The organism is Mesorhizobium sp. M0601 (assembly GCF_040320845.1).
Classification (GTDB): domain Bacteria; phylum Pseudomonadota; class Alphaproteobacteria; order Rhizobiales; family Rhizobiaceae; genus Mesorhizobium.
This window is the reverse complement of sequence record NZ_JAMYQK010000031.1, coordinates 1-55,978: the sequence shown is the minus strand read 5'-3', so window position 1 is coordinate 55,978 and position 55,978 is coordinate 1. Positions and strand designations below refer to the sequence as shown.

The 55,978-nt window shown below is 63.6% G+C and carries 55 protein-coding genes and 1 pseudogene; 30 read left to right on the top strand and 26 right to left on the bottom strand.

What is annotated here, in order from left to right:
* Positions 1-348: 348 nt before the first annotated feature.
* The 5 genes and pseudogenes from NKI41_RS23905 to NKI41_RS23885 all read right to left on the bottom strand — a co-directional run.
* A pseudogene (locus NKI41_RS23905) lies at positions 349-561 on the bottom strand (transposase); the annotation flags it as partial.
* A 32-nt stretch (positions 562-593) separates the two neighbouring features.
* On the bottom strand, positions 594-1,316 hold the full coding sequence (locus tag NKI41_RS23900; protein ID WP_352469679.1) for a CE1759 family FMN reductase: 723 nt from the start codon (positions 1,314-1,316) through the stop codon (positions 594-596).
* Between the two features lie 36 nt (positions 1,317-1,352).
* Positions 1,353-2,579: a CE1758 family FMN-dependent luciferase-like monooxygenase gene (locus tag NKI41_RS23895; protein WP_352685392.1), complete on the bottom strand. Its 1,227-nt coding sequence runs from the start codon at positions 2,577-2,579 to the stop codon at positions 1,353-1,355.
* 98 nt (positions 2,580-2,677) lie between these two features.
* Entirely contained in the window at positions 2,678-3,103 is a 426-nt protein-coding gene (locus tag NKI41_RS23890) for a DoxX family protein (RefSeq protein WP_352539258.1), read from the bottom strand.
* Positions 3,104-3,248: 145 nt separating this feature from the next.
* Entirely contained in the window at positions 3,249-3,869 is a 621-nt protein-coding gene (locus tag NKI41_RS23885; RefSeq protein WP_352685391.1) for an isochorismatase family protein, read from the bottom strand.
* A gap of 126 nt (positions 3,870-3,995) precedes the next feature.
* Here NKI41_RS23885 and NKI41_RS23880 point away from each other — a divergent pair, with 126 nt between their 5' ends.
* The 3 genes from NKI41_RS23880 to NKI41_RS23870 all read left to right on the top strand — a co-directional run bounded on the left by NKI41_RS23880 (position 3,996) and on the right by NKI41_RS23870 (position 7,354).
* The gene (locus NKI41_RS23880) at positions 3,996-4,862 is read left to right on the top strand and encodes a LysR family transcriptional regulator (protein ID WP_352685390.1); all 867 of its coding nucleotides are present in this window, start codon (positions 3,996-3,998) and stop codon (positions 4,860-4,862) included.
* 417 nt (positions 4,863-5,279) lie between these two features.
* A complete protein-coding gene (locus NKI41_RS23875) occupies positions 5,280-6,260 on the top strand; it encodes an NADP-dependent oxidoreductase (RefSeq protein WP_352685389.1) in 981 nt (326 codons plus the stop codon).
* Positions 6,261-6,292: 32 nt separating this feature from the next.
* Positions 6,293-7,354 (top strand): alkene reductase, encoded by a 1,062-nt coding sequence (locus tag NKI41_RS23870; protein ID WP_352469672.1) that lies wholly within the window; start codon positions 6,293-6,295, stop codon positions 7,352-7,354.
* 128 nt (positions 7,355-7,482) lie between these two features.
* Here the strand turns inward: NKI41_RS23870 and NKI41_RS23865 are convergent, their stop codons facing one another.
* Entirely contained in the window at positions 7,483-8,376 is an 894-nt protein-coding gene (locus NKI41_RS23865; protein ID WP_352685388.1) for a LysR family transcriptional regulator, read from the bottom strand.
* A gap of 101 nt (positions 8,377-8,477) precedes the next feature.
* On the opposite strand from NKI41_RS23865, the gene NKI41_RS23860 reads away from it, so the two are divergent.
* From NKI41_RS23860 to NKI41_RS23850, 3 genes are all read left to right on the top strand, one after another.
* On the top strand, positions 8,478-9,347 hold the full coding sequence (locus NKI41_RS23860) for an NmrA/HSCARG family protein (RefSeq protein ID WP_352469670.1): 870 nt from the start codon (positions 8,478-8,480) through the stop codon (positions 9,345-9,347).
* A gap of 138 nt (positions 9,348-9,485) precedes the next feature.
* The gene (locus NKI41_RS23855) at positions 9,486-9,860 is read left to right on the top strand and encodes a glutathione S-transferase N-terminal domain-containing protein (protein ID WP_352685387.1); all 375 of its coding nucleotides are present in this window, start codon (positions 9,486-9,488) and stop codon (positions 9,858-9,860) included.
* Positions 9,861-9,960: 100 nt separating this feature from the next.
* Entirely contained in the window at positions 9,961-10,203 is a 243-nt protein-coding gene (locus tag NKI41_RS23850; protein WP_352469668.1) for a hypothetical protein, read from the top strand.
* A gap of 150 nt (positions 10,204-10,353) precedes the next feature.
* On the opposite strand, the gene NKI41_RS23845 is transcribed toward NKI41_RS23850, so the two are convergent.
* Genes NKI41_RS23845 through NKI41_RS23835 form a run of 3 tightly spaced genes read right to left on the bottom strand, consistent with a single transcriptional unit; the run spans position 10,354 to position 13,316 of the window.
* Positions 10,354-11,127 carry an SDR family NAD(P)-dependent oxidoreductase gene (locus tag NKI41_RS23845; protein ID WP_352685386.1) on the bottom strand — a complete coding sequence of 258 codons (774 nt, stop codon included), beginning with the start codon at positions 11,125-11,127 and terminating at the stop codon, positions 10,354-10,356.
* A complete protein-coding gene (locus NKI41_RS23840) occupies positions 11,124-11,921 on the bottom strand; it encodes an SDR family oxidoreductase (protein ID WP_352539265.1) in 798 nt (265 codons plus the stop codon). Before NKI41_RS23840 ends, NKI41_RS23845 begins: the two co-directional genes overlap by 4 nt.
* A gap of 3 nt (positions 11,922-11,924) precedes the next feature.
* On the bottom strand, positions 11,925-13,316 hold the full coding sequence (locus NKI41_RS23835; RefSeq protein ID WP_352685385.1) for a transaminase: 1,392 nt from the start codon (positions 13,314-13,316) through the stop codon (positions 11,925-11,927).
* A 156-nt stretch (positions 13,317-13,472) separates the two neighbouring features.
* Between NKI41_RS23835 and NKI41_RS23830 the strand changes: the two genes are divergently transcribed.
* Positions 13,473-14,219, top strand: a complete 747-nt coding sequence (locus NKI41_RS23830) for an IclR family transcriptional regulator (protein ID WP_352539267.1) — start codon at positions 13,473-13,475, stop codon at positions 14,217-14,219.
* A gap of 293 nt (positions 14,220-14,512) precedes the next feature.
* On the opposite strand, the gene NKI41_RS23825 is transcribed toward NKI41_RS23830, so the two are convergent.
* Positions 14,513-15,430, bottom strand: coding sequence for a LysR family transcriptional regulator (locus tag NKI41_RS23825; RefSeq protein WP_352685384.1), 918 nt, complete (start codon positions 15,428-15,430; stop codon positions 14,513-14,515).
* Between the two features lie 501 nt (positions 15,431-15,931).
* Between NKI41_RS23825 and NKI41_RS23820 the strand changes: the two genes are divergently transcribed.
* Both NKI41_RS23820 and NKI41_RS23815 read left to right on the top strand, forming a co-directional pair.
* Positions 15,932-16,831, top strand: a complete 900-nt coding sequence (locus NKI41_RS23820; RefSeq protein WP_352685383.1) for an MBL fold metallo-hydrolase — start codon at positions 15,932-15,934, stop codon at positions 16,829-16,831.
* A 453-nt stretch (positions 16,832-17,284) separates the two neighbouring features.
* On the top strand, positions 17,285-18,232 hold the full coding sequence (locus NKI41_RS23815) for a helix-turn-helix domain-containing protein (protein ID WP_352539270.1): 948 nt from the start codon (positions 17,285-17,287) through the stop codon (positions 18,230-18,232).
* Positions 18,233-18,380: 148 nt separating this feature from the next.
* On the opposite strand, the gene NKI41_RS23810 is transcribed toward NKI41_RS23815, so the two are convergent.
* The 10 genes from NKI41_RS23810 to NKI41_RS23765 form a co-directional block, all read right to left on the bottom strand.
* A complete protein-coding gene (locus tag NKI41_RS23810) occupies positions 18,381-19,367 on the bottom strand; it encodes a branched-chain amino acid ABC transporter permease (RefSeq protein WP_352469659.1) in 987 nt (328 codons plus the stop codon).
* A gap of 5 nt (positions 19,368-19,372) precedes the next feature.
* Entirely contained in the window at positions 19,373-20,269 is an 897-nt protein-coding gene (locus tag NKI41_RS23805; RefSeq protein ID WP_352469658.1) for a branched-chain amino acid ABC transporter permease, read from the bottom strand.
* Entirely contained in the window at positions 20,266-20,994 is a 729-nt protein-coding gene (locus NKI41_RS23800; protein WP_502893727.1) for an ABC transporter ATP-binding protein, read from the bottom strand. The genes NKI41_RS23805 and NKI41_RS23800 overlap by 4 nt, the downstream gene beginning before the upstream one ends.
* Positions 20,975-21,712 (bottom strand): ABC transporter ATP-binding protein, encoded by a 738-nt coding sequence (locus NKI41_RS23795; RefSeq protein ID WP_027027454.1) that lies wholly within the window; start codon positions 21,710-21,712, stop codon positions 20,975-20,977. Before NKI41_RS23795 ends, NKI41_RS23800 begins: the two co-directional genes overlap by 20 nt.
* A 140-nt stretch (positions 21,713-21,852) precedes the next feature.
* Positions 21,853-23,061, bottom strand: coding sequence for an amino acid ABC transporter substrate-binding protein (locus tag NKI41_RS23790; RefSeq protein WP_352685382.1), 1,209 nt, complete (start codon positions 23,059-23,061; stop codon positions 21,853-21,855).
* Positions 23,062-23,116: 55 nt separating this feature from the next.
* The gene (locus NKI41_RS23785; RefSeq protein WP_352469655.1) at positions 23,117-23,506 is read right to left on the bottom strand and encodes a nuclear transport factor 2 family protein; all 390 of its coding nucleotides are present in this window, start codon (positions 23,504-23,506) and stop codon (positions 23,117-23,119) included.
* Between the two features lie 17 nt (positions 23,507-23,523).
* The gene (locus tag NKI41_RS23780; protein ID WP_352685381.1) at positions 23,524-24,318 is read right to left on the bottom strand and encodes a MoaF C-terminal domain-containing protein; all 795 of its coding nucleotides are present in this window, start codon (positions 24,316-24,318) and stop codon (positions 23,524-23,526) included.
* 13 nt (positions 24,319-24,331) lie between these two features.
* Entirely contained in the window at positions 24,332-25,120 is a 789-nt protein-coding gene (locus NKI41_RS23775; protein WP_352469653.1) for an SDR family NAD(P)-dependent oxidoreductase, read from the bottom strand.
* A 175-nt stretch (positions 25,121-25,295) separates the two neighbouring features.
* Positions 25,296-25,877, bottom strand: a complete 582-nt coding sequence (locus NKI41_RS23770; protein ID WP_352539477.1) for a YceI family protein — start codon at positions 25,875-25,877, stop codon at positions 25,296-25,298.
* Positions 25,878-25,918: 41 nt separating this feature from the next.
* Positions 25,919-26,812 carry a hypothetical protein gene (locus tag NKI41_RS23765; protein WP_352469651.1) on the bottom strand — a complete coding sequence of 298 codons (894 nt, stop codon included), beginning with the start codon at positions 26,810-26,812 and terminating at the stop codon, positions 25,919-25,921.
* A gap of 209 nt (positions 26,813-27,021) precedes the next feature.
* Here NKI41_RS23765 and NKI41_RS23760 point away from each other — a divergent pair, with 209 nt between their 5' ends.
* Both NKI41_RS23760 and NKI41_RS23755 read left to right on the top strand, forming a co-directional pair.
* A complete protein-coding gene (locus NKI41_RS23760) occupies positions 27,022-28,524 on the top strand; it encodes an aldehyde dehydrogenase family protein (protein ID WP_352685380.1) in 1,503 nt (500 codons plus the stop codon).
* Between the two features lie 4 nt (positions 28,525-28,528).
* On the top strand, positions 28,529-30,118 hold the full coding sequence (locus NKI41_RS23755) for a GMC family oxidoreductase (protein WP_352469649.1): 1,590 nt from the start codon (positions 28,529-28,531) through the stop codon (positions 30,116-30,118).
* A 10-nt stretch (positions 30,119-30,128) separates the two neighbouring features.
* Here the strand turns inward: NKI41_RS23755 and NKI41_RS23750 are convergent, their stop codons facing one another.
* Genes NKI41_RS23750 through NKI41_RS23740 form a run of 3 tightly spaced genes read right to left on the bottom strand, consistent with a single transcriptional unit; the run spans position 30,129 to position 34,313 of the window.
* Complete coding sequence (locus NKI41_RS23750) at positions 30,129-31,619, bottom strand: aldehyde dehydrogenase (RefSeq protein WP_352685379.1); 1,491 nt, start codon at positions 31,617-31,619, stop codon at positions 30,129-30,131.
* Complete coding sequence (locus NKI41_RS23745; protein WP_352685378.1) at positions 31,616-32,809, bottom strand: cytochrome P450; 1,194 nt, start codon at positions 32,807-32,809, stop codon at positions 31,616-31,618. The genes NKI41_RS23750 and NKI41_RS23745 overlap by 4 nt, the downstream gene beginning before the upstream one ends.
* A gap of 58 nt (positions 32,810-32,867) precedes the next feature.
* Complete coding sequence (locus NKI41_RS23740; RefSeq protein ID WP_352685377.1) at positions 32,868-34,313, bottom strand: APC family permease; 1,446 nt, start codon at positions 34,311-34,313, stop codon at positions 32,868-32,870.
* Between the two features lie 177 nt (positions 34,314-34,490).
* Between NKI41_RS23740 and NKI41_RS23735 the strand changes: the two genes are divergently transcribed.
* From NKI41_RS23735 to NKI41_RS23720, 4 genes are read left to right on the top strand one after another with little or no spacing between them, the layout of a single operon-like run.
* Entirely contained in the window at positions 34,491-35,261 is a 771-nt protein-coding gene (locus NKI41_RS23735; protein WP_352685376.1) for an IclR family transcriptional regulator, read from the top strand.
* Positions 35,258-36,553, top strand: a complete 1,296-nt coding sequence (locus tag NKI41_RS23730) for a Tm-1-like ATP-binding domain-containing protein (protein WP_352685375.1) — start codon at positions 35,258-35,260, stop codon at positions 36,551-36,553. The genes NKI41_RS23735 and NKI41_RS23730 overlap by 4 nt, the downstream gene beginning before the upstream one ends.
* The gene (locus NKI41_RS23725) at positions 36,550-37,212 is read left to right on the top strand and encodes an HAD family hydrolase (RefSeq protein ID WP_352685374.1); all 663 of its coding nucleotides are present in this window, start codon (positions 36,550-36,552) and stop codon (positions 37,210-37,212) included. Before NKI41_RS23730 ends, NKI41_RS23725 begins: the two co-directional genes overlap by 4 nt.
* Before the next feature lie 26 nt (positions 37,213-37,238).
* Positions 37,239-38,591, top strand: coding sequence for an aspartate aminotransferase family protein (locus tag NKI41_RS23720; protein WP_352503133.1), 1,353 nt, complete (start codon positions 37,239-37,241; stop codon positions 38,589-38,591).
* A gap of 13 nt (positions 38,592-38,604) precedes the next feature.
* Here NKI41_RS23720 and NKI41_RS23715 read toward each other — a convergent pair whose 3' ends face one another.
* Positions 38,605-39,474, bottom strand: a complete 870-nt coding sequence (locus NKI41_RS23715; RefSeq protein WP_352469641.1) for a helix-turn-helix domain-containing protein — start codon at positions 39,472-39,474, stop codon at positions 38,605-38,607.
* A 91-nt stretch (positions 39,475-39,565) separates the two neighbouring features.
* Here NKI41_RS23715 and NKI41_RS23710 point away from each other — a divergent pair, with 91 nt between their 5' ends.
* Positions 39,566-41,110 (top strand): 4-hydroxyphenylacetate 3-hydroxylase N-terminal domain-containing protein, encoded by a 1,545-nt coding sequence (locus tag NKI41_RS23710; RefSeq protein WP_352469821.1) that lies wholly within the window; start codon positions 39,566-39,568, stop codon positions 41,108-41,110.
* Positions 41,111-41,120: 10 nt separating this feature from the next.
* Positions 41,121-41,630: a flavin reductase gene (locus NKI41_RS23705; RefSeq protein ID WP_352469640.1), complete on the top strand. Its 510-nt coding sequence runs from the start codon at positions 41,121-41,123 to the stop codon at positions 41,628-41,630.
* A gap of 6 nt (positions 41,631-41,636) precedes the next feature.
* Here NKI41_RS23705 and hpaR read toward each other — a convergent pair whose 3' ends face one another.
* Positions 41,637-42,047, bottom strand: a complete 411-nt coding sequence (gene hpaR / locus NKI41_RS23700) for a homoprotocatechuate degradation operon regulator HpaR (RefSeq protein WP_352685406.1) — start codon at positions 42,045-42,047, stop codon at positions 41,637-41,639.
* Positions 42,048-42,271: 224 nt separating this feature from the next.
* On the opposite strand from hpaR, the gene NKI41_RS23695 reads away from it, so the two are divergent.
* From NKI41_RS23695 to hpaH, 5 genes are read left to right on the top strand one after another with little or no spacing between them, the layout of a single operon-like run.
* Positions 42,272-42,658, top strand: a complete 387-nt coding sequence (locus tag NKI41_RS23695; protein WP_352503132.1) for a 5-carboxymethyl-2-hydroxymuconate Delta-isomerase — start codon at positions 42,272-42,274, stop codon at positions 42,656-42,658.
* A 14-nt stretch (positions 42,659-42,672) separates the two neighbouring features.
* A complete protein-coding gene (hpaE, locus tag NKI41_RS23690; protein ID WP_352539281.1) occupies positions 42,673-44,190 on the top strand; it encodes a 5-carboxymethyl-2-hydroxymuconate semialdehyde dehydrogenase in 1,518 nt (505 codons plus the stop codon).
* A gap of 15 nt (positions 44,191-44,205) precedes the next feature.
* On the top strand, positions 44,206-45,186 hold the full coding sequence (hpaD, locus tag NKI41_RS23685; RefSeq protein WP_352469637.1) for a 3,4-dihydroxyphenylacetate 2,3-dioxygenase: 981 nt from the start codon (positions 44,206-44,208) through the stop codon (positions 45,184-45,186).
* A 25-nt stretch (positions 45,187-45,211) separates the two neighbouring features.
* Complete coding sequence (locus NKI41_RS23680; protein ID WP_352685373.1) at positions 45,212-46,087, top strand: fumarylacetoacetate hydrolase family protein; 876 nt, start codon at positions 45,212-45,214, stop codon at positions 46,085-46,087.
* Positions 46,084-46,890 carry a 2-oxo-hept-4-ene-1,7-dioate hydratase gene (gene hpaH, locus NKI41_RS23675; RefSeq protein ID WP_352539282.1) on the top strand — a complete coding sequence of 269 codons (807 nt, stop codon included), beginning with the start codon at positions 46,084-46,086 and terminating at the stop codon, positions 46,888-46,890. Before NKI41_RS23680 ends, hpaH begins: the two co-directional genes overlap by 4 nt.
* A gap of 357 nt (positions 46,891-47,247) precedes the next feature.
* Here the strand turns inward: hpaH and NKI41_RS23670 are convergent, their stop codons facing one another.
* Positions 47,248-47,781 carry an ABC transporter permease gene (locus tag NKI41_RS23670; protein WP_352685372.1) on the bottom strand — a complete coding sequence of 178 codons (534 nt, stop codon included), beginning with the start codon at positions 47,779-47,781 and terminating at the stop codon, positions 47,248-47,250.
* Here NKI41_RS23670 and NKI41_RS23665 point away from each other — a divergent pair.
* The 8 genes from NKI41_RS23665 to NKI41_RS23630 all read left to right on the top strand — a co-directional run bounded on the left by NKI41_RS23665 (position 47,690) and on the right by NKI41_RS23630 (position 55,700).
* Positions 47,690-47,926, top strand: coding sequence for a hypothetical protein (locus NKI41_RS23665; RefSeq protein WP_352685408.1), 237 nt, complete (start codon positions 47,690-47,692; stop codon positions 47,924-47,926). The two genes, NKI41_RS23670 and NKI41_RS23665, sit on opposite strands and share 92 nt — an antisense overlap.
* A gap of 296 nt (positions 47,927-48,222) precedes the next feature.
* Positions 48,223-48,537, top strand: a complete 315-nt coding sequence (locus NKI41_RS23660) for a helix-turn-helix domain-containing protein (RefSeq protein ID WP_023675522.1) — start codon at positions 48,223-48,225, stop codon at positions 48,535-48,537.
* Entirely contained in the window at positions 48,537-50,555 is a 2,019-nt protein-coding gene (hyfB, locus tag NKI41_RS23655; RefSeq protein WP_352685405.1) for a hydrogenase 4 subunit B, read from the top strand. The genes NKI41_RS23660 and hyfB overlap by 1 nt, the downstream gene beginning before the upstream one ends.
* On the top strand, positions 50,546-51,502 hold the full coding sequence (locus NKI41_RS23650) for a respiratory chain complex I subunit 1 family protein (RefSeq protein ID WP_023675520.1): 957 nt from the start codon (positions 50,546-50,548) through the stop codon (positions 51,500-51,502). Before hyfB ends, NKI41_RS23650 begins: the two co-directional genes overlap by 10 nt.
* Complete coding sequence (locus tag NKI41_RS23645) at positions 51,502-52,164, top strand: hydrogenase-4 component E (RefSeq protein WP_023675519.1); 663 nt, start codon at positions 51,502-51,504, stop codon at positions 52,162-52,164. Before NKI41_RS23650 ends, NKI41_RS23645 begins: the two co-directional genes overlap by 1 nt.
* Positions 52,161-53,612 carry a hydrogenase 4 subunit F gene (locus NKI41_RS23640; protein WP_352685371.1) on the top strand — a complete coding sequence of 484 codons (1,452 nt, stop codon included), beginning with the start codon at positions 52,161-52,163 and terminating at the stop codon, positions 53,610-53,612. Before NKI41_RS23645 ends, NKI41_RS23640 begins: the two co-directional genes overlap by 4 nt.
* Positions 53,613-53,630: 18 nt before the next feature.
* Complete coding sequence (locus NKI41_RS23635) at positions 53,631-55,148, top strand: hydrogenase large subunit (RefSeq protein ID WP_352685370.1); 1,518 nt, start codon at positions 53,631-53,633, stop codon at positions 55,146-55,148.
* A 12-nt stretch (positions 55,149-55,160) separates the two neighbouring features.
* Positions 55,161-55,700, top strand: coding sequence for an NADH-quinone oxidoreductase subunit B family protein (locus NKI41_RS23630; protein ID WP_352685369.1), 540 nt, complete (start codon positions 55,161-55,163; stop codon positions 55,698-55,700).
* The last annotated feature ends 278 nt before the right edge of the window (positions 55,701-55,978 follow it).

The following is a 55,978-nucleotide window of genomic DNA, read 5'->3' as shown; positions in this document are numbered from 1 at the left end:
CAGAATTATGCTATTATAATGCTATAGGCTTCACAACAGAGCAGATTCGAACCGGAAGGAACGTCACAAACGCATCGCATAACATTGCCTGAGGTGCACGAGGCACGCAGCGTCGGCTTCACCAGTAGCGGGCGCCGGTCCGACCCCCCGCAGGAATAGACAGCCGCTTGACACGAGCCTTCTGAGGGTAAGGCACTCCTTGCGCCAGATTTGTAGCCAGGACGGCCTCGTCAGCCGCTGCAGCGAAGTCGGAACTGGCAGCGCGATGAGTGGGGGGAAAGGCGGTATCCCTCTCCCGCTACCATAACTACCTTTGTCCAACCCGGAGACATAGGTAACAGATTGTACCTAAGACATGGGTGACAACCTCGTGCCGAACGGGTTGTCGATGGTCTGCAAGGTCCTCTGTTCCAAGTCGATATACCCGAGATCGTAATGCATGAAGCTGACGAGCCAAATGCCGTCGTCGACCTCCTTGATTCCCAGCCTCTGACCGGCGAGCACGGTCGAGACGTTGATCTTCTTCCTGTGCATGCAGATGCGGCCGCAAGCGGTAACTAGGCCAAAGGATTGGGCAAGGAAATTCAGCTCCCTCAGCCTCTGACGATCATCCGCTCTACAGCCGTCCCTCCTGCGGCCAGCTTCATCAGATCGGTGTCGAAATTGACATCGGCAGCGCTGCGCTCCGCGCGCGCCGCATTGCCTGCGAACTGGTGTTGATAGCCTTTCCATGCCGCGTCCGCGATGGATCGGCTGGTGCCACTCAACAGGAACTGGGTGAGCTCGGTAGCAGCTCGATCGATGCGACCGCCGAGCTCCGGCGACCCCCAATCTTCCGGGGCAGCAAAGATCGACGTCGGCACGGGAAAAGTGCGCAGAAACGCGAAAAGCGGGCGCATCTGCGCGTCCGCGACCATCGCATGGCGAGCGGTGCCGGCCGTCGCGGCGAGGATCACCGGTTTGGCAATGAGCAAGTCGTTGTCGAGGATATCGATGAACGACTTGAACAGCCCGCTGACACCGGCCTTGTAGACTGGCGTGGCGGCAACGACGGCATCCGCGCCGGCAAGCGTTTCGATTACGGACTGCACCTTGGCCTCGGGAAATCCGGCCACCACGGCACGCGCAATATCGACTGCAAGCGGAGCCAGGTCGATGACGCTAAGGACGGCGGTCTTTCCCGTACCAGTGATACGTTCGATGCTCTTCTGTGCGATGCGGTCGGCCAGCATCCGCGTTGTGGAGGGATCATTTACGCCTGCGTTCACCACGACGAGCCGTATGGGCTTCCCCCTGTTCTCGATGGTCTTCGTCATCTCTCTAATCCTTTCCCTGAAGACACCACCGGGGGCCTACCGCTTTGCGACATTGCCGGACCGGGCGGCCTGCCCCACGACCAGCGGGGCGCGCGCTGTAACGTTTTCGTCAGTATCGTGATACGGCCGGACATCCGTCAGGTTGTCTCCGCGATTGGCATTCGGACGCGGCTGGCGCGGCGGCTGGTCTCCATACTTGACTTCCACCAGGCTCCGGTGCGTCGGGGCTATGGCGGCGCCCGGCGAGCGTCGCGCCGCCATCTCCTTGCGGAGCACGGGCACCACCTCAGTGCCCAGCAGCTCGACCTGCTCGAGAGCCATCTCCAGCGGCAATCCCATGGCGTCGAGAACCCAGAGTTGCCGCTGGTAGTCGCCGAAGGCTTCCCGGAAGCTCAGCGTCCTGTCAATGACCTCCTGCGGGCTGCCAACACTGAGCGGCGTATCGCGCGAATATTCTTCCAGCCGATAGGTCTTTCCGTAGATGGGGCTGCCTTCGAAATAGGGCCGGAATCGGCCGTATGCGTCCTGCGAGCGCTTGGCGATGAAGGCATAGCCACCAAGCCCGACGACGGCCTGCTCCTTGGTGCCGTGTCCGTAATGCTCGAACCGCTCGCGGTAGAAGTTCACCAGCGGCAGGAAGTGCAGGTTGGGCGCAAGGATGTTGTTGGCGAAATAGCCGTTCCCGTAAAAAGCCGCCTGCTCGGCGATCTCCGGAGTGCGGATCGAGCCGTGCCAGACAAAGGGAGGAACGTCGTCGAGCGGACGCGGGATCGACGTGAAGCCTTGCAGCGGGGTCCGGAATTTGCCTTGCCAATCGACAACGTCCTCGCGCCACAGCTTGTGGAGCAGATTGTAGTTCTCGAGCGCCAGTGCGACGCCGTCACGCATGTCCTGCCCAAACCAGGGATAGACCGGCACTGTATTCCCGCGGCCGAGCATCAGGTCCATCCGCCCCTTCGAGAGATGCTGCAGCATCGCGTAGTCTTCCGCGATCTTCACCGGGTCATTGGTCGTGATGAGCGTCACGGCGGTGCTGAGGATGATGCGCTGCGTCTGCGCGGCGATATGGGCGAGCAGAGTCGTCGGCGAGGACGAGAAAAAGGGTGGGTTGTGGTGCTCGCCGATGGCGAAGACATCAAGCCCGACCTCGTCCGCCCGCTTCGCGATCTTGACGATGGCATCGATCCGCTGCGCCTCGCTCGGCGTGACGCCTGTGATCGGGTTGCGCGTTACGTCGCTGACAGAGAAGATTCCGAATTGCATTTTGAAGCTCCAGGGGCTCGATGTCGGTAGATGTCTGCGTCAAGGGGTCGTGATCCGCGAGTGGCGGGCCGGCCTACCCTCTTCGTGACTCGCCATGCTCAGCGAGCCGGGATCTTGGCTTTCCGCAGCCGGGCCCAGGCAATGAACAAGGACAAGGCGAGCAGCGTCAGGTTGATGGGCAGCATCTTGGCCGTCTCGCCGAGCAGCGCATGCGTGATGATCGCCCCCACCTGTATGAGTGAAAGCCCGACAGCCGCCAGCGGCGTCAGCCAGGGCTTGATCCGCGTCGCGGCCGGCAGGATGAGACCGACAGCGCCCAGCACTTCGAGAGTGCCGATCAGCCGTGTGACGGCTTCCGGTACATGGGTGACGAAGCTCATGCTCGCGGCGAGCGCGTCGATGGGCTGTGTCAGTTTCGCGCCACCGGCTGCCAGATAGAGGAGAGCCAGGAGCGCCTGTGCGATCCACAGCGCCAGGCTCCAACGATTGATGGGGCCGCGAACGGCGCCGGTTTGAGTGTTCATTTTGATCGTCCTTTTCGAAAATAGGGAAATTGGCGGCGGGAGAGCCGACTATGCGCTGCTCGTCGGTGCTGCCGGTGGAACAGGCGGGAAAAATCGGCCCTGTCAGAGGCTTCCCCGCCGCTCCAACCGTGCTCGGCCTGGCGCTTCAGGCGGCCTTTGCGGCCGGACCCTGCAGCTTCGCAAGCTCCTCGTAATACCAGTACACCAGCGCGCGGGCCTTGTCGGCCACCGGCCCCGCCCAGTCGCGGAAGAGTTCGGTAACGACAGCCAAGGCCGTACTGGGGACCGCCCCGGCATGAGTGAGCCGCTGGATCGCCGTGCTGTGGGCAAGCTGCGACCGACCGCCGACGGCGTCGACCGGGAAAGCCACGTCATGGCCGTCCTTGAGCGCATCGATGACCGGGAAAGCAAGGCAGATCTCGGTCCAGAGGGCGCCGATGATCAGCCGTTTGCGGCCGGTCTTCTCGACCGCGGCGCGAAAGGCCGGATCTTCCCACGAGTTCATTGTCGAGCGATCGATCACCTCGATGCCGGGCAGTTCGGCGAGGATCGCCGGAACCGTGGGGCCGTTGACACCCATGTTTGCACCGACCGTCGAGAGAATAATGGGCATGTCGAAAGCCCGTGCAGCCCTGATCAGTAGCCGCACGTTGAGCTCGACCAGGTTGGCCGGCGTTTCGGATCGGATCTGGCTGAACATTTCCGGCTGGTAGTCGATCAGCACCAGCGCAGATTCTTCGTATTTCCACACGTCTTGCACGCTCATCTATTTCTCCATGGGGTTGGTCCGGCGCGGCTATGCCGGATGAACTGACCCACGAAGGATGGCGTTCCTTGTCGGCTTAAGATAGCCTCCGGTTTTGCGATTGATTGTTGCTGAAAGCGGAACGCTATGGAGATTGAGGACGTCAGGACTTTCGTGGAGATCGCGGAGGGGCGAGGCATATCGCCTGCCGCGCGGCGGCTGGGCGTCGCAAAATCCGTCGTCAGCCGCCGACTGGCTCGGCTGGAGGAAACGCTCGGAAGCCAGTTGCTCTCTCGCACGACTCGCGGCGCCGCCTTGACGGAGGCCGGCGCGACGTTCCGCGACCACGCCACTCGCATCCTCGGCGAGTTCGAGGCGGCACAGGATGCGATAGCACCCGATGGCGCGGTGCGCGGGCTTCTGCGTATCGCCGCGCCCCTGTCTGGCGGGCCGAGGCTTGTCGCCCCGGTTCTTGCCGAACTCGCTCGACGCCATCCCTTGCTGCATGTTCATGCAGCCTACAGCGATCGTTTCGTGGATCTGATTTCCGAGGGCTTCGACGCGGGAATCAGGGCGGGATTTCTGCCTGACTCGAGCCTGATCGCCAGACGCATTCGGCCCATATCCGGGATGCTTGTCGCCAGCCCCGCCTATATCGCCGGGCATGGGGCACCGCAAACGCTTGGCCAACTGGCGGATCACGAGTGCCTGTTGCAGGGGACCGAAGCATGGCGGTTCGTCGAAGGAGGCAAAACGATCGCGGTCCATCCTCACGGTCGTTTCAAGGCGGATAACGGCGAAGCGCTCCTTTCGGCGGCGCTGGCCGGACTCGGCGTGGCGGCCCTGCCGGATTTCCTGATCGAGCCCCACATCGCCTCCGGTGCGCTCATCCCCCTGCTTGCCGACCACACGGTGGTCGCGGCAGGGCTTTATGTGGTGCGTCCTCCCGGCGACTTCCCGCCACGCAAAGTCAGAGCGCTGATCGACATCATGCTCGAATATCACGCCGGCTGAGGACGGGCGCCCGACGGCCAATGGAGATCGGCGGCTGTGCACTCTGCGGACCCGGCCGAAGGCTATGGTTAGTATTCGATCGAGACACTGGCAGAACTCGCCTTCAAGCGGCTCAAGAGCGGCATGGGCACCCATAAGCTTCCTGCACGCGATGAGCGGCTCGTCCGAAGCTGGCTCATGGCCCATCTGATCCTGGCGCTGATGATCGACGAGCCCGATCACGCGCCGCTACAAGGTCGCCGTCGGCCGACCGCTTTTCCGCCTGGCCGAAAAGCACCGTACGGATAAGGCCACAAATACGAAATTGGAGACGCCGGAAGGCCATTAGGTGTCTCTCCAGCGAGACAGACTGTCTTATTTCGATGACTTATGGCGCGGGTTTCGAACGCATACCTTCTGCCAAGAAGGAGAACCTACATGATCCAATCCGCTGATCTCAAGCGCGGGGCCTCCACATCCGAACCGCTTGCCCCCGGCCGAGCCTTACGTCTTCAAGCCTATGGCGGCCCCGAATCGCTGACAGTCGATAGCGTATCCGCGCCCGAGCCGGGTCCGGGCGAGGTCTTGGTGTCGGTCAAGGCCGCCGCGGTAAACGGTATCGACTGGAAAATCCGTGAAGGCTACCTCCGCGAGCGCTTCAAGCTGACCCTGCCCGCGACGCTTGGCATCGAAATGGCCGGCGTCGTGCTTCGGACCGGCCCCGGCGTCACAGGCGTGAAGCCCGGGGATCGGGTTATGGCCGCCATCGGTGGCGTCGGAGCCTACGCCGACCATCTGGTCATCAACGCCGAGAAGCTCGTCCTGACGCCGGCATCACTGTCCGACGTGGAGGCCGCGGCCATTCCGGTCGCGGCGATGACAGCCTGGCATGTCATTCAGGCGGCGGATTTCGACCTCTCCGGACGGCGGGTGCTGATCCATGGCGCAGCCGGCGGCGTGGGCGGCTTTGCCGTCCAGTTCGCCAAGGCGGCCAGAGCGACGGTCTTTGCCACGGCCTCGACCAATAGCCTGCCACATGTCCGGGCGCTCGGCGCGGACGAGGTGATCGACTATCGGCAGCAGAACTTCGAGCTGCTTGCGCGCGACATCGATTTCGTCGTCGACCTCGTCGGTGGTGAGGTCGTGAACCGCTCCTGGGCAGTCCTGTCGCCCGATGGCCTTCTCGTAAGCATCGCCGCCACGGACCTCGCATCACGTACGCCGCCAGGCCGCCGCGGCGTCTTTTTATCGAACAAACCTGATACCGCGCGCCTGACCGCGATCGCCCAGCAGGTCGCCGTCGGCGCCCTGCGATCGACGATCGCCGACGTGGTGGGCTTCGATGATTTGGCTTCCGCAATCGAGCGCAATCGCACCGGCCACGCACCCGGCAAGATCGTCGCTGATTTCACCCGCTGATCACCAAGTTTTCAACTTTCAAGGAGTTTATCATGACGACTATCTGGAGTCCGGTCCGCGTGGGCCAAATGGACCTGCCCCACCGCCTGGCCTTGGCCCCGATGACTCGCAGCCGTGCCGAGTTCAACGGCGTACCGGGCGAGCACGCCGCTGAATACTACGCCCAGCGCGCCTCCCTTGGCCTGCTGATAACCGAGGGTGTGCAACCCTCGGCCGATGGCCAGGGCTATTTCGCGACGCCGGGGATCCACGCACCCGAACATGTCGCCGGCTGGCGCAAGGTCACCGATGCGGTTCACGCAAAAGGCGCGAAGATCTTCCTGCAGCTCATGCATGTCGGCCGCATGTCGCACCCGGACAACACGCCGCATCACCGTCAGCCCGTCGCCCCATCGGCCGTCGCGCCCGGTGAGCAGATGTTCACTGCGAGCGGCATGCAGCCCATCCCCGAGCCGCGCGCGCTGACGACCGAGGAAGTCGCCGCCACGGTGCAGGACTTCCGGCGGGCCGCGCGGCTGGCTATCGATGCCGGCGCCGACGGCGTCGAGATTCACGGCGCCAACGGCTATATCGTCCATCAGTTCTTTGCGCCGAACGCCAATCACCGGACCGACGCCTATGGCGGGCCGATCGCTAACCGCATTCGGTTCGCCGTCGAAGTGGCGCAGGCTGTCGCCGATGAGATCGGCGCCGATCGCACCGCTATCCGCCTTTCGCCAGGCCTGCCTTTGGGCGGGCTTGATGAAGGTCCGGAGAGTCCTGCGCTCTATCGCGAACTGGTCGCCGCGCTGGCACCACTGAAGCTGGCCTATCTCCATCTGATGTATGGCGGGGGCGACGAGTTCCTCGCCGACATCCGCCGTGCGTGGCCCACGACCCTGATGGTGCTGCGGCTTGGCCGCACACGCGAAGCCCTGGACCAGGACATCGTCTCGGGCCAGGCAGACATGACCTCGATCGGCCGTTGGGCTTTGGCCAATCCCGACTTCGTCGAGCGTCTGCGGTTGGGCGCGCCCGTCAACGAGCCCGATCCATCCACCTTCTATGGCGGTGGCGCGGCCGGCTACACGGACTATCCGCGGCTTGCGGGCTGATGCGTCGGCTGCTGTAGTTCATCGGACTGCAGCAGCCACCTTCTGGCGGTCGTCGCTTGCGTTATTGGATCAAGCTGGCCCGCGACGTGGGTGATGGCGTTGGCCGACAGAAGGTAACCGTGGCGGCTTCAAATCCGAATGAACGCTGCCAATTCGTCGGGAGTTCCTTTTGGGAACGCTCCTCTCAGATGGTCGAGAAAGGCGGAAACGCGGGCATTCAACAGGCGCCGCGACGGGTAGAGCGTCCACAGTGCCGTATCGGGACCATCCACGTCCCCCCAATGCACCAACGTGCCGGCGGCCAGATCATGACTCACGAGCGATACCGGCAACCGTGCCGCACCCACGCCCATGACGACCGCATCGCGAACCATGATGATCGACGACAGGCTGAGCACCGGGGTGAACGCGATCGTCGTCGGCCCCGTGTCCGGTTTGATATTCCACAACGAGAGTCCTCTGTCCGAGCTCCGCACGACAGCGGGAGCGGCGTCTCCGTCTCGCGGTCTCGCCACTTGCGGGCTCGCCACGATCACAAGCCGATCACGCATGAAGACCCGTCCCACCAGGCTTTCATCGGAACGCGGATTGACGCGAATGGCCAGGTCATACCCTTCTTCGACCATGTCGACTGCACGGTCTTCGGTCGTGACTTCAAGGATAACGTCGGGATATTTGAGCGAGAAGCCTGCCGCCAGCTTACCCATCGCAAGTTGAGAGAAGAGCAACGGTGCACTGATCCGCAAATTTCCACGCGGTTCCCGGTCTCCCGACGCAATCGCTGCGGCCGTCTCCTCCACTTCCGTCAGCAAGCGACTGGTTCGCTCATGCAGGTCCTTTCCCTCCTGCGTGAGCTTCAGGGCACGCGCCCCGCGCTCGAACAAGCGTAGGCCCAAGCTATTCTCCAGTTCTGCGGCGCGCCGCGAGAGCGTCGCCTTGGGGCGCCCTGTGGCGCGCGCGGCTCGCCCGAATCCACCATGACGTGCAACCAGATTGAAGTCGGCTAGGGCGAGCAGGTCCATGTGTTCCACCAGTGAGACAGGGTGTCTACAAATGGCAGCTTCCGGTGCGTTTGTGGACTCCTAAATAGCGCTAACGATCTGATAAAAGCAGGAGTGACCACATGACTATCCTCGTCACCGGTGCAACCGGAACCGTCGGCCGCAATGTCGTCGATCAGCTCATCAAGCGCGGCGCTAATGTGCGCGCGCTCGTCCGCGATCCCTCGAAGGCCAATTTACCAGCCGCCGTTGCCCTCGCCGAAGGCGATCTGCTTGACGTCGATGCGCTGCGCACGGCCTTCTCGGGCGTGTCCACCCTGTTCTTGCTCAACGCCGTGGTGCCCGACGAGTTTACCCAGGCGCTGATCGCCCTCAATCTGGCCCATGAGGCCGGGATCAAGCGGATCGTCTATCTGTCCGTGCTTCACAGCGACATCTACGTGAACGTGCCGCATTTCGCCGGTAAGTTCAGTGTCGAACGCATGCTGGAGCAGCTGGGCTTCAACGCCACCATCCTGCGGCCTGCATACTTCATCAACAACGACTATTCGGTGAAGGACGTGGTGCTCGGTCACGGTGTCTATCCGATGCCGATCGGTGACAAAGGCATCGCGATGGTCGACGCGCGCGATCTCGGTGAGATCGCAGCCATCGAGCTGGTTCGCCGTGAGCAGGCAAGCGAGCCGCTTCCTCTCAAGCGGATCAATGTCGTTGGTCCCGACACGCTGACCGGTGCCGATGTCGCCGCCATCTGGTCGAATGTTCTTGGGCGGACGATCCACTATGGCGGCGACGATACCGCTGGGTTCGAGCAAAACCTCCGAAATTACGCACCGAGCTGGATGGCGCTCGACATGCGTCTCATGGCCGAGCGCTTCCTTGTGGTTGGCATGGTCCCTGAGGCAGGGGATGTTGATCGATTGACCGGCATGCTGGGTCGCCCGCTGCGCTCCTATCGCGACTTCGCAGCGGAAATCGCTGTTTTGGCTTGATCATTCCGCATGTCTGAATATCGGCCTGCCGGTGCGCTTGCAACGCCGGCGGCCGAACGGGGTCATGCGGCGGCATATTCGAGCGCGCATAGCCGCCCCACGGCCAACCCGCAGTGCATCCGGCAAAAGGCATTTGCCATGACCAATACCGTGTTCAAGCCCATCGTCTACCTGCTCCATGGCTGCCCGTTCTGCATGAAGGTTCGCGTGTTCCTGCTTGAGGCGAGACTGCTCGACCAGGTCGACATCCGGCTGGTCGAACAGGGCAGCAAAGAGAAGTGCCAGATCACAGAGAAGCTCGCCGCGCACCTGCCCAAGGTCGGCTTTCCAACTGTCGAGCTAACGCCGGGACAGTATATGACGGAATCCGACGAGATCATCGCCTGGTTTGCCAAGGGCGCCGCCATCGACATCGCGACGCTGCCGACCTTCCAGGATTGTGTCGGCGGTATTTTCAAGGACCACATCAGCCTGTACCGCGAGAACATGCGGCTCCAGCAGCAGGCGGTCTGAGAGCCGGTTCGAAACTGGGTGTTTGACACCGGACCTTGATGGTGCAGTCTCTTCGCCAGTGGGAGAAGCGCTTTGGGTCGGGTTCACCACGGGAGCGTAGTTGTTCACCTATGTGGGCGTCCGGAAGGCAGTCCGCGGCAATATTGTCGGATATGCTTTCTGTTCAGATGCCTCGATTACCGCGGAAGGCAAAGCGAAACGCGCGTTGTGCATGTATTCGCACGGCAATCCGCGCGACCATATCGACCATTCCTGCCATCGCCGCGCGTTCTGGGTGTTTATGAACGCGGGTGTAAAGCAAGTCCTGGCCTGTTCGACCGTTGGCGCCATCGTGGCTGCCTGAATTGCAGCCAAAAGCGCGGCGGGGCAAATCAACGCGGTCTTCCCTATCTGAATGTCGATAGAGGCAGCAGCGTGAGACAAGTGGCGCCGCTTATCAGAGCGCCGGTATCCTGGCCATTCGCCTGTGACAAGCCTCACTGGTCAGGTCGCATCACACTGCCCTGTTTTGCGTTGGTGCACGGCCGCCGCCGTCGGCGACGAGCACAGCACCGGTGACGAAGGAGGCGGCATCGGAAGCCAGGAACAGACAGCAGTTGGCGATCTCAGACGGTTCGGCGACACGCCTGAGCGCAATACGGCCGGTGAGCGCGGTGAACTCCTCGTCGGGCGTCGAGCCGTTGGCCGCTGCCGCCACTTCCATTTCGTAGACGCTCATCGGCGTCCGCACCCAGCCAGGCGCCAACGCGTTGGCGCGGATGCCGTCGGGGCCATGTGCAAAGGCGAGCGAGCGGGTGTAGGAGACGAGTGCTGCCTTGCTGGCCGAATAGGCGACATTTTGGCCGCTGGCGTTGAAGGCGCCGACGGAGGCGATGTTGACGATCGCGCCGCCGCGCTTTTTCATGAGCGGCAGTGCGGCGCGGCAGACCATCATGGCGCCCGTCACATTGACCGCAAAGCTGCGCGCCCAGGTCTCATCGCTCAGGCTCTCCGGCTCGTCGAGGATCATCACTCCGGCGGCGTTTACGACGATATCAAGACACCCGCCGCAGGCGTCGATAGCACGTGCGACATCGTCTGCGCTGGTGATGTCGCCGAGCACGGCGGCACCGCCGCTCGCCTTGACGGCGCCGTCCAGTCCCTCACCGCCGAGGCCGAAGGCGATGACTTCGGCGCCGTGCCGGCCGAACAATTCGGCAGTGGCGCGGCCCATTCCGGTGGCAGCACCGGTGATCAGCGCCTTGCGGCCTTCGAGGCATCGGCTCATGTCAGCCCCCAATGGCGCTCGACGGCGAAGCCGGTTTCCGGCAGCGTTGAGCCGCCGTCGACGACGATCGTCTGGCCGGTAGTGTATTTGGCCTGCTCCGAGGCGAGGTAGAGCATGGCATAGGCAATGTCGTCCGCCTCGCCGAGATGGCCAACGGGGATGTGTTGGCCGAGGCGCCCGGCAACTTCCGGCGCGCTCATCGTGCCCCTGCCCGGCTTGGCTATGAAGCCCGGCTCGACACCGTTGACGGTAATGCCGTCGCGCGCGAATTCGAAGGCGGCACCCCGAATGAAGGCGTTGACGCCGGCCTTGGCGGCCGAGTAATGCGCGCCGCCGGCCATCGCCAAGCGCGCCGACACTGAAGAGGTGACAAGGATGCGGCCGAAGCCGTTCTTGCGCATCACCGGCACTGCTGCCTGCGCCAGCCAGAAGCAAGGCTTGAGGTTAAGCGCCAGCGCTTCATCGAGCTTGTCCTCGTCAAGATCCTCAATCGAGGCCCAGGGACAGCCGCCGGCATTGTGGACGACGATGTCGAGCCGGCTCGCCTGACGTACGATGTCGCCGACCAGTGCGTGCAGCCTGGCGCGGTCGAGCACAGCAAGCGGAACCGCACGCACATCAAGCTTGCGGGCGGACAATTCGGCGGCCAGCGCTTTTGCCATATCGAACGTTCGATTGGCGATGACGACACTAGCACCGGCCTCGGCGAAGCGGGTGACGATCGCAGCACCGATGCCGCGTCCGCCGCCGGTCACCAGCGCCACCTTGCCGCTGAGATCGAATGGTTTCGCCATCGCTCAGACGACTCCGGCGCCACGCACAAGATCTATGAAACGGGTGAAGACCTCGGCGTGGCGGTCGACATCGGCCTCGGTCGTCGCCGGACACATCAGGAACATGGTGTGGAAGGGCGTCACCAATATGCCCTCGTTCATGTAGAAGGCGTGCAGCAGCGTCTCGAGATCTCCGCGCCGGCCGGCGATGACGTCGGCGCCGTTCCGCGGCGGATCGGGCATGAACATGATCTCGGCGCGGGCGCCGATCTGCGTCACATGCCACGGCAACTTATTGGCGTTTATGATGCCACGTGCCATCTCCGCCAGCCGCGAGGCTCTGCCGATCATGATTTCGAAGTTGGCGGGCGTGAGCACCTCTTCCAGCACAGCGCGCATCGTGGCTACGGTGAGTGCGTTGCCGGCCAGCGTGCCGCCGATGCCGAGATGCGCCGACTGGCGCACGCGCGGATTGACCATCGGCACGATGGCCCACAACCGCTCGGCGATCGCCTGCGAGACGCCGAAGATGCCGGCCGGAATGCCGCCGGCGATGGCCTTCCCGGCGACCAGAATGTCCGGCTCCAGCCCATGCTCGGACGAATAACCGCCGGGTCCGCTGGAGATCGTATGCGTCTCGTCAATGATCAAGACCGTGCCGGTGCGGCGGGTGATCTCGCGCAGGGCGTCATGAAAGCCGTCGGCGACCGGGATCATGCCGAAATTGGTCATCAGCGGCTCGGTCAGCACGCAGGCGACGTCGCCAGCCGAGAGTGCCGTTTCGAGCGCAGCGACATCGTTGAACTCGACCACCCTCGATACGGCCGAATGGTCGACACCGTTGGGATGGATCATGTTGCGCAGGCCGACACGGCCGTCGCGGATCTCGACATGCGCTTCCTCGACGCTGCCGTGATAGCAGCCGGAAAAAACCAGCACCTTGTCGCGGCCGGTGATCATGCGGGCGATGCGGATGGCGCCGCGATTGGCGTCGGTGGCCGAGGTGGTCAGCGTCCAGTAGGGCAGTCCGAAGCGACGATGCAGCTCAGTGCCAACCCACAGGCTGTCCTCCGTGGGCAGCATCATCGTTGTGCCGTTCTGCAACTGGCGCCGTGCGGCGCAAGTCACCGCCTCCGGCGCGTGGCCGCACATGCCGCCAGTGTCGCCAAGGGCGAAGTCGACATAGTCGTGACCGTCGATGTCTCTTATATGGGCGCCGCTGGCCGACGCGGCATAAACCGGGAAGCCGCCGGCCCAGCGCCGCATCCAGTGCGAGGGTCCGCCATAGAGGAAACGCTGCTTGCCCTCTTCCCAGGCCGCCGCTGAGCGCGGATGCGTGTCACTGAAGCGCGCCTGCTCGCGGTCGAGCAGCTCACCAATGGTCGTTGAATGCGAATCGCTTCTGCTGGCAGCCATCACAGCGCTTAACTCTCCCTGCCGCGCGATTATTTTGGGGCGCGCGCGTTCCAATCTGGTTCACTATTTGAACCAGCATTTTGTATGTTATAGACTGCAAGGCGGGTCGGCTGCTGTCAAGTTAATTCACACGCGAAGTATCTCGGAGAATCGATAATGAGCACAGTCGGCAAGGCGGTTTCGCTGCTGGAGCTGTTCACGGTGGGTGAACCGGAGATCGGCCTCTCCGACCTCGCCCGCAAGGCCGGTCTCGACAAAGCCACCGCAAGGCGCCTGCTGCTAGCGCTTTCCAACCACCGGCTGATCGAGCAGGAGCCGAAGAGTCGCCGCTACCGGCTGGGCGCCGGCCTGTCGCGGCTGGCCCGCATTCGCGACGCACATTTCCCTTTCGTCCGCGTCGCGGCGCCTGTGGCGCGAGAGCTTTCGCTCGAAACCGGCGAGACCGTGCATCTGTCGGAATTCAGCGCCGGGGCGCTGCTGACCGTCCATGTTGAGCTTTCCACCAAGGCCAACCGCGTCAATGTCGATGTTGGCCAGGTGCTGCCGCTGCACGGCACAGCGTCCGGCGTCGCCTTCCTGGCCGCTTCAAGCCCGGATGTGGTCGGCGCCTATTTCAAAAAGCCGCTGCAGGTGTTCACCCGGCATACGGTGACGCGGCCGGACAAGGTTGTGGAGGCGATACGGCTTGCCGCCACGCGCGATTACTCTCGCAGCGCACAGGGCTATGAGGAAGGCGTGCACAGCATCGCCGCGGCGATCCTCGGCGCTGACGGCCAGCCGATCGGCACCTTGGCGGTGGCTTCGCCCGTCTCACGCGTCGACGACGCGACCGCAGCCACACAGGGCAGGGCAGCAATCAAGGCAGCACGGTTGATCACGGCGCGTCTCACCGGCGAACCTTAGCCTTGCATCTCCGCGACGGATGCATCGGGCATGCCCTTGCGCCATAATCTCGCAAAATCGGGCGGAACGAGCGGCTGCCCTCCGCCCGGATATCCGCAGAGCGAAGACGCTCGCGCAATGCCGCGAGCGGCTCATATAGCCGGCGGTCAGATTTCTGCTGCCCAAAGATCAGTTTCCGATCGGTTCGACCGGCTGGTCGGAACACGCTCAGGGCGTTGGACGGACTTTCTCGAAAGAGGAACTCGGGGCGACTTCGCTGTACACGGTGGCGAGACGACGCCCGCGAGCAGACATCAGCCGTTGCGGAAGAGGTTTCGAGGCCGCTGCCTGCCGTTCTGAGAAAGCATCTCGACGAACCGTGCAACCTTGGGCGGGCGGAACCGGCCGGCCGGATACACGGCATGGATGCCGCCGGTAGGCAGCGTCCAGGCAGGTAGAATCGGCACCAGCCGGCCAGCCGCCACATGATCGCCGACAAGAAAATCGGGAAGGATCGACATACCGGCGCCCGCTAGGGTTGCCTCCAGCACGGCCGGGGTGCTGTTGATCGTCATGCCGGGCTTCATGCGGACTGTCCGCAGTTCATGATCCCCCCGGGTAAACCGCCACACCAGCGGCTCCTTCAGCGCGACATTCGCGACAAAGGGGAGGCCGGACAGTTCCTCGGGCTCGCTCGGGGACAAGTCTCCGGCTATGTCGGGCGCGGCGACCAGAAATTGCCGGAATGAGCTGATCCGGCGCGCCTGCAGGCTGGAGTCGGTAAGCCAACCTACGCGAATCGAAAGGTCGATCTGGTTGGCGAACAGATCCATCCTGGCGTCCGAGAGGATGAGATCGACCCGGCATGCCGGATAGATTCGACAGAACTCGGCTGCCAGTGGCGCGACGGTGATCGCGCCGTAATCGTTGGACGCGGTGATCCGCAGTACGCCCAACGGCTGAGCATTGGTCTGGGCAAGTTCGGCGAAGGCCTCTTCTGCCTCGCTCAGGATCATCACGCATCGCGCGTGAAGCTGCCGGCCTGCCTCGGTCGGCTCGACCCTGCGCGTCGTGCGCAGCAGCAGGCTTGTCTTCAATTCCGCTTCAAGCCGCGCAACCTGTTGGCTGACGACTGTCTTGTTGACGCCTAGCCGATCGGCCGCGCGAGTGAACGAGCCCATGTCCACCACGGCCGCGAAGTACGCCAGTCTGTTGAGGTTGATCGCTTCCATGCTCGCCTGCTCCGATTGTGCGCTTATACCTCACATTGAATCCAATTCATCGATATTTATCGTCCAATCGAAACGGTCCATCCTTCTGTGCGTCGGGCAACCGGGTCCGCGCAGGAGGAAAAGCAGAGTGACGATCGAGGCTTTTCCCGCAATGGGCCACGTCTACGAGGCTCGCTTCGGCGACCTCGCCTTCCATCTGCAGTTCGATGCCGAGACACCTTCATGCGCTTGCCTCCGGAGGCGGCCAAGTTCGCCAAGGCGGAGGCCGTCCGCGACCGGGCGCTGGAAGTTCGGCCAGGGGTGTTCATGGTCTGGACCGAGGTTGCCGGGACGACCGTGGGTCCATGTCGGGGACTGCGAGAACGGTATCGTCCACACCACTATCACTCGGCCCTATCTGAGCTTCCTGAATTTATCCGGCGGCTGGACCCGGCCGACTCGATCTCAATATCGCGCGCACCCCGATTTCTTCAGCGCCATCCAATCCGAGAGGACACCCACATGCTTACGAGGAGACAAGTCATGAAAACCACATTTGCCATCAGCGCCGCTGCCGTCTTCGCCCCTGCCGATATCGGCCGTGCGGCTGGAACCGGACTTGCCTGGAAGCATTTCCCGGCCGGCCCAAACGGTTTTTTCCGCGCCCCCGTCCTGCTTTCCGGCGCCACCGAGGCGCTGCTGATCGACGGCGGCTTCACCTATCCGGACGGCCGCGCGCTGGCCGAAGAGATCAAGGCCAGCGGCAAGAAACTGACCACGATCTATGTCAGCCAGTCGGACCCGGACTACTATTTCGGCCTGAAGCCGGTGCGTGAGGCATTCCCCGAGGCCAAGGTCGTCGCCGCCTCGGACACGGTTGCCGCGATCAAGGCGTCGGTCAAGAAGAAGCTCGATGTATGGGGACCCCAACTGAAGGAGAACGGTCCGCAGACGCTGGCCGACATCGTCCTGCCCGATGCGTTTGACGGTCCGTCACTGACTGTGGATGGTGAGACGGTGGAGTTCGTCGCCGCCGAGGGCCTCGCTAATCGCCGCTATCTCTGGGCGCCCTCGCTGAACGCGGTGTTTGGCGGCGTCCTGGTCTTCGCCGGCGTTCATGTTTGGACCGCCGACACCCCGACCAGGGAATCACGCGCGGCCTGGATTGCCAATCTCGACAAGATCGCAGCGCGCAAGCCGACCGTCGTCGTGCCGGGGCACATGACGCCTGAGTCGCCGGTCGACATCTCCGCTGTCGAATACACCAAGACCTATCTTCTGGCCTTCGAGCAGGAACTCGCTAAGGCCGCGGACGCCGCGGCGCTGAAGAGCGCGATGGAGGCCCGCTTCCCAGGCCTCGGCATGGGCGTCGCCCTCGACATCGGCTCGAAGGTCGCGAAGGGCGAGATGAAGTGGGGCTGAGATGAGCCAATTCGATCTGATCCGGAGGACCTATGAAGGGTTCTCCGAGGAGAACGGCGGCGATCTGCTCGCCGTGCTCGCGCGTCCGAAGTCGAATAGACCGAGGCGGAACGCCTTCCCTGTGCCGGCATGGACGCCCTGATGAATGTGTCTTCCAGTGCTTGGCCACCGAGCGGACCGGCTATCGCGCCGACGTGCACGGCTATCTCGCCGACGGCGACCGGGTACCGGCCTTTGAAACGGCTCGACCGCAAGATCGGGCCTTTCCGCACGGCAGCGGCATGGGGCCCTTCAGTAACGCGGACACCAGGATGCCGGCCGACTTCGTCCGGCGCGGCGTGAAGCACCTCCGCCGTTGCGGCAAAGATGCTTATCATGTTAAGGATGGCGTGGCGCTGCCGCTGCGTCACAATCCCGCGACAAGACGGGAACAACGAGAATGTGGAGGAGACTATGATCGCCCACCACGTGAGCGTCGCCGACGGCGAGGCTTTCCTATCTGCGTCGCGGATGCTGTTCGGCCCGATCACCCAGCGTTTCTCACGCGGCGAGGCGCCGTCGCTGCCGAAGCTCGTTTCCGTGCATCTCGGCTCCTGCCGGCTTTCCGAGATCAAGGCCAAGTCGCATCTGGTCGTCAGCGACCGTACCTTCTGGCGCAGCTTCGATCCCGACGCGATCAAGATCCTGATGCAGCTCAGCGGTCACAGCCGCTTCGAGCAGCAGGAGGTCGCGGTCGATCTCGGCCCACGCGCTGCGATCATCTATGATCCAATGCGCAGCTATTCGCTGCAAAACCTGTCGGATGTTGACCAGCTCATCCTGCAGGTGCCGCGCTCGACCTTCGGCGACGGGACGCTGGCGCGGCTCTCGGCGCCGGTGCCGTTGCCCGGCAACGACGACAGCCTCACCCATATCGTTTCCGGTCTGATGCAGATGGCGATCGGCACCGCTCACAAGCTCGACGAGGCCGGCTGCCGCCGTGTCGGAGAAAGCTTGATACAACTCGTCAACGGACTGATCCAGGCAAAGCCGACGGCGCCGGACTTCCGCCGCTCGCCGCTGGAAGCGCTGCGCGAACGCATCGTCGCCTATATCGACGCCAACCTGGCGCGCTCAAACCTGTCGGCCGAGGACATAGCCCGCCACATGGGCTGCTCCCGCCGCTATCTGCACCGCGCCTTCGAAGGCGAAGGCACCACACTGGAGCGGTTCGTGTGGGATAGGCGGCTGGAGCGCAGCAAGCAGGAGCTGCTGTCGCCCGCCCGCGCCTCAGCCTCCATCTCGGAAATCGCGTTTGCCTGCGGGTTCAATTCGAGCGCACATTTTTCGCGGGCGTTCAGAAGCAAGTATGACGTGGCGCCGAGAGATTTGCGGGAGCGAGTGCGTATGGTGGTGCATTAGGAAGGTGCTGTTAGCCGTACCTTTATCGGATACAGCAAATTGTTTTGCGCCCGTATGAGGCACATTGTATCCTCACCTTCCATAATTTTTCGAGGGCTCTCACTCCCGACTTGCAGCGCTGACGCTTCAACAGGGCTGTACCCAGACCTCAAGCCGTCCGCGCCCTGCCCGCAAAACTCCGCATCAGCCCCTTCGGCAAGAACAGCATCGCCAAGATGATGGTCAGCCCCGAAATCACCGGGTGGTAATCCGGCACCACGATGCGCGCCAGGTCGAACACCGCGTACATGACGAAGGCGCCGAGGATCGGGCCGAGCAGGGTGCCGGTGCCGCCGACCACCGTCATCATCAGCGGCAAAAGCATCCAGTCGAGGTCGAAGACGGAGTCCGGGCCGACATGGAAGATGTAGTAGGTATAGAGGCTGCCGGCGACGCCGGCGATGAAGGCGCTGCCAGCAAAGGCGGCGACCTTGACCCTCAGCGTATCGATGCCGTTGGCCGAAGCCGCCATCTCGTCGTCGCGCACGGCGATCAGCGCCAGGCCGTAGCGCGAGCGCATCAGCAAGCGGATGGCAAGCGCCGTGCCCACCATCAGGCCGAGCCCGACCAGATAGTGCGGCAAGAGCGTATCGAAGGTGCCGGCGGGCGCCACGACGCCGAAGGCGCCGCCGGTGAAATCACCGCCATTGATGAACATCACCTTGATGATCTCGCCGAAGCCGAGCGTGCCGAGCGCGAAATAGTCGCCGCGCAGCTTTGACAGCAGCGGCAGGCCGATGATGATGGCGGCGACGGCCGCGACCAGCCCGCCCAGCATCATCGTCACCGGGTCGAAATAGTAGATCCGCGGATAGGCGTCATAGAACGTGCCCCAGAGATAATTGCCGCTCCATAGAATGGCGGTGGTGTAGGCGCCGAGCCCGAAGAAGGCATGGTTGCCGAGGCTGATCTGGCCGCCGAAGCCGGCAACGAGGTTCCAGCCTTGCGCCATAGTGGCGTAGATGAAAACGAAGAACAGGAACGAGAAGGCGTAAGAATCGATCGCGCCGGGCAGGAGCGGCACCAGCGCGAGGGCAGCGACCACGGCAATTGCGATCCCAATCCAGAATTGTTCCGGCAAGGCTTTCATCATCATGACGCTCAAGCCTTCTTGTAGGGCCGGCTGAACAGGCCTTCCGGCTTGAACATCAGCACCGCCAGGAACACGCCGTAGGCGATAGCGTTGGTCCAGCCGCCCGAGATGAAATACTGCACATAGGCTTCGATCAGGCCGAGGATGATGCCGCCGGCAAGTGCGCCCGCGACATTGCCGATCCCGCCCAGCGCCAGCGCCACCAGCGCCTTGAGGCTGAAGATGAAGCCGGCGAACGGGTTGAACGGGAAAGTCGTCGCCACCGCGACGCCGGCCGCTCCGGCGAGTCCGATGCCGATCGCGAAGGCGACGGCGTTGACGCGGTGCGGGCTGATGCCCATCAGCGTCGCCGCCTCCATGTCCTCGGAGGCCGCGCGCACCGCCTTACCAACCAATGTCTTGCGCAGGAATAGCACCACCAGGCCGGTACCGGCGAGCGCAATCACGAAGCCCATCGAGCGGGTGAAGGAGGTGCGCACGCCCAAAATCTCGATGCCGCTCGCCGTGTAGGAGGTGACGATGGCCGCGGTGTTGCCGCCCCAGATAACCGTCATCAGGTTCTGGATCAGGAACATCAGACCGACCGCGATCAAGAGTGAGATGTTGCGGTCCTCCGCTGCCGCCGCGCGGCGAAACAGGCCTTGGTAGACCAGCCAGCCGACGACGAGCCCGACGGGCACGACGATCAGCAGCGACGCGAAAGGGTCGATGCCGACGCCGTAGAACAGCGCCCGTACGAAATAGGCGGACAGGATGATCATCGCGCCCTGCGCCAGAAAGATCAGCCGCATGGTGCCGAAGATGAGGCTGAGGCCCACCGCCGCAACGCCGTACATGGCGCCGCCCAGCGCGCCGTTGAGCGACAGCTGCAGCAGGATTTCGGGAGGCGGAATGTTCTGCATCATTGCACCTCCAAGACGCCCATATAGGCCTTCTGGATTTCGGGATCGGCGATGAGCTCGGCACCAGTGCCTTGCATGGCAAGCTCGCCGGTTTTCAGCACGAAGGCATAGTCGGCGACCTTCAGTGCCTGATGGATGTTCTGCTCGACCAGGAGGATGGTGACGCCCTGCTTGTGCAAGGTCTCGATCAGCGCGAACATCTGCTGCACCACGATCGGGCTGAGCCCCAGCGACGGCTCATCGAGGATGAGCAGCGACGGGTCCGACATGGTGGCGCGCGCGATCGCCAGCATCTGCTGCTCGCCGCCGGAGAGCGAACCGGCCTTCTGCCCTGCCCGCTCCTTTAGCCGCGGAAACAGCGTGTAGGCTTTCTCCAGCGACTGCTTGAAGCGCTTCCGCACCTTGGGTTGGAAGGCGCCGAGCTCGAGGTTTTCCAGCACGGTCATCTGCCGGAACAGGCCGCGCCCTTCCGGTACATGCGCGATGCCCATCGCCGCGATCTCCTCCGGCGCCTTGCCGGCCAGCGGCGCGCCGGAGAGGAAGATCTCGCCGCGCTTCGGCTTCAGCAGACCGGAGATGGTCTTCAGCAGCGTCGTCTTGCCCGCGCCGTTGGCGCCGACAATGGCGACGATGCTGCCGGCGTCGACGTGGATCGACACGCCCCACAGCGCTCCGACGTCGCCATAGGCGACTTCCAGATTGGTGACGTCAAGCAGCCGGTTCGCCAAGATAGGCCTCTATCACTTTGCGGTTGGCGACGATCTCGCGCGGCGTGCCGTCGGCGATCTTCTCGCCATGGTCCAGCACGATCACCCGGCTGCATACCTTCATGATGGCATCGACCTTGTGCTCTACCCACAGGATCGAGACCCCCTTGTCTGTGCGCACGCGGCGGATGACATCGACCGTGCGCTGGATCTCGGTCGGGTTCAGCCCCGCCATCGGTTCGTCCAGCAACAGCAGCCCCGGGCTGGAGGCAACGGCTCGCGCGATCTCCAGCAGCCGCCGGTCGGACAACGTCATATGCGCGGTGCGGACATCGCGCTTGGCGGTCAACCCGACCAGTTCAAGTGCCTCCTCGGCGGCTGCCGTCGCATGCTTGACGCGGCCGCCCGAGCCATAGACGGCACCTACCATGATGTTCTCGAAGGCCGTCATGGTCAGGAACGTGCGCACCAGCTGGAAGGTGCGGGCAATGCCGAGCCGGCAGATGCGATGCGGGGCCGTGCCGGTGATGTCCTCGCCACGGAAGCGGATACGGCCCTGGGTTGGGGTGTAGAGCGCGGTAATTACGTTGAACAGTGTCGACTTGCCGGCGCCGTTGGGACCGATCAGCCCGATCAGCTCATTGGCTCCGACGGCGATGTCGATGTTGTTGAGCACGACAAGCCCGCCGAACCGCTTCTGGATCGCCTCGAGGCGAAGCAAGGTTTCGTCAGGCTGCATCGTGTGTTTCCGTTTCTCGAGGGGAAGCTATCCGCGCAATCTATCGAGGTCAGCGCCGCCCTCATCGCCCTGCCGGCCTTCTCCCCGAGTAGGACGGGGAGAAGGGCAGGCGGCAACGTCGGAGCCCGTGCCCTCGCCGCTCAGCGCTTGTCCCAGGCCGGCGCCGGCTTGTAGGTCCAGTTGCCATTCGGGAAGATCAGCTGGTGCTTGCCTTGCCACCATTGCGTGGCAACGCTGGGGATCAGCGCAAAGCCGGCCTGGTCGAATTTGAGATCGCCGACGACGGTGTCCTTGAATTCCTGGTTGAAGACCGCGTCATGCAGCGCGGCGGCATCGGTGGTTCCCGCCTTTTCGATCGCCTGCGCCAGCACCTGCGCATTAGCGTAGAAGGCGCCGACTGTGACGGAGTCCTTCTTGAATTCGGCCTCGTAGCGATCGCCGAGTTCCTTGGCGCCGCGATAGGGATAGCTCGACGACCAGAAACCGTCGGTCATGATGTAGTCCGAATCCGCTCCGAGCGCTTCGTGGAACTCGCCCGTCCAGGTGCCCTTCCAGCCATGCAGATAAGGCACGGAGAAGCCGAGCTCCTTCATCTGGCGCAGCAGCGTCACCGTGTCGGCCGGCGAGCCGAACACCAGCATGGCGTCGACATTGGCGGCCTTGAGCTTGGTGATCAGCGCCGAATAGTCGGTGGCCCCGATCGCCCAGGGATCGTCGACCGCGAAAGTGTAGCCATATTTCTTGGCCGCCGCCTCGAAGGCGCCGCCAAAGCCCTTGCCGTCGGGCGAATCCTCGGTGACAAGTGCCGGGTTCTTCGGCTTCTCATTGGCCGGCAGCTTGTTCCAGATCTCGAATGGCACCTCGGCGCCCGGCCCCGGGTGGAAGAAGAAGAGGGCCGAGTATTTGAGCTTCAACGGCTGCCACTCGAACGGGAACGCCGTCGTGATCATGTAGAACTTCTTGTATTTCTCGGCGACGATGGCACCGGCGATGTTCATCGGCCCGGAATGGGTCGATAGCAGCGCGTCGACCTTCTGCACCTTGATGAGGTTTTCCAGCGCCGAGGCGACCTTGCCTTCCGAGCTTTCGTCGTCGGCGACGACGAGGCGCACCGGCAGCTTCTTGCCGGCCGACTTGAGCATGATGCCGCCGGCCTTGTTGATGTCGGCCACCGCTTGCTCATAGGCCCATTTCTGCTCCTTGCCGTCGCCGGCCAGCGGCCCGGTCAAGGAGATCGGAGCGCCGATGACGATCTCGTCGCCGGCGGCATTCGCGACTCCTGTGCCGCCGGCCGCAAGTGCGGTCGACAGCACCAGGCCCGCCAGCATTGCCTTCAGATTGTTTCCCATTGCATCCTCCCAGGTTGTTTCATCGGCCGGACGCATCGGCGCCCGCCCGCATGCCTCAGACCGTCGCTGCCGCGACCAGCCTGGTATCGGTGAACTGCTCGAAACTCACGGCTTTACCGTCGTCCATCTCCCAGACATGGACGACGCGCGCCGACATTTGCTTGCCGGTCTTCCTGTAGGTGCCCGAATAGGTGCCGATGCCGACGATGGTGGCGCCGCCGTCGACCAGTCTTTCGAGCTTCAGCGTGTAGCCGTCCCACTCCTCGCCGATGCGCTTGAAGACCCCCGCTATGATGGCGTCGGGGCCGACATAGGTGCCGGCATAGGGGAAGCCCGCCATTTCGGTCCAGGCGGTGCGGCTGGTGATTGGCGCCATCATCGCAGATAGGTCCTTGGCATCGGAACCGGCGTAATGGGCCTTGATCGCTTCGTAGTTCTTGTTCATCGCGTTCTCCCGCGCGGTCAGACCGGCGCCTTGCCTTCGTCGTAGACGGTTCTGGATTTCTTCTCGATGTGAGCGCCGGCCGGCTTGTTCTCGACCTTGCCCAGGCTGGTCACGCCGAGGAATTTCCCGGTCGAGCGCATGACGTCCCAATTGTAGAAGAACAGCGAGGCGACCGGGATGATGAACTCGCGGAAGCCGAACACATATTGGTTGTCGGCAAACTTCCAGGTGGTCGCCAGGTCGACGTCGCCATGGCCACGCTGGATGCCGACGAGGTTCTGCCAGGCATAGCGCTCGGAGCTTAGATAGATGTGCTCGTAGACGTGGTTGGGGCTGTATGTGTAGTGCGCGGTGAGCCCGATCAGGTCCCGGGTCGGCGCCGGCTTGATACCGGTCGGCGCGTTGCTGGGATCCCCGAGCACGCCGGCCGACCAGGTCTGCGCGACGCGCGGCTCGCCGGGCGCTTCGCCTGCTTCACGCACCCGTTCGCGCACCGACAGCACCCGGCGCGTGCTTGTGTTGACGATGTAGGCCTCATCCTCGGTCGGCCGGGCGGCGAAAGTCATGTTGATGAAGAACACGTTGGCGGCGACTTCGAGCGCCTCGTACCAGTCCGCGCCGGCCACGCTGCCCTCGCTCCACGCCACCGTGTCGGGCGACGTGAAGGCAAGGTCGATTGTGCGCCCCGTGTCGAGCGTGATCTTGAAGGTCTGGCCGCGCAACGCTGATGTCGTCGCCAGCCGGTTGGTGGCGATGCCGGCGGCGAAATCGTCGAAATGCTTCCAGTCCGCCGGCCTGTTCTGGTCGTTCATCGCACTCTCCCAATCAATCGACAAAAGCTAATGTCGGCAGGTCGACGACGGTGGCGCCGCCATCGACGGTCAGGATCGAACCGTTCATCATGGCCGCCTCGCTCGAAGCGACGAAGCAGACGACGTTGGAAACCTCTTCCGGTGTCGCCGGCCGGCCGAGCGGGACGTCCCTGGTCACCAGCCGGTAGGCATCGTCGATCGAGCCAAGTCCGTGCTTCTCGACGATCACCGCCATCTGTTCGTCGGCCATGTCGGTCGAGACCCAACCCGGGCAGATGATGTTGGTGCGCACGCCCTTGCGGCCATAGTCGCGCGCCAGCGATTTGCCGAAGCCGATGCAGGCATGCTTCATGGTGACGTAGCCGGCGGCGTCCGGGCCGGCAAACAGGCCGGCGATCGAGGCAACGACGACGATGTTGCCCTTCCGCGCGATCAGGTCCGGCAGGCATTCGCGGGCGCAGACGAAAGCGGTGTCGAGATTGGTGCGCGTCGCCAGGCTCCAGGTTTCGTCGCTCATCGAAATCGTCGGGCCGACACCATGGCCGCCGGCATTGGCGACGAGGATGTCGACCGGTCCGATTTTTTCATGCACTTCGGCAAGCGCCGCACGCACCGCCTTCGGATCGGCGGCATCGCCCTGCACCACCAGACCGCCAATATCCTTGGTCACAGCTTCCAGCGGCTCGCGCCGCCGGCCCATCAGGACCACCTTGGCGCCGTCGGCCGCCATGCGCCTGGCCACCGCCGCGCCGATCCCGGTGCCGCCGCCGGTAATGAAAGCCGTCTTTCCCGAAAATCGCATTGTTCCATCCCGATTGGTAAGCGCGCCGGCTATGTGCCGATCTTCGCTGGGAATAATGCGGCACCGGCCAATCTGCGTCTTGTCCGAGCGAGAACTTTGTTTTGACTGAGTGCGCACTTTGCGCCCTGTCCGATGAAGTGCCGCGCGACCTTGCGCGCGGCACTCTCTCGCCGGATTACTTTTTCACCGCTTCCAAATCCATGACGATGTCGACATCCGGTCCAAGGCCGAAGCCGGCCGCGGCCTTGGCCATCGGGAAGTCGGCCGTACTGACCTTGCCTGTGGCGCTGAACGCCGCCTTGGTCAGCGTCGCATCCCACGGCGCCGGCGCCTCGTTGATCAGCGTCACGTCGAGGGTGATCTCTTTGGACACACCGCTGATGGTGAGATTGCCGGTGACCTTGCCGGTCTTGTCGCTGACCTTCTCTACCTTGGTGCTTTCGAAGGAGATCGCCGGGAATTCGGCGGCGTTGAAGAAGTCGGGGCCTTTCAAATCGCTGTCGCGCTGGTCATAGGCGGTGTGCACCGAGCCGACATCGATCTCGGCCTTGACGCTGCTTTTCGATGGATCGGCCTTGTCCATCACGATGGCGCCCTTCACCGCATCGAACTGGCCATGCGCGATGCCGTAGATGCCGTGCTTTATGGTGAAGGTGATCCAGGCGTGCTGGCCGTCGATCTCGTAAGTGTCGGCATGTGCTGCCGATGCGAATGCGCACACCGAGGCAAAGGCTAACGCGGCCGTCAGTTTTCTCATCGTCACGTAACTCTCCCCATTGTTGGTTGTCGTTCCTTGGCTCAGGAAAAGCCGAGGGCGGCTCCATGCGGCGCCCATAGGATCGCCGTCAGGATGGCCAATATCGCCGGTGTGGCGATCAGCAGACCGGCAATCGGCGGCCGCAACGGCCGGACGCCGGGAACAAGGCCCCGCAGCGGACCGGGCATCAGCATGGCCACGATCAGCGGCAAGGATGAAAGCACCAGCGCGACCGGATTAGCCTTCGGCGCCAGCAGCGCGACCTGGATCTGCACGGTGGCTGCGGCGTAGATAAGCAGCAGTTCAGTGCCCTTGCTCCAGGCAACGGCGGAGCCTCCGCGCAGCACTGTGATGTACTGGACAAGACACCAGCCGCCGGCGAGCGCGGCAAGCGATCCCAGCAATTGCCCGGTGACGATCGAGGCGCCAAGCACCGAGATGATGGCGCCGGCCAGGCAAAAAGCGAGCATCGCCGCCGGCACCAGGAACGGCGCTTCGGCGGACGACGATGGCGAGGACCGCGCCGACAGCAGCATCGCGGCGCCGACGATCGCCAACAGGCCGGCGATGAGGGCGGCGACCATCTGCAGGTCGAGTGAACCGCCGGCCAGGCGGCGCCAGCCAAGCCACAGCAAGGCTACCGCAAGCGCGGCGGCGACAAGCTTGCCCGCAACGGCAGCGCTCAACAGGCGTTCGGGCAACAGGCCCACGACGATGCCGCCAGAGGCGAGATAGATCAGCTTCTGGCTGGCGGCGACCGGCGGCACCACAGGCGGCCCGAGCGTGTCCCAATAGAAGAACAAAATCAAAGCGGCCCACAGCAGAGAAAGCACTGATCCCGGCAGTGCGACCCTTGCCAACAGCGCCATCACCGTGCCGAGCGCGAGTGGCAGCGCAGCAGTGGTGACCATCGGATTGCCCAGCAACGCACTCAATCGTCGACACCTCTTTGACAACCGGGAAGCCTGCGCAAAACACGCTGCTCGATGCGACTTTGGTCTAGGCCAGTCGACTGCGGGGCGTCTTGTCCAAGCGGGAACTTTGTTTTGACTGAGCGTGCACTGGCACCATCAGCCGCTTGAAGCCAGCCGACACGCTCCATAACCCTGATGCAACGTGTTCACCAGCAATCGAGGAGGATGGCGTGAACGAGAGAACCGTGCCGCCGATCAGCACTGCTGCCGCCGCTTTCCTGGCGCGTCCGCACCGGCCCTTCATCAATGGACGCTTTGTTGACGGCTTGGCGGGAAATGGCCTCGCTGTCGATGATTCCGCCTCCGGCGAGATCGTCGCGCATGTGCCCGAGAGCGGTCCCGAACTGGTCGACCAGGCGGTGCGTGCTGCGCGTGCAGCCCTTGAAGGCCCGTGGGCCTCAATGCGGCCGGTCGACCGCCAGAACCTGATGCTGAAGCTCGCCGACGCCATCGAGGCCGATGCCGATCTCTTGGCCGAGATCGAAAGCATCGAGAACGGCAAGTCGCTAGGTGTCGCCCGCATGCTTAGCGCCGGCGGCAGCGTCGACTGGCTGCGCTATTATGCCGGGTGGGCGACCAAGATCGAGGGCTCGACCTTCCAGGTGTCCATTCCGGTGCCGCCTGGCGCCAGGCATCAAGCGATGACCATAATGGAACCGGTCGGCGTCGTCGGCGCCATCGTGCCGTGGAATTTCCCGTTGCTGATCGGCATGTGGAAGATCGCGCCGGCGCTCGCCTGCGGCTGCACCGTGGTGTTGAAGCCGCCGCAGGAGACGCCGCTCGGCCTGCTCAGGCTCGCAGAACTGATCAAGGCGTCAGGCTTCCCGCCCGGCGTCATCAACATCGTGACCGGCAGCGGCAGCGTCACCGGCGAGGCGCTGATCCGTCATCCCGGCATCGACAAATTGACCTTCACCGGTTCGACGGAAGTGGGAAAACGCGTCGGCCACGCGGCCGTCGACCATGTCGCCCGCTTCACGCTGGAGCTCGGGTCGAAATCGCCGATGATCCTGCTTGCCGACATGGAAGAGGGCATTGAGCCCCTGGTCGCCGGGCTCGGCATGTTTTTCAACCAGGGCCAGGTCTGCACCTCGGCCTCGCGGCTGCTGATCGAAAAGTCTATCTATGACCGCACGCTGGCGCGGCTGGCCGAGATCGCCGATGACATGACACTGGGCGCCGGCCGCGATGCCGAAGCCCAGATCAACCCACTGGTCTCGGCCAAGCATCGAAGGAGCGTCGAGGGCTTTGTCGAGCGCAGCCTGGCGGCCGGCGGCGAACGCGTCAGCGGCGCGCGGTCGGTACCGGCCAGGGGCCATTATGTCGCGCCGACCATCCTGCACAATATCAGGCCCGACATGGAGATCGCGCGTGAGGAGGTGTTCGGTCCGGTGGTAGCGGCGATGCCGGTCGCCGATCTCGACGAGGCGATCCATATCGCCAACGACACGCGCTATGGCCTGTCGGCCTCGATCTGGACCCGCGACATGGGCAAGGCGATGACCGCCGTCCACGGCCTCAAGGCCGGCACGGTGTGGGTCAATTCGCATAACACGCTGGACCCTGCGGCACCCTTCGGCGGCTTCAAGCAGTCCGGCATCGGCCGCGAACACGGCCGCGCGGCGATCGACGGCTATCTCGAGACCAAGACCGTCATCATGCGCTACGCCTGACGCCATGAACGCTGCGTACGACTACATCATCGCCGGCGCCGGCTCGGCCGGCTGCACGCTGGCCAACCGCTTGGTCAATACCGGCCAGCGCGTGTTGATCGTCGAAGCCGGGCCGGCCGACAATTCGCGCTTCATCGACATGCCCGCCACCTTCGCCAAGGTGATCGGCACGGCGCGCAGCTGGATCTACGAATCCGATCCCGAACCCAGCGTCGGCGGCCGCCGGCTACCGGTGCCGCAGGGCCGCACGCTGGGCGGCGGGTCGTCGATCAATGCCATGCTCTATGTCAGGGGCCAGCCGCAGGACTATGATGACTGGCGCGACCTTGGCTGTCCCGGCTGGGGCTGGGACGAGGTGCTGCCGGTGTTCAGGCGGCTGGAGCGCAACGAGCGGCTGGCCGGCGATCGCCACGGCACCACCGGACCGCTGCCCGTCTCCGATCCCCGCCATCGCCATCCGCTGTCTCTGGCCTATGTCAGGGCCGCGCAACAGGCCGGCTATCCCTTCAATGACGACTTCAACGGGGACAGGCAGGAAGGCGTCGGCTTTTACCAGACGACGACCGCGAATGGCGAAAGACAATCGGCGGCAAAGGTGTTCCTGAAGCCGTTGGCAGGCAATGCCAACCTCACCGTCGTCACCGATGCGCTTGTCACCGGCGTGACATTGGAAAACGGTGCGGCAAGCGGCCTCGCCTACACCACATCGGACGGACAGACCCATACAGCGACGGCGGAAGCCGAAGTGATCCTCACATCAGGCGCGCTGGCGACGCCGAAGCTGATGATGCTGTCGGGACTGGGGCCAGCCGAACATCTGACCGCGCTGGGCATTCCCGTCATCCGCGACATGCCCGCGGTCGGCCGCGACCTGCAGGATCACGTCGCGGCTCCCGTCTATGCGCTGACGCGCCAGCCGATCTCGCTGCTTGGTGAGGACCGTGGCCTGCGGGCGCTGCGCCACGGCCTGCAGTACCTCATGTTCCGCACCGGCCTGCTCACCTCGAATGTGGTCGAGAGCGGCGGCTTCTTCGACGCCGATGGCGATGGCCGTCCCGATATCCAGTTCCACGTCCTGCCGGTGATGATCGAGAGCGCCGAACACGGCTCGATCGAGCGGCACGGCATGGAGATCAATCCTTGTGTGCTCAGGCCGAAGTCGCGCGGCACAGTCAGGCTGCGCTCGCGCGATGCTGCCGATCCGATCCGCTTCACCACCGGCTTCCTGTCCGATCCGGACGATCTCGCCTTGCTGCTGGCCGGCATGAAGATCGCCCGCACCATCCTGCGCCAGCCGGCGCTGCAGGCCATGGTGGCGGAGGAGCTTTCGCCGGGCGCGGCCGCGGATCTTCCTGACCAGGCGATCGTCGGCCACATCCTCGAACACGCCAAGACGGTCTACCACCCATCAGGAACCTGCCGGATGGGCAATGACGACAGTGCCGTGGTCGATCCGCGGTTGCGCGTCCGCGGCGTGCCGCGCCTGCGGATTTGCGATGCCTCGGTCATGCCCAGGCTCATCAGTGGCAACACCAACGCGCCGGTGATCATGATCGCCGACCGCTGTGCCGATTTCATCCTCGGCAGCGCTTAGCGAGAAACGGTCAGCCGAGAGAAATCCAGGCTGTTTTGAGATCGGTGTATTTGTCCAGCGCATGCATCGACTTGTCGCGACCGAAGCCGGACTGCTTGACGCCGCCGAGCGGCACGGTGATGTCGGCGCCGCCATAGGTGTTGACGTGGACGACGCCGGCATTGATGTTGCGCACCATGCGATGCGCCGTGGAGAGGTTGGCGGTCCACACCGCCGAGGCAAGGCCATAGACCGTCGAATTGGCAAGCCGCACCGCCTCTTCCTCGGTCTCGAAGCGCATCACGCCGAGCACCGGCCCAAACACCTCCTCGCGGGCGAGTTGCATCTCTTGCGTCACGTTCTCGAAGATCGTCGGCGCCATGTAGCTGCCGCCGGTTTCGGCCAGGATCCGTCCGCCGCCGGTGACCAGACGGGCGCCTTCAGCTGTCGCCCGTTCGACGAAGCCGAGATTCTTGTCCAGCTGCTCGGCGCTTGATACCGCACCGACGTCGCTCGTCAGATTGAGCGGATCGCCGACCTTCAGCCGCGTGGTCGCTGCGAGGAGCTCGTCCATGAAGCGGTCATAGATTGACGCCTGGACGAGCAGGCGCGAGCCGGCAACGCAGACTTGGCCGGAATTGCGAAAAATGCCGTTGGCCGAGACGACTGCGGCCTGTTTCAGGTCCGGGGCGTCGGCAAAGACGATGTTGGGCGACTTGCCGCCGAGTTCGAGGAAGACGCGCTTCAGATTGGAACACGCCGAATATTCAAGCAGATGCCGGCCGACCGGCCCCGAGCCGGTGAAGGCTATGGCGTCGACATCCATGTGCAGGCCGAGCGCCTCGCCGGCAACCGCGCCACGGCCGGTAACGACGTTAAACACACCGGCGGGAAGCCCGGCTTCGGCAGCGAGCTCAGCCAGCCGCAGAAGCGTCAGCGAAGCGACCTCGGGCGGCTTGACGACGATGGAATTGCCGGCAGCCAGCGCCGGCGCGATCTTCCAGGCGCCGATCATCAATGGGAAATTCCAGGGTACGATGACGCCGACAACGCCGAGCGGCTCCTTGTGGATCAGCCCGAGCACATTCTCGGCCGTCGGCGCGATCTCGCCATAGACCTTGTCGATAGCCTCCGCGTAGTAGCGGATGGTGCCCGCGGCCGATAACGGCTCGGCCTTGTAGGCCATGCCGATCTCGGTGCCGTTGTCGCGGACGCCAAGCACCGCCAGTTCATCGACATGCTTTTCGACCAGCTCGGCTAACTTCGTCAGAATCTTCTTGCGGAAGGCGGGGGCGGCGCGCGACCACGAGCCCTTCTCAAACGCCTTGCGCGCCGACGCCACGGCGCGATCGACATCGACGGCGTTGCCGTCGGCGATGCTGGCGAACGGGCGGCCATCGATCGGCGAGATCACGGGCAGCGTGGCGCCACTTGCACCTGCGGTCTGCGCACCATCGATGAAGAGGTTTCGCACGCCGACCTCGGCCTTGCGCAGCATATCGATGGTGTTCTGGTTGATCATTGGGTACCGGCTCCGAAGGCGACATGCAGGGTGGTTGGCGCGCGAAATTCCCAGCCCCGGAACACCGGTTCCTTGCCTGGCACCAGCCGCAGATCCGGAAACCGTTCCAGCAGAAGCCTTACCGCGAGGCACATCTGCTCGCGCGCAAAAAACCGACCCGAACAGAAGTGATGGCCAAAGCCGAAGGCAGCGTGGTTGCCTTCATCACGAAGGATGTCGAAACGGTCGGGATCGGAGAACCGGATTTCGTCGCGGCTGGCCGAGGAGACGAGCGCGGCGACTGGCGCGCCCGCCGGGATGGTCACGCCGCCGAGCTCGACCGCGCGCGTCGTCTGGCGCGTCTGCGTGCCGATCGGCGCGACCCATCGCAGACCCTCGTCGACCGCCTTCGGCACCAAGGTTTCCAGATCGTCCAGCACCTGCCGCATCTGCTCGGGATGCGAAAGCAGGCCGGCAAGTATGGAGCCGGCGCCATGGCCGGGCTCCTGCATGCCGCCGAGCAGGATGACCTTGATGCTCGGCATCACGAAGTCGATGGCGCGGGTCGCACCCTGCGGCATGCCGTCATGCAGTATGTGCGACAGGGCGGAGTCGTCAGGCGCGTGGACAAGCCTCTCCAGCGTCGGCAGGATGGCGGCGCCAACCTCGGCGCTGATCGCATCGGCGATTTCCTGGCGCTTCGGATCGTTCTCGAAATTGATGGCGCCCTGGGCAAGGCCATAGAACCAGCGCCGCAAGGTCGGCATGTCGATGTCGGCCAGCCCGAGCGAGCGCGCCAGGCTGAGCGTCGACACCGGCTCGAAATACTCGGCCATCAGTTCCGCCGCACCCTGCTCGGCGATCCGGTCGAGATAGGCTCCGGCGATCGAGCGCACGAGATCCCCGGCATAGGAAGCGACGGTGCGCGGCCGGTATTTCGGGTCGACGCCCTGGCGCAGATCCTTGTGGACGTCTCCGTCGGTGGTCAGGATGGTCGGCTTGCCGAAGGAGCGTTCGACCGGGGATGTCCCGACAACCGCGGAGAAGATGTCGGGCGACTTCGCGACCGTTTCGACATCCTTCCAGCGGGTGACGAACCAGAGGTTGACCGCCGGCACGAAAGCGACCGGCGCGTTGCGCCTCAGTTCAGCATAGATCGGATACGGATCGGCTTCCAGCGCCTCAACGGTGATGCTCTCGGCAAAGCTCAACGCCGCTACTCCCCTAGGGTGAAGAAGGGGGCGGCGTCATGCGCCGCCCCTCTTGATCTCAGTCCTTCAAAGGCTGTCCAAGCTCGGCGAAGGCCACCGGATCCCGGCTCTTCAACGCGCTCGCCAGCACAAGGCCAACCACGGCCGCGATCAGCACCAGCGCCGGCAGGAACACGCCGAGGAACCCGCCAGCACCGGACAGGCCGCCGAAATTGATGACGATCAGATAGATGATGATGACGAAGGCGATGAAGGTCAGCCCCGGCAGGATTGTGGTCTTCACCGCGTTCTCCTGACTGGACGGGTTGGCACGGAAGAACATCACGACGGCGAGCGAGGCCACCGCCATCATCACGATGACGCCGAGAGTGGCAACGTTGGTCAGCCACGAAAACAGCGCCAGCACCGGGTCAAGGCCAAGCACGGCGAAGAGCCCGACGACGACAGCGGCAAGCACGCTCTGGATGACCGAGGCGACATGCGGGCTCTGGTGCGTCGAATGGGTCACGCCGATGGTCCGCGGCAGGAGCTTCTCGCGGCCGGAAACATAGATGTAGCGGGCGACCGCATTGTGGAACGCCAGTACGCCGGCAAACAGGCTCGACACGAACAGGATGCTCATGGCGTGCGAGAGCATCGTTCCGGCGTAGCGGTCGGACAGGCCGAACAGGAACGTGGTCGGATCCTGAAGCCCCTGCAGCGCCGGCAGCAGCTTGTCAACGCCGGCACCGACCGCCATCAGCCATGCGGTGACCATGTAGAAGACGCCGATCAGGATGACGGAGAAATATGTCGCCCGCGGAATGGTGACCTTGGGGTCGCGCGCCTCCTCGGCATAGATCGTCGTTGCCTCGAAGCCGATGAACGCGGCAAAGCAGAACAGGATGGCGATCGCCGGCGCGCCGCTGGTGATCTGGCTCCAACTGAACGGCGCCGCTGACAGTCCACTATCGCCTCCGGTCTTGACGATCGCCATGTCGAGGATCAGCACCACGACGTATTCGGCAAGCACCAGAACGGTCAGGATCTTGGCCGACAGGTCGACCTGCCTGTAGCCGAGCACGGCGACGATGGCGATGGCGATGAAACTCCACGCCCACCAGGGCAAGTTGATGCCCCAGCCGGCGAACAGCCCGGCGGTCGCGGCACCGAGAAGGCCCATGACGCCGATCTGCATGGCATTGTAGGACAGGATTGCGATCAGCGCCGTGGCGCCGCCGGCGAGACCGCCGAGCCCGCGCGCCGCATACGCATAGAAGGCGCCTGCATTGCCGACATGGCGCGACATGGCGACATAGCCGACCGCGAACAACAGCAGCAGCAGCGTCACGATCAGATAGGTGCCGGCAAAGCCCGCGCCATTGCCCATCAGCATGCCGAGCGGCGTGCCGCCAGCCACAGCCGTCAGAGGCGCCGCTGCCGAGATCACCATGAAGGTGATGGCGCCAACGCCAAGGCTGTTCTTCCTCAGCCGGTTCGCTTCGCCGGCTTCAATTGTCGTCATCTTTCCCTCCAATTCCGCGCTGCGGAAGCCAAGTGTCCCTGAAATGTCGAGGCCCTGTTTCGGGCCGCCTTGTCGTTTCATTATTTGCAACGACATTTCGAATATAGACTTGCAAAGGAACCGGCTTCCTGTCAAGTTAATTCGCACGTTAAGTATCAGATGGAGGATCAGATACGCATGGGTACGGTGAGCAAGGCCATCACGCTGCTGGAAATGCTCGGTCGCGGCGAGCCCGAGACGGCGTTGGCTGACCTCGCCCGGCGCGCCGGCCATGACAAGGCAACAACGCGCCGGCTGCTGGTCTCCCTGATAGCGCATGGGCTGGTCGAGCAGGATGAAGCCACGCGTCTTTACCGGCTGGGCGCCGGTGTCGCGCGGCTGGCGCTGATGCGCGAAGCCCAGTTTCCCTTCCTGCGCATGGCGGTGCCGGTGGTCGAGGCGCTGGCGGCGGAAACCGATGAGACGGTGCACCTGTCGGAATATTCGAAGCGCGGCCTGATCACAGTCCATGTCGTCGAATCGACCAGGGCCAATCGCGTCAGCGTGCAACTCGGCGAGGTGCTGCCGATGCATGCGACGGCTTCTGGCATTGCGTTCCTGGCGTTCACGGAAGAGCGTATCCGAGACGCTGTTCTGGCCGGACCGCTGCCGGCCTTCACGCCCCACACAATAGGCGACGCGAAAACACTTGCCGAGCATGTCGCCGCCGCCCGCGCGCGCGGGCACTCGACCGGCTCGCAAGGCTTCGAGGAGGGCGTGCTCAGCGTCGCGGCGCCGATCCTCGGCGCCGACGGTTTTGCCATTGGCATCATCGCCGTCGCGGCGCCTAAGGTGCGGGTCCAGAAGGGCGAGATCGAGCGCTATGGCGCCAGTGTGGCGGCGGCTGCGCGCGTTATCAGCGAGCGGCTTTTCGGACGGCAGGGCCAGCCGGGCCTCAAGCGAGCATGACAACAAATACCCCTGCAAGGAGATTGACTGTGGAGGAGACACGCCGAATCCTGGTTATAGGCACCGGTGACACCAAGGCCGACGAATTGCTCTTCATGCGCGAGCGCATCGAGGCGGTCGGCGGTGTCGCCGTGATGATGGATGTGAGCGTGCTCGGCGATCCGCCCTACCAGCCGGCGCATGACAAGCATGCGGTGGCTCAAGCTGCCGACACGACCATCGAGGCGATCATCGCCAGCGGCGACGAGAATTCGGCGATGACGCTGATGGCGCTCGGCGCCTCGCGGCTTGCCCGCGCACTCTGCGACAAGGGCGAAATCCACGGTTTCATCGCGCTCGGTGGCTCGATGGGCACCGACCTTGCGCTTGACGTCGCGCTGGCGCTGCCGCTCGGCGTGCCGAAATTCGTCATCTCGACCATTGCCTATTCACATCTGCTGCCACCAGAACGGATCGCCACAGACCTGATGATGATCCTGTGGGCGGGCGGTCTCTATGGCCTCAACAGTGCCTGCAAGGCGGTGCTGTCGCAGGCCTGCGGAGCGGTGGTGGGTGCCGCGCGCGCCGTCGTTAAGCCGGACGCGACGCGGCCCAGGATAGGCATGAGTTCGCTGGGAAAAAGCTGCTTGCACTATATGGTGACGCTGAAGCCGGAGCTGGAGAAGCGCGGCTATGAAGTCATCGTCTTCCACACCACCGGCATGGGCGGCCGGGCGCTTGAGGCGATCGCCGCGCAACGCGGCTTCGTCGCGGTGATGGATTTCAGCCTTCAGGAACTCGCCAACCAGCTGACCGGCTCGGTGGTGAATTCGGGCTCCGACCGGCTGGAAAATGCTGGTCGGCAAGGCATCCCTCAGATCGTGGCACCTGGCGCCGTCGACATGGTGGATTTTCCGACCTGGCAAGCAGTGCCTGCCCGTTTCTTCGAACGGCCGTACCATGCGCACAACCGCCTGCTCGCCTCGGTGACATCAGACGGCGAAACCCGCAAGGAGATCGCGCGCGCCATCGGCGAGAAGCTCGCCGCCGCAACCGGGCCGACCGCCTTCATCCTGCCGGCAGGCGGCATCCAGCAATGGGACCAGGAGGGCGAGCCGCTGCACGAACCGGAGGCGCTGTCGGCCTTTGTCGAGGAGATGCGCTCGAGCGTGCCCGGCAATGCCGAGTTGCACGAGATATCAGGGCACATCAACGACGCCGCCTTCAGCGCCAAGGCACTGGAGATCTTCGACCGCTGGGTCGCCGAAGGCATTGTGCCGCTGGGCGCGCCGGAAGGAACTCAAGCTGCATGAGCGGGCCATCGCCAAAGGCGCTGGTGCTTGATTTCGGCGGCGTCGTCACCCGCACGCTGTTCGAAACGCACGCGTTGACCGAACGCGCATTGGACTTGACGCCCGGCATGCTCGGCTGGCGCGGGCCGTTCGATCCGGCATCCGACCCGCTGTGGCGTTCCATGCAAGCCGACGAGATCAGCGAGCGCGACTACTGGAAGACGCGCACGCGTGAAGTCGGCCGTCTCGTCGGCGAGGACTGGGACGACATGTCGACTTTCGTGCAGCGGGCGCGCGGCGCCGACCCGCAAGCGGTGGTGCGGCCAGAGGCGGAACGAGCGATCCGTGCGGCGCATGAAGCTGGCATCCGGCTCGCCATCCTCTCCAACGAGCTCGACTTGTTCTACGGCAACAGCTTTCGCGAGCGCCTGCCGCTGCTGTCGCTGTTCGAGACCATCATCGACGCCACCTACACGCACATCCTGAAACCCGATCCGCGCGCTTATGCGATGGTGAGCGAAGCACTGCACTTGCCGCCCGCGGCTTGCGTCTTCGTCGACGACCAGAAGCGTAACGTCGACGGCGCGGTCGCCGCCGGCATGCTGGCCGTGCATTTCGACGTCGCCCAACCGGGGCAAGGCTATGCAGAGGCGCTCGGCCATTTCGGCGTTGCGGCCTAAGAATTCAAGAAACGGAGTTCCCACCGATGCGCGACATCAACTTCCTCACCGAGAACAACGCCAAGCCGATCTGGCATCCGATGGCGCATCCGGCCGAGATGCGCGCGACGCCGCCAAAGATCATCATGAAGGGCGAAGGCGTCTCGGTCACCGATGCCGAAGGCCGCACCGTCCTCGATGCAGTCGGGGGCCTGTGGAACGTCAACCTCGGCTACAGCTGCGATCCGATCAAGAAGGCGATCGCAGCACAACTCGACGCCCTGCCCTATTATTCCGGCTTTCGCGGCACCTCGACCGGACCGTCGATCGAGCTTGCCTATGAGCTGTGCGACTGGTTCGCTCCCGAGGGCATGGTACGGACCTTCTTCACCTCCGGCGGCTCGGACTCGGTCGAGACGGCACTGCGGCTGTCGCGGCAATACTGGAAGATCAGGGGCCAGGGCGACCGGACGAAGTTCCTGGCGCTGAAGAAGGGCTATCACGGAACGCATTTCGGCGGCGCCTCGGTCAACGGCAATGCCAATTTCCGGCGCAACTACGAGCCGCTTTTGCCCGGCGTCTTCCATACACCGGCGCCATGGACCTACCGCAATCCGTTCGACGAGACCGATCCGGCGAAGCTGGCGAAACTCTGCGCGCGGGCGATCGAAGACGAGATCGCCTTCCAGGGCGCCGACACGATCGCCGCCTTCATCATGGAGCCGGTGCTCGGCGCCGGCGGTGTGATCGTTCCGCATGAGAGCTTCATGCCGATGGTGCGGGCGATCTGCGACCGTCACGACATCCTGCTCATCGCCGACGAGGTGGTGACCGGCTTCGGTCGCACCGGCGCCTGGTCGGGCTCGCGGCTCTCCGGAGTGAAGCCGGATTTCATGACCATCGCCAAGGCGATCACCTCAGGCTACTTCCCGCTCGGCGCCACGCTGATCAGCGCCAAGGTTGCCGACGTCTTCGAGGCCGACAAGACCAGCTTCGGCTCGATCGGGCACGGCTACACCTATTCCGGCCATCCGGTCGGCTGCGCGGCGGGGCTGGCCACACTCGCCGAGACCAAGCGGCTTGCCGTCAACGAGAATGCGGCGGCGCGGGGTGTCGAGCTCGGCAAGGCGCTGGAGGCGCTGAAGGCGAAGCACGCTTTGGTCGGCGATGTGCGCTACCAAGGGCTGATGGCGGCGCTCGAACTGGTTTCCGACCGTGCCGCCAAGAAGCCGGCCGACAAGAAGACGATGAATGCCGCCGCAGAGGCCGCCTACAAGGCCGGCGTCATGCTGCGCGTCTCCGGCAACACCATCATCCTGTCGCCGCCGCTGGTGATCTCGTCCGCCGATGTGGCAAAGATCGCCGAGGCTCTCGACGCCGGACTGACGGCAGCCGCCTGAGCGACGGTGACGCTCAGTCCTGACCGAGCCGCAGGCGTCGCCACGCCGCCGGCGAGAGGCCGACGGCGGCGCGGAAGAAGCGCGAGAAATAAGCCGGGTCGTTGAACCCGGTCTCATAGGCGATGTCCTCGACCGGGCGCACAGTGAACAGCAGCAGGCGCTTGGCCTCGACCAGCCGCCGCTCACCAACCGCCTGGCGTACGCCCGCGCCGAGCACCTGCCGCGCTGCCTTGTCGAGCAGATGGCGCGTGGTGCCGAGCGCGGCGGCATAGCGCTCGACCGGCCAGTCGTCGCGAAAGTGTCGGTCGATCAGACGCCGCAGCCGGCCGCCCAGCGCCACCGTCGCCGGCACCGCGACAGCATGCGACTGCGCATCGAGGCGGGCGATGCCCGACAATGCCACGGCGATCAGCGGCGGCAGGATTTTCTCCATACCGGGCAACCTGTCGGCATATTCCGCTTGGATCATCGTAACCGTATCACCCAACCTTTCCCAGAGGGCCGTTTCACCGCGTCCGGTGACGAAGACCGGCTGGTCGAGCGGCAGCGCGGACTGCTCAGCGATCGCCGCAAGGGCAGCATCGGCGACCGAGACAACGATGGCGTCGGCGCCCGTCTCGATGCTGAATCCGTGGACCACGCCGCTCGGCATGAAGCTCACCGTCGGCGCTGAAAAACTCCAGGTCTCGTCTTCGATCCGATAAATGCCGCTGCCGCCGGTCCAGAAGGTGATCTGCGCCATTTGCGGGTGCTTGTGCGCGAGAACCTGGCCGCGATGCACGGAGGCACGCGCAAGAACAGTCTCGACATGCAGGAATCCGACGTCGAGCGCACGCGCCGGTTCGCCGTAGACGAAGAATTCGGGAATGGCAGTCTGGCTCATCACGGCGAAAAAATCCAAGTGGTTCTATACTTTCGTCCATAAACCTTTGTCACGACGATCGCTACAGTTGACGCGTTAAAGGAGGATCATGATGCGATCGGAAGATTTCCGGGCCGACACGAAACGGCCGTTTACCGGTGCCGAATATTTGCAGAGCCTGCGCGACGGGCGCGAGGTCTATATCAATGGCGAGCGGATTGCCGACGTCACCACCCATCCGGCGATGCGCAACTCGGCGCGCTCGCTGGCCCGCCTCTACAATGCCTTGCACGATCCGGCGCGGCAGGCGGTGCTGACCTCGCCGACCGACACCGGTTCTGGCGGCTACACGCACAAATATTTCCGCGTCGCCCATTCCGCCGCGGATCTCGCCGCACAGCAGACCGCCATCGCCGACTGGTCGCGCATGTCCTACGGCTGGATGGGGCGCACGCCCGATTACAAGGCAGCACTTATGAACACGCTCGGCGCCAATGCCGAGTGGTACGGCCCGTTCAGGGACAATGCACTCGCCTGGCACAAACGCGCCCAGGAAGCGGCCCTGTTCATGAACCATGCCATCGTCAACCCGCCGATCGACCGCCACAAGCCGGCCGAGCAGGTGAAGGACGTGTTCGTGCACATCACGAAGGAGAACGACGCCGGCATCTGGGTGTCCGGCGCCAAGGTGGTGGCGACGTCGTCAGCGCTCACCCATTACAATTTCCTGGCGCAGAGCTCGGCGACGGTCACCGAGGACCCGTCATTGTCGGTGATGTTCATCGTGCCTATGAACGCGCCGGGGATAAAGATGTTCTGCCGCGTCTCTTACGAGCAGACGGCCAACACGGTCGGCCATCCCTTCGACTATCCGCTGTCGTCTCGTTTCGACGAGAACGATGCGATCCTGGTGCTGGACAATGTCTTCATCCCCTGGGAGGACGTGCTGGTGCTGCGCGATGCGCAGAAGATCCTCTCCTTCCACCCGGCGTCGGGCTTCATGCACGGCTATTGTTTTCAGGGCTGCACGCGCTTCGCCGTCAAGCTCGACTTCCTCGCAGGCCTGCTGGCGAAGGCGCTGCGCGCGACGGGCGGGGATGCCTTCCGCGGCAACCAGGCGGCGCTCGGCGAAGTAATTGCGCTGCGCCACATGTTCTGGAGCTTTTCCAACGCCATGGCGCACAAACCGATCCCATGGGCGAACGGCGCCGTGCTGCCCAATCTCGAGGCGGCGCTCGCCTATCGCACTTTCATGTCGGAGGCCTATCCGCGCGTTATCGATACGGTGCGCCGAGTCATCGCTTCGGGGCTGATCTACCTGCCGTCCTCGGCAAAGGATTTCGACAATCCGGAGATCGACAAGTACCTTGCCCAGTACGTGCGCGGCTCCAACGACATGGGCCATGTCGAACGCATCAAGATCATGAAGCTGCTGTGGGATGCGACCGGCACCGAGTTCGGCGGCCGCCACGCGCTCTATGAGCTCAACTATGCCGGTGCGCCGGAAGAGGTGCGGCTGCAGGTGCTGAAGGGCGCTGAGCGCGGCGGGCGCCTGAGGGCGATGGAGGAACTGGTCGACACCTGCATGGCCGACTACGACGAAATGGGCTGGACCGGCGACACCTGGCTGCCGCCGCTGCCGGCTGGCGCAAGCTGAGGTCCCGGCCATGGAGCCACAAGTTGCAAGGCTGGAGTTCCGTGAGGCGATGGCGCGGGTCTGTGCGCCGGTCAACATCGTCACGACTGATGGTCCGGCCGGCCGCGGCGGCTTCACTGCGACCGCCATGTGCAGCGTTTCCGACGATCCGCCGACGCTGCTTGTGTGCATGAACGAGCGCTCGGCGCAGACCGGCCTGTTCCTCGCCAACCAGCGTTTCTGCGTCAACGTGCTGACGCAGTTACACACCCATCTGGCGGCAAAGTTCGCCGGTACGATCCGCGACATGAGCGAGCGCTACAATGCGGCAAGATGGCAGACCATGCCGTCCGGCATGCCGGCGCTGCTCGACGCCATCGTCAGCTTCGATTGCGAGATCGGCGACGTGAACAAGGTTGGCACGCACAATGTGATGTTCGGCCGCGTCGTCGACATCCGCCACGGCAGCGACGAGGCGGCGCTGCTCTATGTCGGCCGCAACTACATGCAGCCGAGTGCACTCGGCAGTTTTGGCGGGTAGAGGCTGTCAAGTCTGGTTTTCGGATGATTCCGACTGGATCAGGTTTTCGAGCAGGTCGAGCAGGTGCTCATGCTGTTCGGCGCCGTAGCGCTGCTCGATCGCATCGTAGATGGCGATGCGCTCGGGCGACAAATCCTCGATCAGCGCCAGCCCGGCCGGGCTGATTGCGAGCAGCGCCCGGCGACCGTCATCCTTGACCTTGTTGCGGGTGATGAACTGCCGTTCCTCCATCGCCTTGATGATGCGGGTCAGGCTGGGCGGAAGGATCGAGGCGCGATGGGCAAGTTCGGTTGCCTCGAGCGGCCCGGCTTCGGCAAGCACACGCAGCACACGCCATTGCTGCTCTGTGATGTCGTGGCGGGCAAGCATCGGCCGGAAATGCGCCATGATCACTTCGCGGGCGCGAAGCAGAGCCATGGGCAGGGAGCGGCGGGTGCTGGGCGGTAGCAAGGTCAGGTCTCCAAAAAATTCCAATTCCGGTACGACTCGCACCACACAATGAGACTCGGATCGCAGCTATATCCGCGATTTCGCCGGGGGCGGCAATCCCACCATCGAGAGCTGTATCTGCATAGAGAACGACACTTGACATTCCGCCGTCAAGATGTAATTCACATGTTAATTACAAGGTGGAGGAAACCTTGCCACATATGGCGATCGAATATTCGGCGAATCTCGACGCCAAGGTCGACATCAGCGCGCTTTGCACGCTGGTCGCTCGCACCATCCTCGAAACCGGCCTGTTCGAACATGGCGCGGTGAGGGTACGCGCTTTTCGCGCCGAGGCATACGCGATCGCCGATCGCCTCCCGGAGAACGGGTTCATCGACATGAACTTCCGCATCGGCAAGGGCCGCAGCGCCGAGGAAAAGAAACGCACCGGCGAGGCGATCTTCACTACTGTTTCGGATCATCTCGCATCTCTGTTCACGACGCCGCATTTCGCGCTGTCGCTGGAGATCCGCGAGATCGATGCCGAACTAAGCTGGAAGAAGAATGCCATCCACCCGCGCCTGCGCGGCAAGTGACAGGAACCCATATCATGGCGGCATTGGACGACAATCTGAGAAAGGCCGAGGCCTATCTCGAGCGCTTCAGAAGCGCTGGCGTGCTCAACCAGATCGGCGGCGAAACCGTGCCGGCCGCCGACGGCTCGACATACGAGACGCTGTCGCCAATCGACCTGAAGCCGATCGCCAAGGTGGCACGCGGCAAGGCCGCCGACATCGACCGCGCCGCCAAGGCGGCGAAGGCTGCCTTCCGCGACTGGGCGGCGATATCAGGCGACGCCCGCAAGAAGCAGTTGCACAAAATAGCCGACGCCATCGTCGCGCGGGCCGAGGAAATCGCTTTCGTCGAATGCATGGACACCGGCCAGTCATTGAAGTTCATGGCCAAGGCAGCGCTGCGCGGCGCGGAGAACTTCCGCTTCTACGCCGACCGCGCGCCGGAGGCCCGCGACGGCCACACGATCCGCGCACCGAACCAGGTCAACATGACGACGCGCGTGCCGGTCGGCCCGGTCGGCGTGATCACGCCGTGGAACACACCTTTCATGCTGTCGACCTGGAAGATCGCGCCGGCGCTCGCCGCCGGCTGTACGATCGTCCACAAGCCAGCCGAGTTCTCGCCGCTGACCGCGCGGCTTTTGGTCGAGATCGCCGAGGAGGCCGGCCTGCCGAAGGGCGTGTGGAACCTCGTCAACGGCTTTGGCGAGGACGCCGGCAGAGCGCTGACCGAACACCCCGACATCAAGGCGATCGGCTTCGTCGGCGAAAGCCGCACCGGCTCGATGATCATGAAGCAGGGTGCCGACACGCTGAAGCGCGTGCATTTCGAACTCGGCGGCAAGAACCCGGTCATCGTCTTTGCCGATGCCGATCTGGAGCGGGCGGCCGACGCTGCCGTCTTCATGATCTATTCGCTGAACGGCGAGCGCTGCACCTCGTCCTCACGCCTGCTGGTCGAGGAAAGCATCTACGACAAGTTCACCGCGCTGGTGGCGGAGAAGGCCAAGCGCATCAGGATAGGCCATCCGCTCGACCCCGAAACCGTGGTTGGCCCACTGATCCATCCGGTGCATGAGGAAAAGGTGCTGTCCTATATCGAGATCGGCAAGTCGGAAGGCGCTGTCGTCGCCGCCGGCGGCGGCAAGTTCGCCGGTCCGGGCGGCGGCTGCTATGTCAGCCCGACGCTGTTCGTCGGCGCCACCAACAAGATGCGCATCGCCCAGGAAGAGATATTCGGACCCGTGCTGACCGCCATCTCGTTCAAGGACGAGGCCGAGGCGCTGGCGCTGGCCAACGACACGCAATACGGCCTGACCGGCTATCTCTGGACCTCGGACGTCACCCGCGCCTTCCGCTTCACCGACGCGCTCGACGCCGGCATGATCTGGGTCAATTCGGAGAATGTGCGCCACCTGCCGACGCCGTTCGGCGGCGCCAAGAACTCAGGCATCGGCCGCGACGGCGGCGACTGGTCGTTCGATTTCTACATGGAAACCAAGAACATCGCGTTCGCCACGGCGCCGCATTCCATCCAGAAGCTCGGCGGCTGACCGGAGACCCCAACGATGCCCTTGCCCACACCCAATCTCTACCCGGCATTCAACATCGTGCGGCTCAGCCACGTCGAGCTGGCTGTTACGGACCTCGGTAAGTCGCGCGCGTTCTATGTCGACACGCTCGGCCTGCAGGTGACCGACGAGACCAAGGACGCCATCTATCTGCGCGCCATGGAAGAGCGCGGCCACCATTGCATCGTGCTCAGGAAAGGTGCCGCGCCGGAAGCCCGCGACCTCGGCTTCAAGCTGTTTTCCGACGACGATCTCGACAAGGCCGAGCACTTCTTCAAAGCCAGGGGTCTGCCTGTGAAATGGGTCGAGCGGCCCTACCAGTCGCGTACCTTCCGCACCCGCGACCCGCACGGCATTCCGCTCGAATTCTATTCCAGAATGGAGCGGCTGCCGCCGATCCATCAGAAGTATGCGCTGTACAAAGGCGTCAAGCCGCTGCGCATCGACCACTTCAACTGCTTCTCGCCCAATGTCGATGAATCGGTGGCGTTCTACAACGAGCTCGGCTTCCGCGTGACCGAGTACACGGAGGATGCCGCGACCGGAAGACTTTGGGCGGCATGGACGCACCGCAAGGGCGGCGTCCACGACATCGCCTTCACCAATGGCATCGGCCCACGTCTGCACCACGTCGCCTTCTGGGTGCCGACGCCGCTCAACATCATCGATCTGCTCGACCTGATGGCGACCACCGGCTGGCTGCCGAACATCGAGCGCGGTCCCGGCCGGCACGGCATTTCCAACGCCTTCTTCCTCTATATCCGTGATCCCGACAATCACCGCATCGAGATCTATTGTTCGGACTACCAGACGGTAGATCCCGACCTAGAGCCGATCAAATGGGACCTCAAGGACCCGCAGCGCCAGACGCTGTGGGGCGCACCGGCGCCGAAGAGCTGGTTCGAGGAAGGCAGCACCTTTGCCGGCGTCGAGCCGCGCAAGTCCGATCTGGCGGCCTCGCCGATCGTCGCGCCGTGACGTCGGCTAACTGCAGGGGAAACAAATGAGCGCGGCACGTCTCGCCACCTTCACCGTTGGCGGCAAAACGCGCTACGGCGCAATCACCGACAAGGGCGTCGTCGACCTGTCGGCGCGACACGCACAGTGGCCGAGTTTGCGCGAGGTGATAGAGGCCGGCGCACTGCGACGGCTGACGGAAGAGGCGGACGCTTTCGCCGCCGATTTCCCGCTCGACGCCATCGCCTACGAGATACCCGTCCCCTCGCCCGAAAAGATCATCTGCGTCGGCGTCAACTATCCGGACCGCAACGAGGAGTACAAGGACGGACAGGCCGCACCCTCGAACCCGTCGCTGTTCATCCGCTTCCCGCGCTCCTTCGTCGGCCATGGCACGCCCCTCGTGCGGCCGTCGGAATCGCCGCAGCTCGATTATGAGGGCGAGATCGTCATCGTCATCGGCAAGGGCGGCCGCAGGATCGCCGAGGCGGATGCGCTGGGCCATATCGCAGCACTTTCGCTCTGCAACGAAGGGACCATCCGCGACTGGGTGCGGCATGCCAAGTTCAACGTCACGCAGGGCAAGAACTTCGACCGGACCGGCTCTATCGGCCCCTGGCTTGTGCCGTTCACCGACGAGGCACAGATCGCTGACATCGCGCTGACCACGCGCGTCAATGGCGAGGTTCGCCAGCAGGACCGCACCGGCCGCATGATCTTTTCCTTCCGCAAGATCATCAACTACATCTCGACCTTCACCACGCTGGCGCCGGGCGACGTCATCGTCACCGGCACGCCGACCGGCGCTGGCGCCCGGTTCGACCCGCCAATCTGGCTGAAGCCGGGCGACGTGATCGAGGTCGAGGCCGACGGCATTGGCATGCTCAGCAACGGCGTCGTCGACGAAGGGACCGGCCGATGATGACGCCGGAACAGGTCGAAGACGCGGCCGCGAGGCTGTTCGAGGCCGAGCGCGACCGCCGCCAGATCAGGCTGCTCAGCCTTGATTTCCCCGGGGCGACGATGGATGACGCCTATCTCGTCCAGGCGGCGCTGGTGAAACGAAAAGTGGCCTCGGGCCTGACGATCAAAGGCTGGAAGATCGGCCTGACCTCCAAGGCGATGCAGTCGGCGCTCGCCATCGACATTCCGGATTCCGGTGTGCTGTTCGACGACATGTTCTTCGATGACGGCGGCACCGTTCCAGCCGGCCGCTTCATCCAGCCGCGCATCGAGGCCGAGATCGCCTTCGTAATGAAGGCGTCGCTGGCCGGTCCGGACGTGTCGATCGACGACGTGCTCGACGCCACCGACTACATCACGCCGGCGCTGGAGATCCTCGACACCCGTATCGAGCGCGTCAACAAGGAGAGCGGCAGGATACGGACCTTCTTCGACACCATCTCCGACAATGCCGCCAATGCCGGCGTCGTCGTCGGCGGCCGTCGTGCCGGACCGCGCGAGGCCGACCTGCGCTGGATCGGCGCCATCCTGTCGCGCAATGGCGAGGTCGAAGAGACCGGGCTCGGCGCCGGGGTGCTCGATCATCCGGCGAAGGGCATCGCCTGGCTGGCCAACCGGCTGCATCAGTACGGCATGCAGATATCCGCCGGACAGGCCGTGCTGTCGGGCTCGTTCATCCGGCCCGTGGAGTGTCGCCACAGTGACACTATCGCTGCCGATTTCGGACCCTATGGAGCGATCCGCATCACCTTTGCCCGCTAGCGGCAATTCCTCCATAGCCCGCTGACCCGACTTGCCGGCGGCGTGCTGAAACAGAACCCGGAAGAGCCCGAAAGGGTGTCGGCACTCCTTGCCAGCCTTCAAAGTATCGGCGCCGAAATCCGGGTGCCGCGCGAACAACCGTTCGATGCCATCGCTTTGCTGGACGATCAGGATTAACTCGACTTCCATCGCTGGCCGCGTTCCTGAAAGGCTTTATTACGCGATAGACCACGATCCGCTGACGCGCTTTTGCGCTCCTGTTTCAATCCGAGCCGCTGTCCCGAGCCGCTGTGCAGTTTTGGGCAACATGCGTTTGATCGACAAACCCGTGGCCAGAAGCCGTCGGGACGGCCGGCGCTATCGATTCGAGCGGCCGAGCGCTGTGGACGCAATCAGCAAAACGATCGAGGCGGCGATCAGCACTGTGGCAGCAGCCGCGATGGTCGGCGTCAGCGTGTCGCGCGCGATGGTGAACATCTCGCGCGGCAAGGTGCGTTGTCCGGGACCGGCGAGGAACATCGTCACCACGACTTCGTCGAGCGAGGTGGCGAAGGCAAACAGCGCGCCCGACGCGATGCCCGGCAGAATGACCGGAAGCGTGACTTTGCGGAAGGTGAGGAAGGGTGGCGCCCCCATGCTGGCGGCCGCCCAGAGCAGCCGCCTGTCGAGACCGGTGAGAACGGCCGAGACGGTCACCACGACGAAGGGAACGGCGAGCGAGGTATGGCCGAGGATGAGGCCGGGAAGGGTCGCGGTCAGGCCGGCCATCGAGAAGACGAAATACATGCCGACGCCGACGATGACCACCGGCGCGATCATCGGCACCAGCAGCAAGGCGGAGATCGTGCGCCGACCTGGCAGATTAGGCGCCGCGAGGCCGAGCGCGGCCATGGTGCCTAGCGGCGTCGCCAGCACATTCGCGAAGGCGCTGTTCCTGGATTTCGGCAGCTATCTGTTTTGGCCGATCCTGAAGCACGAACACGATGAGACCGGCCCAACGGCAAAAGCAAGCGAACTCAGCCATACCCACTCTTAACGTAGAGTGAGGTCGAAGAGATAGCCGACGCGCCCGCGGCGGCTCCAATCGAGTGGCCGGCCGAGATAAGGGCCCATTGCCAGCCCCATCACGCGCAAATCCAAGATGGCTGGCGACAAGACTGGCCGTGACGGGAATGGCCGCATGGCTTTGGTTCGAGGCAGGGCGTATCGCCCGGTTTTCTACAGCCTCAAGACAGATGCGTCACGCATCACTAATTGAATGCGCCGCATTTTAATATATGCTGCAAGACGTAGAGATAATATCTCAAAGCTGATCAAAAGGGGGATGCGACCGTGATAACTGCTCCACAGTTGCGTGCCGCGAGGGCGCTCCTTGGCATCGACCAGCGCAGGCTTGCCGAATTGTCCGGTCTTTCCGTGCCGACAATTCAACGCATGGAAGCCAGCGAGTCGATTATTCGGGGTAACGTCGATTCTCTCATGAAGCTGATCGGGGCACTTGACCTCGCCGGTGTGGAATTGATCGCTGAAGGCGCCTCCAGCCAAATCGGTGGGCGCGGCGTGCGACTGAAAGCGGATTTTGACCCCGCCAAAATCCTTGGCGGGGTCGATACGGATGCCAAACTCCCCGTGAGGAGCGTGGCGTGATTTCGGGGGCCGTGGTCCTCCTGTGGGGCGTCGCTGCGCTCCTGGGGACTGCGGTGCTTGCGATTGCGGAAAGCCGCAGATCCGACTCGGGAACACGCCTGATCTACGGCTTGACGCTAGGTATATCAGCGGCCGTGCTCATGGTTCTCGCGAGCCGCATCGCCGACAATCCCGTCACCCCGTCGACTGTGGTGTTGCCTCTTGGATTGCCATGGATTGGCGCTCATTTCCGTTTGGATGCGCTGTCGACTTTCTTCCTCATCGTCGTCAACTTCGGCGGCTCCATGGCCAGTCTTTATGGCCTCGGCTACGGCAGGCATGAGTCTGCGCCGCATCGGGTGCTGCCGTTCTTCCCGGCTTTCCTAGCCGGAATGAACCTTGTCGTGGTGGCCGACGACGCCTTCACTTTCCTGCTTTCCTGGGAATTCATGTCGCTCGCCTCCTGGGCGCTCGTCATGGCGCACCATCGCAAGCAGGACAATGCGCGGGCGGGCTACATCTATCTCGTGATGGCGAGCTTCGGCACACTCGCGCTGCTGCTTGCGTTCGGCCTGCTCGCCGGATCCGATGGAACCTACACATTCGACGCGATGCGAGCCGCCGATCCCACCCCGTTCGCCGCTGCTTTCGTCCTGGTTCTCATGCTGCTGGGCGCCGGCTCCAAGGCCGGACTCGTCCCGCTGCACGTCTGGCTGCCACTCGCCCATCCGGCCGCGCCAAGCCACGTCTCGGCTCTCATGAGCGGCGTGATGACCAAGGTCGCAGTCTATGGCTTCATACGCGTTATTTTCGATCTGCTCGGTGAGCCGGCATGGTGGTCGGGCGTTGCCGTGCTTTTCCTTGGCGGGCTGACGGCGGTTCTCGGCATCCTCTACGCGCTGATGGAAAAGGACCTGAAGCGACTGCTTGCCTATAGCACCATTGAAAACATCGGCGTCATCTTCGTAAGCCTTGGTCTCGCGCTCGCTTTCAAGGCGAACGCCATGCCATCGGCTGCAGCGCTGGCGCTCACCGCCGCGCTGTTCCACGTCCTCAACCATTCCTTTTTCAAGAGCCTGCTGTTTTTCGGCGCGGGCGCCGTGCTGACGGCAACCGGAGAGCGGGATATGGAGAAGCTGGGCGGTCTCATCCACCGCATGCCCTTTACAAGTTTTGCCTTTCTCGTCGGTTGCGTCGCGATCTCGGCACTTCCACCCTTCAACGGCTTCGTCTCCGAATGGCTGGCCTTTCAGGCCATATTGCAGAGCCCCGATCTGCCACAATGGGGACTGAAGGTCATGGTGCCCGCCGTTGGCGGTCTGCTGGCGCTGTCAGCGGCACTGGCCGCGGCCTGCTTTGTAAAGGCGTTCGGGATTGCATTCCTCGGCCGGCCACGCTCGGCCGCGGTGGAACTGGCGCATGAGGTCGACCGCTACTCGCTGGCGGCAATGTTCATTCTCGCTGCCCTTTGTCTCCTGGCCGGCATTCTGCCCGGTCTTGTGATAGACGGCCTCTCATCGGTGACACTGCCACTGATCGGCAGTCGGATGCCTGTGCAGGTGGCCCAGCCCTGGCTGTCTATCGTGCCGATTGCAGCGAGCCGCAGTTCCTACAACGGCCTGTTGGTGTTCCTGTTCATCGCCTTTTCCGCATCCGCTGCGGCATATGTGATCCATCGCTTTGCATCACATGCACTCCGTCGGGGTCCCGCCTGGGGTTGTGGCTTCCCGGATGTGGTCCCGAGCTCGCAGTACACGGCCGTCAGCTTCGCGCAGCCTATCCGCCGCGTCTTCGGCACGTTCGTATTCCGTGCAAGGGAAACCGTCGAAATGCCGGCACCTGGCGAGACCGGTCCGGCTCGTCTGAATGTCGAAATGCATGATGTGATCTGGGAGACGCTGTACCTGCCTATCGGCCGGGCCCTCGACTTTGCGACCGACCACCTCAACCATCTGCAGTTCCTGACGATCAGGCGCTACCTGACCCTCGTCTTTCTCTTTCTCATTGTCCTGCTCCTGGTGCTCGCACTATGGCCGTGATTCTCGAGTTGGCCGTTCAAGGCGCGCAGATGGCGCTGGTGCTTTTGCTGGCGCCGCTCCTGACCGGATTCGTGCGCAAGGTGAAGGCACGGCTCTTGCGCCGCCAGGGTCCTTCCCTGATCCAACCTTACCGCGATCTCTTGCGGCTGATGCGCAAGGAAGTCGTTCTGGCGGACAACGCATCCTGGCTGTTTCGCGTGACGCCCTATCTGATCTTTGCCACCACCTGGGTCGGCGCGGCGCTCATCCCGACATTCGCCGCCGGCCTCACATTCAGTTGGACCGCCGATCTCATAGCCATTGTCGCACTGCTGGGAAGCGCCCGGTTCTTCCTGGCGCTGGCAGGCATGGACGTCGGCACGAGCTTCGGCGGCATCGGCTCGAGCCGCGAGGTGATGATCGCTTCGCTGGCCGAACCCGCCATGCTGCTCATCGTGTTCAGCCTGGCGCTCGTCGCGGGTGCTACGCAACTCTCAACGGTCGCCGCCTTCATGGGGTCACCGGAGGTTGGCTTGCGGGTGTCGCTCGGGATGTCGCTCATCGCCCTCGTGATGGTGGCGATCGCCGAAAACGCCCGCATACCCGTGGACAACCCATCGACCCATCTGGAACTCACCATGGTTCATGAGGCGATGGTGCTGGAATATTCCGGTCGCCATCTGGCGATGATCGAGTTTGCCGCCTTCCTCAAGCTTCTGCTCTATGTGTCGCTGATTTCCTGCGTCTTCCTACCTTGGGGACTGGCGAGCGCCGGTGCAGGACTGGAATCCCTTGCTCCGGGTGTCGTCGCCTATGTCGGCAAGCTTGCCGTCTGTGGCGTTCTCCTCGCCGTGTTTGAGACTGCCATCGCCAAGATGCGCGTCTTCCGCGTCCCGGATTTCCTCGGGGCAGCGCTGATGCTGGCCCTGCTCGGCACGCTCCTGCTGTTCGTCTCACGGAGCCTCTGATGAACGGCCTCACCTTCGACATCGCTCACCTGCTCGCCGGCGGCCTGGTGCTGGTCAGTTTCATGATGCTGTATCAGGATCGCCTCTTTGCTCTGATCAACGTTTTTGCGCTTCATGCAATCGTGCTGGCCCTGTCCGTAGCTTGGCAGGCATACATTCAGGACGCGCATCATCTCTACGTCACGGCGGCAATCGCCCTCGTCTTCAAGGCGATCGTCATTCCTGTCGGGCTTCATCGCATCATTCAGCGGCTCGGCATCCATCGTGACGTCGAGACCGCCGTCGGCATCGGTACGACGATGCTTGCGGGGATAGGCCTGGTGACCCTGTCCATGGTCCTGATGCTGCGCGTCACTCCCGAGGCTGATCCCCTCGCCCGCGAGGACCTGGCTTTCGCGCTGTCCATCATTTTGCTGGGGCTGCTGGTGATGGTCACCCGCCGCAACGCCGTCAGCCAAGTTGTCGGATTCATGTCGCTCGAGAACGGTCTGGTCCTCGCCGCCACGGGGGCCAAGGGCATGCCTCTGGTCGTCGAGATCAGTGTCGCCTTCTCGATCCTTATCGCCTTCATCGTCATCGGAGTCTTCCTGTTCCGCATCCGCGAGAGGTTCGACTCGGTGGATGTCGGCGCGCTCGACGACTACAGGGGAGAACACCGTTGACCGCGTTTTCCCTTGATGCGGTGGCCGCCATTTTGCTGATACCGGTCTTCGCGGCCGCACTTCTGGCGGCGCTGCCGAAATACCGGATATCGGCGGGCGTCAATGTCGCTGCGAGCTTGCTGACCTTGCTCGCCGCACTGTCGCTTCTTGTCACCGACCGCCCGCAGCCTGGGCAGTATCTGCTCGTCGACGATCTCAATATCGTCTTCATCGTGCTCAACACATTCGTCGGCTTCACCACCAGCGTCTTCAGCGCTTCCTACATTGCCCACGAACTGGAGACCGGGCGGCTGACAGTCCCGAACTTGCGGTTTTATCACGCAATGTACCAGGTCATGATGTTCGGCATGAACCTGGCGTTCGTGTCCAACAATATTGGCTTGATGTGGGTGGCGGTGGAGCTTGCCACGCTGACCACCGTGCTCATGGTCGGCATCTACCGCACGCACGAAGCGCTGGAGGCAGCCTGGAAATATTTCATTCTGGGCAGCGTCGGCATCGCGCTCGCACTGTTCGGCACCATCCTCGTCTACATGGCTGCACAGCCGGTTGTTGGCGAGGGGACGAATGCGATGGTCTGGACGGTGCTCATCGCTCACGCCGCGCGCTTCGATCCGGCTCTGCTCAATGTCGCCTTCATCTTTCTGCTGCTCGGCTACGGGACGAAGGTCGGCCTTGCGCCCTTACATGCCTGGCTGCCAGACGCGCATGCTGAGGGTCCAACGCCGATTTCCGCAGTGCTGTCGGGCTTGCTGTTAAACGTCGCACTCTATGCCGTGCTGCGCTTCAAGCTATTGCTCGCGGCAAGCCCGGAAGCGATCGCACCTGGGCCATTGATGATCACGATGGGACTGACGTCGCTTGTCTTCGCGGCCTTCATGCTCTACCGCCGCCGCGACATCAAACGCCTGTTCGCGTACTCCTCGATCGAGCACATGGGCATCATCGTGTTCGCCTTCGGCATAGGAGGCCCGCTCGCCAATTTTGCCGGGCTGCTGCACATGGTCATGCACAGCCTGACCAAGTCGGCGATCTTTTTCACGGTCGGCCACATTGCCCAGGTCAAGGGGACACAGAACATCGCCGAAATCCGGGGACTGACGGAAACACATCCTGCCCTTGGCTGGGCGCTCGTCATCGGCGTCGTTGCCATTGCCGGCCTCCCTCCGCTCGGTATCTTCATGAGCGAATTCCTGGTCGTGAGTTCGACATTTGCAAGACACCCTCTTTTGGCGATGCCCTTGGTTTTCGGGATTCTGCTCGCTTTCGGCGCCCTGCTGCTTCGACTGACCGGCGTCGCTTTCGGCGAACCGCGCGGCAGCACTGCACCCGCCGAGGCGTCCTACATTCCGATGTATTCCCACTTGGCGTTGGTGTTTGCCGCCGGCATCTATCTGCCGCCACCGCTGGTCACATGGTTCCAGCACGTCGCAAGTATCCTGGGGTGAGCAGAGGAGAGAAAGAGCATGCCCGCGCTGATCGACCTCATCCTTGCTGGCCAACGTGTCGAAAATCATTTCCCGTGGTCGCGCGCCGTGGTGACTCCGAAAAAATGGGGCTTTGCCGTCGAGCAACTGGCCGAGGGCCACTGGAGCTTGCTCGGCCTATGGGGTGAGCCAGGCGCCGTCCACATGGCACTTCTCGATGAAAGCGCCGGGGACATCGGCGTCGTCAGCCTGGAATGCCCCAGTGGCCGCTACCCATCGGTCGGCCGGCTGCATCCGCCCGCATTGCGGCTCGAACGTGCGGCTGCTGACCTGTTCGGGCTCCTGCCACAAGGCGCGCCTGATATGAGACGGTGGCTTGATCATGGCCACTGGGGTGTCAGCTATCCGTTGAGTACCCGCGTCCGGACGTCTGCTGCGACTGCCTTCCCGTACAGTTTCCTGCCTGCCGAGGGGGAGAGCCTGCATCAGATCCCAGTCGGGCCCGTGCATGCCGGCATCATCGAGCCGGGCCATTTCCGGTTCACGGCGAGCGGTGAAACGGTCGTCCGGCTGGAGCAGCGCCTCGGATACGCGCACAAGGGTATAGAAGGCCTGATGGCGGGGTCCGACATCGACCGTGCAGCCAAATTGGCGGGCAGAACCTCTGGCGACAGTACCGTGGCATACTCCCTCGCTTTTGCCCGCGCGGTCGAGGCGGCGCTGGGTGTCCAGGTTCCCCCACGCGCGGTCTGGCTGCGAGCGCTCATGGCCGAGTTGGAGCGCCTGGCCAATCATCTGGGCGACATCGGCGCTATCTGCAATGATGCCGCCTTCGCGCTCATGCATGCCCAGTGTGGGGTGCTGCGTGAGCGCGTATTGCGGGCAAGCGATGCTGCCTTCGGTCACCGTTTGATGCGCGACTGCATCGTGCCCGGAGGCGTGGCAAGCTTCCTGAGCGATGAGGGCACGACAGCGCTCAGGTCCCTGATCGCAGAGGTCAGGCAGCGGTTTCCCGCGCTGGTCGAGCTCTACGACAACACGGCGTCGCTGCAGGATCGGACTGTCGCAACTGGCCGGCTGAAGGTGGAACTCGCTCGTCAATATCGCGCCGGAGGCTACGTTGGCCGGGCCTCCGGTCGGGACTTCGATGCCCGACGCAATCTCGCTTATCCACCCTATGGCGAACTCGCCTTCGATGTACCTCTCCTCCAGGAAGGCGATGTGAACGCCCGTGTATGGATTCGTATCCACGAGGTCGAACAGAGCCTGTCCCTGATCGAACAAGTCCTGCGACAACTGCCAGACGGACCGATCCGCGTCGATTTCGCGCAGACAAACCGATCGCATGAAGGCATGGCGCTCGTCGAAGGTTTTCGCGGCGACATTCTGGCCTGGCTGCGCATTGGCAAGGGCGGCTTGGTCGAGCGCTGTCACCTCCGTGATCCGTCATGGTTTCAGTGGCCGCTCCTTGAAGCGGCGATCGAAGGAAACATCGTTGCCGACTTTCCGCTGTGCAACAAATCGTTCAACTGCTCTTATTCGGGCCATGATCTCTGAAGGCACGCTGTCATGCGCAAGCTTCTTTTTGAAAGCCTGATACGCCCCCCTCTCACCGAGCGTCCGCCGTTGGCAAGCAGCGCGGCAGTCGACGAACTCGCACGCGCGCTCGATGGGGCTGCTCACAAACGATTGGGGCGAAGCCTGTCGATCCGGGCGGTCGATGCCGGTTCCTGCAACGGCTGCGAACTTGAGATGCACGCGCTGAACAACGCCTTCTATGACATCGAGCGTTTTGGGATCCGGTTCGTCGCATCACCGCGCCATGCCGATGTACTGCTCGTCACCGGGCCGGTCACAAAAAACATGCGCGAGGCATTGAAGCGGACCTACGACGCAACACCCAACCCAAAATGGGTGGTCGCGCTGGGAGATTGCGCAGGCAATGGCGGCTGTTTCTCCGGCAGCTATGCAGTGCTGCGCGGAGTGTCCGAGGCCCTGCCCGTCGATCTGCACATTCCAGGTTGTCCGCCGCCGCCAATCGAAATTCTGAAAGGCCTGCTCGCCTTGCTTGAGGGCGTGAATTCCAAGACTGGTACTGCCCGAAGGTGACTATGTAGAGGCTTTGCCGAGGTTGGCCTTGTCGCTGCATAGATCCAACCGATGAGTAGCCGGGAGTTTAAGGGCATCAGCCAACCTCTGTCCCAAAATTGGAAGGCGCTCGGCGGCGAGGACGGCTAAAACGCCTGCTTTTTTCGCCGGCAGCCCAGCGCTTTCGATCGAAGGGGAACCCGTTCCCTAGTCCGTCGACCGTGAACAATCCGGCCCCTAAGCGGCGACCGGCTTGGGCCGGAGTTGGAAGAGAGCGATCAAGAGGGACAAAAAACCCT

Excerpts from the sequence above, each read along its gene's own strand:
- NKI41_RS23785 (WP_352469655.1), bottom strand. The coding sequence starts at position 23,506 with ATGAACAAGAACTACGAAGCGATCAAGGCCCATTACGCCGGTTCCGAT.
- NKI41_RS23885 (WP_352685391.1), bottom strand. The coding sequence starts at position 3,869 with ATGAGCGTGCAAGACGTGTGGAAATACGAAGAATCTGCGCTGGTGCTG.
- NKI41_RS23860 (WP_352469670.1), top strand. The coding sequence starts at position 8,478 with ATGACTATCCTCGTCACCGGTGCAACCGGAACCGTCGGCCGCAATGTC.
- NKI41_RS23755 (WP_352469649.1), top strand. The coding sequence starts at position 28,529 with ATGAACGCTGCGTACGACTACATCATCGCCGGCGCCGGCTCGGCCGGC.
- NKI41_RS23770 (WP_352539477.1), bottom strand. The coding sequence starts at position 25,877 with ATGAGAAAACTGACGGCCGCGTTAGCCTTTGCCTCGGTGTGCGCATTC.
- NKI41_RS23830 (WP_352539267.1), top strand. The coding sequence starts at position 13,473 with ATGAGCACAGTCGGCAAGGCGGTTTCGCTGCTGGAGCTGTTCACGGTG.
- NKI41_RS23820 (WP_352685383.1), top strand. The coding sequence starts at position 15,932 with ATGCTTACGAGGAGACAAGTCATGAAAACCACATTTGCCATCAGCGCC.
- NKI41_RS23870 (WP_352469672.1), top strand. The coding sequence starts at position 6,293 with ATGACGACTATCTGGAGTCCGGTCCGCGTGGGCCAAATGGACCTGCCC.
- NKI41_RS23775 (WP_352469653.1), bottom strand. The coding sequence starts at position 25,120 with ATGCGATTTTCGGGAAAGACGGCTTTCATTACCGGCGGCGGCACCGGG.
- NKI41_RS23825 (WP_352685384.1), bottom strand. The coding sequence starts at position 15,430 with ATGGAAGCGATCAACCTCAACAGACTGGCGTACTTCGCGGCCGTGGTG.
- NKI41_RS23805 (WP_352469658.1), bottom strand. The coding sequence starts at position 20,269 with ATGATGCAGAACATTCCGCCTCCCGAAATCCTGCTGCAGCTGTCGCTC.
- NKI41_RS23680 (WP_352685373.1), top strand. The coding sequence starts at position 45,212 with ATGAGCGCGGCACGTCTCGCCACCTTCACCGTTGGCGGCAAAACGCGC.
- hpaH (WP_352539282.1), top strand. The coding sequence starts at position 46,084 with ATGATGACGCCGGAACAGGTCGAAGACGCGGCCGCGAGGCTGTTCGAG.
- NKI41_RS23895 (WP_352685392.1), bottom strand. The coding sequence starts at position 2,579 with ATGCAATTCGGAATCTTCTCTGTCAGCGACGTAACGCGCAACCCGATC.
- NKI41_RS23630 (WP_352685369.1), top strand. The coding sequence starts at position 55,161 with ATGCGCAAGCTTCTTTTTGAAAGCCTGATACGCCCCCCTCTCACCGAG.
- NKI41_RS23730 (WP_352685375.1), top strand. The coding sequence starts at position 35,258 with ATGACAACAAATACCCCTGCAAGGAGATTGACTGTGGAGGAGACACGC.
- NKI41_RS23855 (WP_352685387.1), top strand. The coding sequence starts at position 9,486 with ATGACCAATACCGTGTTCAAGCCCATCGTCTACCTGCTCCATGGCTGC.
- NKI41_RS23705 (WP_352469640.1), top strand. The coding sequence starts at position 41,121 with ATGGAGCCACAAGTTGCAAGGCTGGAGTTCCGTGAGGCGATGGCGCGG.
- NKI41_RS23650 (WP_023675520.1), top strand. The coding sequence starts at position 50,546 with ATGGCCGTGATTCTCGAGTTGGCCGTTCAAGGCGCGCAGATGGCGCTG.
- NKI41_RS23725 (WP_352685374.1), top strand. The coding sequence starts at position 36,550 with ATGAGCGGGCCATCGCCAAAGGCGCTGGTGCTTGATTTCGGCGGCGTC.
- NKI41_RS23875 (WP_352685389.1), top strand. The coding sequence starts at position 5,280 with ATGATCCAATCCGCTGATCTCAAGCGCGGGGCCTCCACATCCGAACCG.
- hpaE (WP_352539281.1), top strand. The coding sequence starts at position 42,673 with ATGGCGGCATTGGACGACAATCTGAGAAAGGCCGAGGCCTATCTCGAG.
- NKI41_RS23750 (WP_352685379.1), bottom strand. The coding sequence starts at position 31,619 with ATGATCAACCAGAACACCATCGATATGCTGCGCAAGGCCGAGGTCGGC.
- NKI41_RS23810 (WP_352469659.1), bottom strand. The coding sequence starts at position 19,367 with ATGATGATGAAAGCCTTGCCGGAACAATTCTGGATTGGGATCGCAATT.
- NKI41_RS23840 (WP_352539265.1), bottom strand. The coding sequence starts at position 11,921 with ATGGCGAAACCATTCGATCTCAGCGGCAAGGTGGCGCTGGTGACCGGC.
- NKI41_RS23890 (WP_352539258.1), bottom strand. The coding sequence starts at position 3,103 with ATGAACACTCAAACCGGCGCCGTTCGCGGCCCCATCAATCGTTGGAGC.
- NKI41_RS23795 (WP_027027454.1), bottom strand. The coding sequence starts at position 21,712 with ATGCAGCCTGACGAAACCTTGCTTCGCCTCGAGGCGATCCAGAAGCGG.
- NKI41_RS23670 (WP_352685372.1), bottom strand. The coding sequence starts at position 47,781 with ATGGCCGCGCTCGGCCTCGCGGCGCCTAATCTGCCAGGTCGGCGCACG.
- NKI41_RS23645 (WP_023675519.1), top strand. The coding sequence starts at position 51,502 with ATGAACGGCCTCACCTTCGACATCGCTCACCTGCTCGCCGGCGGCCTG.
- NKI41_RS23815 (WP_352539270.1), top strand. The coding sequence starts at position 17,285 with ATGATCGCCCACCACGTGAGCGTCGCCGACGGCGAGGCTTTCCTATCT.
- NKI41_RS23865 (WP_352685388.1), bottom strand. The coding sequence starts at position 8,376 with ATGGACCTGCTCGCCCTAGCCGACTTCAATCTGGTTGCACGTCATGGT.
- NKI41_RS23710 (WP_352469821.1), top strand. The coding sequence starts at position 39,566 with ATGCGATCGGAAGATTTCCGGGCCGACACGAAACGGCCGTTTACCGGT.
- NKI41_RS23790 (WP_352685382.1), bottom strand. The coding sequence starts at position 23,061 with ATGGGAAACAATCTGAAGGCAATGCTGGCGGGCCTGGTGCTGTCGACC.
- NKI41_RS23665 (WP_352685408.1), top strand. The coding sequence starts at position 47,690 with ATGACCACCGGCGCGATCATCGGCACCAGCAGCAAGGCGGAGATCGTG.
- NKI41_RS23880 (WP_352685390.1), top strand. The coding sequence starts at position 3,996 with ATGGAGATTGAGGACGTCAGGACTTTCGTGGAGATCGCGGAGGGGCGA.
- NKI41_RS23720 (WP_352503133.1), top strand. The coding sequence starts at position 37,239 with ATGCGCGACATCAACTTCCTCACCGAGAACAACGCCAAGCCGATCTGG.
- NKI41_RS23735 (WP_352685376.1), top strand. The coding sequence starts at position 34,491 with ATGGGTACGGTGAGCAAGGCCATCACGCTGCTGGAAATGCTCGGTCGC.
- hpaD (WP_352469637.1), top strand. The coding sequence starts at position 44,206 with ATGCCCTTGCCCACACCCAATCTCTACCCGGCATTCAACATCGTGCGG.
- NKI41_RS23900 (WP_352469679.1), bottom strand. The coding sequence starts at position 1,316 with ATGACGAAGACCATCGAGAACAGGGGGAAGCCCATACGGCTCGTCGTG.
- NKI41_RS23845 (WP_352685386.1), bottom strand. The coding sequence starts at position 11,127 with ATGAGCCGATGCCTCGAAGGCCGCAAGGCGCTGATCACCGGTGCTGCC.
- hpaR (WP_352685406.1), bottom strand. The coding sequence starts at position 42,047 with ATGGCTCTGCTTCGCGCCCGCGAAGTGATCATGGCGCATTTCCGGCCG.
- NKI41_RS23740 (WP_352685377.1), bottom strand. The coding sequence starts at position 34,313 with ATGACGACAATTGAAGCCGGCGAAGCGAACCGGCTGAGGAAGAACAGC.
- NKI41_RS23780 (WP_352685381.1), bottom strand. The coding sequence starts at position 24,318 with ATGAACGACCAGAACAGGCCGGCGGACTGGAAGCATTTCGACGATTTC.
- NKI41_RS23835 (WP_352685385.1), bottom strand. The coding sequence starts at position 13,316 with ATGGCTGCCAGCAGAAGCGATTCGCATTCAACGACCATTGGTGAGCTG.
- NKI41_RS23635 (WP_352685370.1), top strand. The coding sequence starts at position 53,631 with ATGCCCGCGCTGATCGACCTCATCCTTGCTGGCCAACGTGTCGAAAAT.
- NKI41_RS23715 (WP_352469641.1), bottom strand. The coding sequence starts at position 39,474 with ATGAGCCAGACTGCCATTCCCGAATTCTTCGTCTACGGCGAACCGGCG.